This is a genomic window from Halalkalibacter oceani (genome assembly GCF_023715605.1).
Taxonomy (GTDB): domain Bacteria; phylum Bacillota; class Bacilli; order Bacillales; family Bacillaceae_D; genus Halalkalibacter; species Halalkalibacter oceani.
In genome coordinates this window covers 1-42,576 of the sequence record NZ_JAMBOL010000030.1, presented here as the reverse complement: position 1 = coordinate 42,576, position 42,576 = coordinate 1, and the positions used below count along the sequence as shown (strand labels likewise).

Genomic DNA, 42,576 nt, shown 5'->3' with positions numbered 1-42,576 from the left:
GGCTTATTGAACATCCTTTTTCCGTTAAGCAGAGTAAGTAATGTTCGAATCAATTGTTCTTGATAGTTTATAAAAGATAATAAATAGGTTATAATTTGAGGGTACAAGATTGTCACTTCCTTTATTTGGGGATTTAGTGTCGGTGTGGTAACCTCACTATTGCCTAAATTTCAGGGGGTGGCAACTTTTTTGCTTAAAAAACCCTCTATCAAGGTATTTTATAGCCTATTTCTTATAAAAGTTTTGACAATACGATTGAAAATGGAGGGGGAGTATCATGGAGATTCAAGTAGTGACGCTAGAAAATCTTTATGTAGTCGGCTTCGCGTGGAGTGGTCCATATGCGAATTCGTCTGAAATTCCGCTTTTATTCTCGCAATTTGAGCAGCGTCTTGCTGAAATCGAAGCTCCTGTCACTACGGAATGGATTTATGCGCCATTTCATAGCCGTGAAACGGAATTCACCTATTACGTCACCTTGGCTGTTGATGAACTGTGGACGATGCCAAGCGGGATGACAGGCTTTCAGATTCCGGGAAAATCGTACGCGAAAGCAACGCATCAAGGCCCGGCTGCTGAAGTCACCGCCACTTACCGCACGATGTTTTCCTGGATAAAGGAGAACGGCTATCGGCAGAACCCGAGCGCATTAACGATAGAACGCTATGACCGCAGCAGAGACAACGCCTCGAAAGAATATCTTCAGTACGACATTTATCTTCCATTGCAGAAAAAAGACTAAAACCGGCAGAAAAGAAACCGCTCCTTGATTTGTGGTACAATAATGAGCAGAAATTTGACCAAAAAGGACGGACAAACATGATAAAACAACAGCCACCTGTACAAAAGAATCAACAGCTTACAGTGAAAATAGAAGATCTGACCCACGAAGGCGCGGGAGTAGCCAAGGTTGAGGGCTACACGCTCTTTGTTCCAAAAGCGCTCCCCGGTGAGGTCGTGCATATAAAAGTTATCAAAACAAACAAAGGCTACGGCTTTGCCCGCCTGCTCAGCATCGAAACAGCCAGTCCGGATCGCGTCGAACCCTCCTGTCCCATCTATCAACAATGCGGCGGCTGTCAGCTGCAGCATCTCGGCTACGACGCCCAGCTTCGCGTCAAGCAAAAGCAGGTCAAGGATGTGCTGGAACGGATTGGTGGGATTACCGGCATTCCAGTTCATCCGACGCTCGGCATGGACGAGCCATGGCGCTACCGCAACAAATCACAGGTTCCTGTCGGAGAACGGGAAGGCGGACTGATTGCCGGCTTCTATCAGGAGCGCAGCCATCGGATCATTGATATGGATGAATGCTTGATTCAGCATGAAGAAAATGACGCCATCATCCGTACAGTGAAGCAGATCGCCAAGGAGCTCGGCATTCGCGGCTATGACGAAGACAAGCACCGCGGCACGTTGCGCCATGTCGTCGCCCGCTACGGCAAACAGACCGGGGACATCATGGTCGTCCTCATTACGAGAGGCAAAGAGCTGCCAAAAAAGCAGCAGCTGATTGAGGCAATTAAAAGCAAAATCCCTAATCTGAAATCAATTGTTCACAACATCAATTCAAAGCGGACCAACGTCATTTTTGGCGACGAAACACGCGTCCTCTGGGGCGATGAATACATTTACGATTCGATCGGCGAGATCAAATTCGCGATTTCAGCGCGCTCCTTCTATCAGGTCAATCCCGAGCAAACGAAGGTGCTCTACGACAAAGCGCTCGAATACGCCGACTTAAGCGGCAGCGAAACCGTCATCGACGCCTACTGCGGCATCGGCACGATTTCCCTTTTCCTCGCCCAGCGCGCCAAGCACGTCTACGGCGTCGAAATCGTACCCGACGCCATCGCCGACGCCAAGCGCAACGCCCGGCTCAACGGCATCACCAACGCCGAATTTGCCGTCGGCGAAGCGGAGAAGATCATGCCCTGGTGGTACGCCCAAGGCATCCGGCCCGACGTCATCGTCGTCGACCCGCCGCGCAAAGGCTGCGACCTGGCCCTGCTTGAGACGATGCTCAACATGAAGCCGAAGCGCGTCGTCTACGTCTCCTGCAACCCCGCCACTCTCGCCCGCGACCTGAAGGTGCTCGAAGAAGGCGGCTACACGACGAAGGAAGTACAGCCGGTTGATATGTTTCCTCAGAGTACGCACGTCGAGTGCGTGGTAAGAATGGAGCGAGAGGAGGAAGCAAATTGAAAGTACAAGATAAATGGTTAGCTATTCCTGAAGAGATAAGACTAAAACTACTCCACAAATGTTTGGTGTGGAAAATGTAAAGAAGCAGTAGAGATTGTTGAGTATGAAATGAAAGAGCATGAAATTGGTTTGATTTTAGAAGGGAAATGTAAGAAGTGCGGACATCATGTAGCAAGAGTGGTGGAGGATTAAAAAGTATTAGAAGAGCATCTGCACAGTAGTGTGGGTGCTTTTTGTAAAACCAGGATAAGGAAATATATGGAACGAAAGGAAACAAAACTAACTGGGGAGGGGTTTACTTTGATAAAATGGGATGAAGTAAGTGGAACTAATTTTGAGCTGTTTTTGTTTAATGTATTAGGCAGATGCAACTTTAAAAACAGAGAATGGCATGGGGAATACGGCAGTGATAAAGGAAGAGATATTGTGGCCTTTACATATGAAGAGCTACCATTTAAATTAGGATATGAACGAAAATGGATATTTCAATGTAAGAAAAGAAAGAAAATGCCGCATATAACGGAGATAACAAATGATATGATTAAAGCAGGAACCCACAATCCAGATTTATGGGTCTTGGTATTGTCGTTTAATCCAACCTCTAATCAAATGGATACTATTTACGAGAATACTGGTAAGTATTTAAAGGAGGCAAAATGCCGTATACTGACATTAACAGAGGTAGAGGAAATTTGTTATGAAAACCCTGATTTAACAGATATATTGTATTATGGAGAATTAAAATAAGGAGGAGGCGGACTACATGTTTGATATTAAGTTCAATTCGAAAACAGAAACCGTGGAATTAGTATATCCAAATGGAAATACAGAAGTTCTTGCTGAGGATTCTCCAACAGAACCAGTAGTGTCAGCCGATAAGAAAAAGGCAGTTTACATTTCCCCGTTAGAATGGGAAGAAAGGGGAAATTTATATATCGTCGATCTGCAAAGCGGAGAACAAGAAGTACTGGTTGCTCCAGAAGGAGATTACATTCCTAAAAATGCTATTTGGCAAGATAACAAACGAGTTTTAGTAATTATTGGGTATGGATCTGGAACTGTAAGGGTTGGTGGAAATATCTTTAGCGTAAACATTGAGACGAAAGAAAAAGTGAAAATAACTGATTATAACGATGGTCGTGTTCAAATCCTTGATTTTGAAATTAAAGACGGAATTTTAACGTACACTGGAATTCAATACACAGATAATGACTTTCAGGTAACGAAAACCTATTCAAATAGCATTTCGTTAGACTCATTAATGAGCTATTGACCATTCATGAAAGGTACAAGTAACTTGAAGCGTTTTTATTGTGTAATATACTTGTAAAGCAAGTTCGCACTTCATGTGAGTGCGTGGATTGAAATGATGAATTTGAGATTATCGTTTTATTTATAGGACCAAACTGTTGCGAGTTTCTCGGCAGTGTGGTTAATTTTTTTGTGGATTATTAATTTATTTGAATGAAAATTCAAACTATTTATTGCGGAAAGTAGAATCTTATAATGAATATGATGTTATGCTAGACTGTATAAAAATCATAAAAACTTAATCAATAGACACCATCTTCATTTAATTTTAATTTTATTCCTGTTGTACTATAATGTCACTATATGAGTACATACTAGAAAAGATGGGATGGTGTTATGAGAAACAAATTACTATCAACCCTTGAACTGGCTAAAAAATCGACGATACCGCTTAGTGAATTGGAAGAGGCAGTCGATACTAGAAATACGTACGATGACTTTGCTGCCACGGTTCAAACATTAATTGATGAAGGGTTTTTGGCTGCTGTAAAAAGTCATGGCGTCAATTGGAAAGGGTTGCCGAATCGTTTCCGTATTCAAAAAGGAAAGCTGAAGCAGCCGTTAATTGAAGACATTCAAGAGGTGCAGTTTAAAGTGCATCCTGTCATAGATTTAAGACCTTACTTCTCTTCATCAAAAAAGAAATGGATGGAGGATAAGCCTGCGATATTGAAGATTGATCAGTATTTATCAAAGAATGGGCTGCCTGCTGCCTATGCGAACAGTTCGGAACGTTCCTATGAAATAATGAAGGATGAGAAATGGATTGATGAGAAGGGTGGGAGAGTGCTATTAGAAAAAATTAATATATTTGATAAGTTGAAAATTATGAAAACCCCAGATCCTCTCATGTTTGCGTTACATCCAAACGAACTACTCGCTAATAAACGTGATCATAAACACTTCATCGTAGAAAATAAAGCTACTTACTCCAGTTTAGTAGATTCATTAACAAAGACCCATTTCACAACTCTTATCTACGGCTCAGGCTGGAAAATAGCTTCGAGTTTAGGTCAGCTTTCCTTGCAGCTGGGCCTTACGGATAGGGAGATTCAACATGACTTCTATTATTTCGGCGATTTAGATTATGAAGGAATTCGGATCTTTTATCACCTTTATGAAAAATACAACGTGAAGCTTGCCACGGGTTTTTATGAAAGTTTGCTCCGTAAGCCTTTCTACAAAGGGAAAGGAACTCAAACTAGAAATGAAGCGGCGGTTCAGCACTTTTTGCAATATTTCAGGAAGGCTGACCAGAAGAAAATTGCAGCTATGTTCCAGGAAAATGGTTATTATCCTCAAGAAGCTCTAACGAAAGAAGAGTTACATCATATTTGGAGGAACTCGTTATGAACACACAATTGAAAGGGATAACGGAAAATTACCGTGAACGTATGCAGCGATTAGCGTTATTTGAACCATTATTCCGACTGGAAAATAAGCGGGAGAAGGATGAAAATAATCAACAGGTTGATTACTTCGGTTATGGTCTATTAACCCTTTTATTTTTCTTTGAAAATATGCTAATTCGAAATAAAAAAACGAGTATACAGGATTTGGCCCAGTATTTATATGAATTAAATCAAGGGAAACAGGCCCTCTCCCTTGAAGGCTTTGAAAAAATTGCCCGAAACGTAGTTGAAACGTTTCGACCACCTAGTGGAAAGCGCAATGAAAAATCTTTTTATAATTGGGAAACAAGGGAATATGAAAACGTACATTACTCGATCTTGAAAGCCGATCGAGCAGATGTGAACACGAATACTCAATATTATAAACTCGATGAACAAGGACTGGAACTCGTTTTTGCCACGAAAGAGTACTTTACTGAGTTTCAGCTATCTATTAATCAATTAGTCTTAAGGAAACAGCTTGAAAAAGGGGAATTTGTAGGAGCATTAAGGCAAATCGATGAAATGCATATCGATGTGGAATCGTTAAGAAATCGGATGACTGTCATCAAACATGAAATTCAAAGAAATATCATTTCAGATGAAACATATGAACGTTATAAACAAATGGTAGAGGATATAAATGCCTGTTTAACGAGAGAGAACGAAGAGTTTCGTGAATTACATACATTTGTAAAAGATACGAAGAACCGGTTAGCATACGATATGAACTCGGAAAAAGATCGAAAAGCATATGAACTGATTTTACAGATCGACCGTGAGCTAGGCGAAGTTCACCATATCCATACAATGCTTTTGAAGGAAAGCATTGATTTAAAAACGACAGCTCTGCATGCTGCACAAGAAGCATTGTATTATGTAGGGATTGACTCCTTTAACTTTAAGCAAGAGATCACCGCACCACTTGCAAGCAAGCCTTTACCGTTAGCCGCATCCAAACGCTTAATGGAACCATTTCTCACGATCGAGCAAAATGAGACATGGTCTCCCCTCGTTATTTTTTCAGAGCAACGAATAGAAACACAAGACGGGGTTGAGCGTACTGCCAGCTTTGATGATCTTTCAGATGAGGAGCTGCAGGAACTGGAAAATGCCAAGATTCGAAAACGATTTGGGGAGATTATGACTCTCGTACTAAAGGCAATGGAAGGGAAAGAAACGATAACATTAAAAGAAGTGGTTGAACGGATACGTGAAGAAGAGTTGGACTGGTTAAACAATCCGATTTTTTACCAATTATGGTATGTGATGCATCAACGCTCCCCAATCACCTATGAAAAAACAGAAGATCGGAATGAATCATTATTTGAAGAGGTTTTCGAATTAATTAAATATCAATATTCCTGTATCGAAGTAGAAGAATTACAAGAAATTATAAAAGCGACGGAGCGCTTTTCCATTCAAAACATGGTATTGCGTCTAAGAGTAGGTGGAAATGATGGATTATAGACAAGAAGATGTAATAAAGGCCTTTCAAATATACGCGAACATTAGTCAAAAGGGATATAGTGAGGGTGATGAGCTTAGACTGTATTTAGCAGAAGACAAAGTGCGAGGGTTGGTGGATCAGTTTGCTAAAGAAGTCGATTGTACAATTTTCTCTGTTGGGGAACGTCTTTATTTTGTTCCTTTAGCGCGTAATTCTCCTTTTCATATTTCTAATGATACGTTGAAGAAAACCTATTTTACGGGAAGAACAGTCAACGCAGATATTTATTTTATGTATGTGACGATCATTATCCTTGTTGGAGAGTTCTATGATAGCTACCAAACAACAGAGCCGACACGTGATTTTATTTCCATGAGTGACTGGTTGGAGCAAGTCAATGAGCGGCTGGAAACATTACAAACTATTGATGAAGAGGAATTAAAAGAGCTGGAAAAAGAATATGAATACAACTGGAGTGCGATTATTGAGAAATGGGCAGATATGGATGATTTAAAAGAGACTGCCAAGGCACAGACAGGAAGAACGATTAGTCGACTAAGCTTTCTCCATACAGTGAAACGTTTTTTAGTGGCCCAGGAATTAGTTCAAGAGATCGGAAATGATGAATTACAATTAACAGAAAAAGCGAAAGTGATCGTGCAAAGATATTTTATGGAGCTGGAGTATAACCGGGGAATTTTGGAGTTTATTTATTCGTTTGATCAACGAAAGGAGGAAATGTAGATGCCCTCGATTTCAAAAATTAGATTCACCAATGTTGTCTATGAAGGTGGAGCAAAACGTTATAATGACGATATTTTCCTTTTTGATAGCCATAATGGAGCGATTTTACTTGAAAATGGTGGAGGAAAGACGGTATTTATACAGACCGCGATTCAGGCCATTCTACCTAATGCTGAACTTGCAGAACGTAAAATGAAGGATACTCTTTCCTTAGAATCATCGAGTGCCCATATTGCGATTGAATGGATTATCAATGAAAAGCCGAGGCGCTATGGACTCACCGCTGTTACCTTATTTATGGCGAAAGAAGGAGTAAAATCATATCGGTACACTTATGAGTATGAAGAAGGGGACAAGCATCGAATCGAGGAGCTGCCGTTTGTTAGACAGAGTGTAGATGGCAAGGTACGCCCGGCAAATCGGGATGAGATGAATGAATATTACACTACGATGAAGTCCTCTCATCCATTGAAAGCAAATACATTTGATACGGTAAAGGGCTATCATCAATATTTAGAGGAACGATTTAAAATCATTGCTTCGGAATGGAAAAAAATTGCGGTTATTAATAGCTCAGAAGGGGGAGTGGAGAGCTTTTTTGATGGCTGTAAAACGACTTCCCAGCTTGTTGACCAGCTGCTGATCCCGACAGTAGAAGAAGCGATTGCTGGCAAAGGCTCTATTGATTTTGTTCAAACCTTTGAGAAACAGCGTGAGCATTTTAAAGCACATAAACGGTTAAGACGAGTGATCGAAGAGAATAAACAAGTTGAAAAGCAAATTGCAAATTATGTCTCTTCCTTTAAACAATTAGATGAAGTTGAAAGACAACTAGAAGAACAAAAGGTAAATGCGAAAGCTCTATATCTTCATACGAAGCAAGAACAAGGAGAGACGAAAGCAACTTTATCAAAAATACAAACGAACATGGAAGAGTGGCAAGCTGAGAAGAAAGAGTGGGAACGAAGGGAGAAATCCTATAAAATCACACTTTTAGAGCAAAAAAGAGATGAAGCCTTTGAAAAATATAAAATGGACCAGGATGAATTAGAACAGCTGGGACAGGACCTAAAAGAAAAGAAAGCGCGACTAGCACAGCTTAGAGTTTCGAAGGTGAATGCGGAAATAACAAGAAATGAACAATTGCAAAGCCATTTTGTAGAGCAGTTAAGCTCGCTCGAAAGAGATGAAGAAACGCTCGATCTAGAAGAGCAATTAGCGGACAATACCGCTTATTTGAAAGGGTATTTCCTTAATGAGGAAGAGAAAATTCAAGAACATATAAAGCAAATAGAGTTGCAGCAAGGGAGGAAAAAGGATGAAATTGCTATAGAAGAAAAGGGATTACGTAGTCTCGAAAAGGAAGCAAGAAGCTGGCAACTAAAAGAAACGGATTACAATGGGAAGAAAGAGTTAGTCGAAAAAGATATGAAAGAGATTGCAAAAGAGATTTTGTCTAATCCTCTAAAAGAAAGAGTAGAGGATGAATTTCCAAAATGGGAGCATGATTATCAAAATTACGATAAAGAGATCATCTCTTTTGAAAGCCATATAAAAGATCTGGAGCAAACAAAACGTGAGCTTAAAAATACTTTGCCAAATGTCCAAGCTGAATACGAACATTTCCGCCAAGAAGCAATCACGTACAAACAACAAATAAACGTAATTGAAGACCAGCAAAACGAGATTTTATCTGAAGTGATTGTTCAAATACCTCAATGGCAGCATTACAATTCGATTTATGAAAAAGAAGAAACGATGATTGCTCAGCTTGAGGAAAAAGTTGAGAAGTTGTCAAGAGAAAAAGAAGAGCTGTTATTTAGAGAAAGACAAGCAACAAGGTTTGCAGATGACTATGAAAACAATGCAACCTTCACGGCAGATCCGAAACTTGAAACTTGGAAAAATCGTTGGCGAAATCAGTTTGCATATCTTGAACTGGGGGCTGATTTTGTTCAGCAGGCTGCCCGTTCGTTGGGAGGTGCGGTGGAGGATTATCATTCTATTTATCCGTATTGGGCAATTACGTTTATTGTAACTCAATCAGAAAAGACGAAATTACGAGAGAAGCTACTTTCCGTTGAAAGGGAGATGACCCATCCAGTCTATATTTGCACCGAGGAAGAAGCCCGGCTGCTCATTCGTGGTGAGAAAGAACCCAGTGACCAGCATATTTTTCCTCGTATTTGGAAGGAAAATCTATCTAATGAGAAGTTTAATCATTGGAAAATTGAGGTTCAAACGTTAGCCGATGAATCAAAGGGAGAACGGACGAAAAAAGAAACAGAGCTTCACAGCTGGAGAACGATTTTGTCAAAGGTTCGTGAATTTGTGATGAAGTACCCGTATGAACAGTATGCTGAGTTAAAAGAACAGTTTAAATCAGCTTCTGATGAAGAAGCGAAACAAAAAAGAGTATTACATGAACGAACTACACAAATTGAACAGAAAGAAAAAGAGACAGTGGACTATCAAAAGCGATTATCCGAAGCTAAAGATATCTATCAAGGTTTAGAAGCAAGGCTCTCGAAAGGAAGAAATTACTTTACGAAAAAGAAAGACTTTGAGTTTTTTAAGCAGGAACTTACAAAGATTCGAGAAGAAATGGATAAAGTATCTAGAAAGTTAGAACGAACAGAAAGACTTCTTTCAAATCTGAACGAAGAACTGAATGAAATAGAAGCTCAATTAGCTTTGGCTAAGGAGCCATTATATGAGTTAAAGGGCGATGCCTATTATAAAGAAGTCATTGACGCACAACCAAAATACGCGACGAAAAGCTTGGAACTTTTAGTAAAAGAACGCAAATCGCTGAGTAATAAGTTACAGGATAGGCAACAAGGAAGAGAAATATTAGAAAGTAATCTGCAAAATGCCAGGGAGAAGCTTAAGGAGCTAACGAAAGAAAAGACATTGTTACTACAACAATATGGAATCGTGGATGCAATCGAATTTCCAGCTCATGGCGATGAAGAAATCATCCGGCTTAGTCAGTTAATTAGGAAACAAGAAGAAAGAATGGAGTCATTGAAACCTAAAGTGGATCGACTTTGGGAAGAGTGGAATAAAGCAAAAAATGAATATGACCTTCGGAAAGGTGATTTTCATCAAATCTATCAGGAAATCGAAGTGTTTAAACAGTCTCTAACCCAGGTAAAGGAACAGCTTGAGATAGAGCGCAAAAGTTTGGAGGAAAGATATCAGTTTTTTACGAGTGAACTAAAGAGATATCAGACTGTAGAGAAGATCATTGAGAAAGCGATTGTAGAATTAGAGAAGCAAGATATGCGCTTTGCTTTTTTACATGAAAATATCCGTAAACATCTGTTAGAAGAGCAAATTAAAAACGATTATGCGTATAAGCGAATGGAGATGATTTCGGAGCTAGTGAAAACCCTCACCTCAATACAAGAGAAAGTGACGTCTCTGGAAAAAAGAAGAATTGAAGAAAAAGGACATTTCGTTAAATTTTGTAATAATAACATTATAGACATTAAACTACGAAATACATGTATCACAGGGATTGAACACAAAACGACATATGACGATGTGATCGAGTGGCAAGAAAAAATGAGCGATCGGATTTATCGCACCGTAAAGATTGCCGAGGAAGATATGAGGGAGCATGATAAGCAATTACAACAATTCATTTCCCATCTGCATCTTTATCTACAAACCATTGCAGATGAATTAAGGTTAATCCCAAAGCAGACGCGTGTGAAAGTGGAGGATAAAACAAAAGACATTTATATCTTCTCTGTTCCAGATTGGGATGAGCAAGAAGGGAAGGAAGCCCTCCGACATCATATCGATTGGATGGTGATACAGCTAGACAAAGATGAATATAAAGGTGATGAAGGACAAGAAGATGAGTCACTTATTCGCAAACAAATCGAAAAATGGCTTCATACGAAACAGCTACTGAAGAATGTGATGAAAGAAAAAGACATCAGTGTAAAGTGTAGAAAAGTAAGCAATGATGGGAAAGTGAGTGGTGCACTGACTAGCTGGGAAAAATCAAATGCCTGGTCCGGTGGAGAAAAATGGAGTAAAAACATGACGCTCTTTCTCGGGATTCTGAACTATTTAGCCGAAAAGAGGGTCCCCCTTCAAGGAAACCAAAAGCGTCATCGAACAGTCATTGTTGACAATCCATTTGGAAAAGCATCAAGTGACCATGTGCTGGACCCAGTATTCTTTATTGCCGAACAATTAGGCTTTCAAATGATCGCTCTAACTGCCCATGCTGAAGGAAAGTTTATTCGCAAATACTTTCCTGTTATTTATAGCTGTCGTCTTAGAGACTCGGCAAGCGGTGAAACACAGATCATGACCAAAAATAAAGAAATCCGAACCGCATTTTTTAAAGATAATGATCCTGAAGCAATGGTAAGATTAGGAGAACAGGAGCAGATGACGTTGTTTTGATTTATGGGAGAAGGACAGAAAGCAGAGGACATCCACCGCTCTTGAAATAGACTCCGCTTTCTGCGGGAAGCTGTTGAGCCTCCACGTGCTTGCTACTTGAGGGTCTCAACGTTGCTTTTCCTTAAGAGACTGAAAAAGATGGAAGATGCAATGCATTCCTTCACATCAACAAATGTAGTGGAATGTTTTTCGGCAGGAGCTAAGGTTGCAGCCGATTTAGGGGCTGAAGCGGGAATGGAAATTTATGATCAAGGTTAGTTGTTAGTCGATTTAAGTAGACAGTGAGAATAGCAAATCGGGGGAGTGACTGCGATGAAATTCGGAATGCGCAAACCGAGTCTTAAAAAGCGTATTGCTGCTAGGACAAGCATTAAAAGACAAGTCGTTCAACGAGCTGGTTTGAAAATGCCAAGAGGGTACGGTTGGTTGCGAAGTCCGAAAAGATATGCTTACAACAAGGTTTATCGGAAAACAAGTTTTGATATTTTTAAACTAATGAAGAAGCTGTTAAAAAGCAGGAAATAGTACAGTTGATTCATTTAGAGGCTCATCTGTTTGTAAATTCCTATAACGTTTTTTCTCAATACTATTCCGTGAGATTTGTTGTAACAGTGAGGGTGACTATAAAGGAGATTATTCATTAAGTGTGCGGATCGAAAAAGAGAATGGGGAGGCAGAGCCATTTATTGAAATACGCGACAACGAAAAATAGTTACCTAATGGCGAGTTAGGAATTTTATGGAAACTAAGTAAATATAAAGATGTACGGATGAGCGTGCAAGAGAGAGGTTGTTCCATAAGGGGCCACCTCTTTCTTGCTATTCTGATCGCCTTAGAATGAAACCTTTCTCTCCCCGCAGTCGTCAAAGGATTGGATAAAGGGGGTGGAGTGGTGGAGAAAGCAGAGAAGGATCGTTTGTTGGAAGAGTTGATGATCGCCTATGGGGATGAGCTGCTGAGGCTGGCCTTTGCATATGTGAGAGAGAAAGAGCTGGCAAAGGATCTTGTGCAAAATACGTTTGTTAAATGTTATGAAAACCTTGAAGCGTTTCGCTATGAGGCGCAAATAAGGACCTGGCTTTATCGGATTGCGATTAATGAGTGCAAGGATTATCTGAAAAGCTGGCACTATCGCAAGGTGCAAGTAAAGGATATTCTGCTTCACTACCGTTTCACCACTTCTTCAGTGGAACAGAAGGTGATGAAGAATGCGAATGATCAAGAGCTGAGAGAGATGGTTTTCTCCTTGCCGCCTAAATACAGGGAAGTGATCAGTCTTTATTATTTTCATTCATTGAAAATTGGAGAAATCGCCGAGGTGACGCGGCTTCATGTAAATACGGTAAAAACCCGTCTCAGGAGAGCGAAGCAACAGCTGAAAAGCAAGCTGGAGGAGGGGGAAAACGATGGACAGAAGAAAGGATGAGCATGGGCTGCGCTTTACAGAGGAGGATCGCAAGAAAGTGTTTCAAAAAATTAAGGAACAGGAGGCCGGCAATGGTGATCAACCGGGGGGAACGATTGCTGCAAGGCTGAAAAAGGCTGTTCCGCTTTCGGCATCGATCATTGTCCTCATTCTCTTCGCCGGGCTGCTTCTTCTAACCATCAACGAGAGCCTGTTTACGCAAACCGGGCAAGCGCCCTCCTCAGAAGAAGAGGCTTGGATTGAAGACATCGAAGAACTGTCCTTTATTTGGGCAAATGCGTTAAAAGAGCGGGACGGAAAGCCGCGTTATGAGATGATGTCTGCCGAAGCAAAAGAAAAATTTATCGAGGAACAGAAGACTGTTAGTGGAACGGACTGGAACTATGTCCTTTGCTGCTCAAGCCCATGGGTTGTGGAATTTGAGATAGAGCGGAAAGACGAGCATTCGGTGATGATCACATATCTCACGCAAACGAGCGAACCGCGTTACTACAAAAGTGTAGAAGTGATTTCTTTTCGTGAGGAGAATGGCAGGGCCGTAGTCGATGAGTATGAGACAGTGTTAGAAGATGAAGAGGTAAGGGAAGCCGAATAAGTGCTCTTAAGCAAAGGGCAAAACCCGCAAAATCAGGCAACGGCTACGCTTATTACGAAAAAGCTGCTGAAAACGTACGATTTTCAGCAGCTTCTTCACAACGGATTTGTGTCTGCTTTTACGATCTGCTTGCCGTTTGTTCCTTTGCATCAAGGATCTCCCCGGAAGCCTGGCTCGCGCGCTTAATAAAGAAGGAGAGAACCAAACTAATAAAGCCGAGAAGAAGAATGGTGAAATAAGCGTCATTGATTCCCTGAATGGAGGCTTCCATTAGCAGGTGGCTTTCTTCTCCAGCATTTGCCGCGCCTGTTGTCATTTTTTCGAGGTGAGTATTTGTTCTGCTTGTCATAATCGTTACGAGCAAAGATGTCCCCATGGCGCCGGCTACTTGTCTAACTGTATTGGAAATCGCCGTGCCGTGGGCATGAAGGCTTTGCCGGAAGCTGATTTAGCCCTGCTGTCTGAACCGGCATCAAAAACAGCGCCATCCCAATTCGACTGCCAGTATACAACAGAATAAGGAAGGCATAAGGCGTTGCATCGGTCAGGTCGGTATAGCCGAGCGTTGCATAAGGATAATGGCGAAGAGAGCAAGGGACGTGAATCCAAGCTGCTGAAGGCCGGAATTCAAATGGAGGTTTTCATCTGGTATGATTCTGCCGCTTTAATCGGAACGATCGTCGCCTGGCTGAAAAACGACATGCCGTACACCCCGGCCTTTTTAGCGAAACAAATTTATTTGATTCATAACCGGGCGTGGAACAAGGTAGAGGAAGGGTAACGAAGCAGGATAGTTGACTCGACCGAGATCTTTTTCTATAGTTGCTATAGCAACAAAGAAAATTGACCGCTGCCATATATTCTCAATTGATGATGAGTATAGAGGCGAAAGAGGGAGGAACAAACTACACATAATGTAGTCAATTATATCCTGTCTCTTTAGAAAGGACGGTCAAGCATGTCAGATCAAGCATTTATAGCTGAAGCGATTATTAATGGTGAAAAAATAAGGTCGGAAAAGCAGGCCCCTCGTGAAAACCCGACCCGGCCGAGTGAGATTGTCGGTTACGCGCCGGTTAATACCCGTGAGGAGGCCGTCCAGGCGATAGAGGCGGCTTACGGCGCTTTTCCGGGTTGGACGGAAACGGCGATAGACGAGCGGATCGAGCGGATGAAAAGCGCGATTCAGAGGATGAAAGAGGCCGCGCCGGACATTGCGCATCTCTTATCAAAGGAACACGGAAAGCCGCTGTATGATTCGGAAGGTGAAATCGGTGTTTCACTTGCCTGGATGGAGTTTGCCTGCGAACATGCAAAAGAAGTATTGAAAAATGAAGTCCAAGAGCATGAGAGTGGGAAAACGATTATCGCCCGGGACGGGATCGGGGTCGTATCGGCGATTACACCGTGGAATTATCCGCTATCCTTGTCAACGATTAAAATTGCCCCGGCTCTTCTGGCGGGGAACACGATGGTGTTGAAGCCGAGTCCGTTAGCGCCTTTAGCTGTCAGCAAAGTCATTGAAATCATCGCCGGCGAGCTGCCAAAGGGTGTTCTGAATCTCGTGCACGGGGAAACGGATGTCGGTGTCGAATTGACGTCGAATCCGAAGGTGGCGAAAATTGCCTTTACGGGAGGAACGGAGACCGCGAAGCATATCATGAAAGCCGCTGCCGATACGATCAAGAAGATGACGCTTGAGTTGGGTGGAAATGATGCGGCGGTTGTTTTAGAGGACTTCGATGTTGAGGATGAGAGAGCAATGCGGCGCATTGTGATTTCCAACTTTTTAACGGCGGGGCAAATATGTATGATCGCCAAACGAATCTACGTTCACCGTTCCATTTATGACCGCTTTGTTGAGAAGTATATTGAAGCGGCGAATAAATGGATTCGAGTAGGTGACCCGTTTAATAAAGAGGTCACCATCGGCCCGGTGAACAATAAGAAGCAGGCGGAGTATGTCCAGAGCTTAATTGATGGTGCCGAGAGCAAAGGGGCAACAGTGATCAAGCTGGGCAGGATCGTAGATGAAGAGCTGTTCAATGAAGGCTATTTCATGCAGCCGACGGTCGTGCTGGAGGCGGATTATCATGATCCGATCGTGGTCGAGGAGCAGTTTGGCCCAACCGTCCCGATATTACCTTTTGATGATGACAGACATGCGATTGAGCTGGCAAATGATAGTATTTATGGACTGACGAGTTCAGTTTGGGGAGAAGAAGAGCACGCGATTAAGGTGGCGAAGCATATCCAGGCAGGGACGACGATGATTAATACAGCAGCTGTACAAGGGCTGGATGTCCGCTTTCCGTTCGGTGGTGTGAAGCAGTCGGGAATCGGGCGGGAATATGGAAAAGAAGGTCTTCTTGCTTATACGGATACGCATGTTATCAACATACCAAAAAACGGTGAGCTGCCATACATCCCTGAATAAAAAAAGGACGAAGCGTTACGGTTTACAAGCATGGAGAGAGCGCGGGGCTCTTTTCCATGCGGGTAGCGCCCGAAACGATTGTGATAATTTGAGGACTTTTGAGACAGCCCTTGATTCCTCTTTTAATGGCTGTTTTTTTGTTGGAGAAGAATTTGGAAAGAAGTGAAAAGGAATGGGGAAAACAAAGCTTTGGACGAAGGATTTTATTAGTATTTCATTAGCGAGCTTTTTTATCTTTTTAATTTTTTATATGCTGATGGTGACATTGCCGATTTATATTGTGGAGAGCCTGGCGGGCGGAGGTCAATCGATCGGGTTGAACGCCGCTTTATTCGTTATTGCCGCGATTGTCTTTCGGCCATTCGCCGGAAATTGGCTGCAATCAGTCGGACAAAAGAAAACGTTACTAATCGGTACTCTTATTTTTGTAGCAGGTTCATTTTTATACTTTTTTGCCTCGACGATTTTTCTTTTGTTGGTGCTGCGGATTTTGCACGGGGTCGGCTTTGGCATCGCGACGACCGCGACCGGGGGGATTGTCGCCACCGTTATCCCAAGGGAACGGCGTGGAGAAGGAATGGGCTATTATGCGACTTTCATGAATCTTGCCATGGTGATTGGCCCTTTTTTAGGTCTTTCTTTTATTCATTCGTGGGGCTACACTTTTTTAATGGTATTATGCGCCGTTTTTTCTTGTCTTGCCCTCATCTGTGCATTGCTTGTCAACGTAGCGGATAAAAGCGCGGCTTCCGCAGAAGTGGCCGCGGTCAAACAGCGGGTTAGTCTCGCTCAATTTTTTGAAAAAAGAACGTTCCCGATTGCGATTGTTGCTTTTGTTCTGGCATTTGTTTATTCAGGCGTCCTTTCGTTTATCTCGGTTTATGCCGAAGAGCTGAATCTGATTCAGGCTTCGAGCTTTTTCTTTGTCGTCTACGCAACCTTTCTGTTAATTTCCAGACCATTTACAGGCCGCTGGTTTGATTTGTATGGAGAAAATAAAGTGATTTATCCATGCATCATCGTATTTGCTGTCGGCGTTTTGGTTTTGAGCCAAGTGGGATCAGGATGGATGCTCTTGCTCGCCGGAGGGCTGATTGGGCTTGGATTTGGTACGCTGTTTTCAAGCTTTCAGGCAATCGCCATTCAAGCTTCACCGCCTGAACGGGCAGGGGTTGCCACAGCTACGTTTTTTGTATTGTTTGATTCCGGGTTCGCCATCGGTTCATTTCTATTAGGCATTATGGCGACATATTTAGAATATGCCGATATTTATCTGGCCTGCTCTGTCCTTGTCCTATTATCAACGGGGCTCTATTATTTCTTTCATGGAAGAAAAGCCCGCCGGGAAAAAGCTGCTCTTTCCGGTACTTGAACAAATAGTAAAATTTTTCTTTTCATTTGAGCGGGACTTCTGTATACTGAGGGTAAATTGAATAAGCAATAACTGGGGGAGTCCAATGAGGTGGGCTGAGAAAGAAACACGTTGAAGTTTCTTGACCCTTGGGACCTGATCTGGCTCATACCAGCGTGGGGAAGTTAGCATAATAACAGCACATACATCTGTTTGCATGAGCCGGGTCCATTCGTTTACGTGATGGATCCGGCTTTTTAGATAGGCAGCGTCAGTCTGACGATGTCACGCGAAGAAGGCAATGCACAGCCTTCACGCCGTTGTGCCAGATCTCGTCCTTTCACACTTAAAATGTAAAGGAGAGATTTTTTTTATGTCGACATCTTCATTAAACGAAAAAAACATGTCCATTATGTCCAGCTTTGCCGGGAGTAAGAAGGTGTATGTCAATGGCTCCAGGCCCGATCTTAACGTACCGATGAGGGAGATTGAACTGAGTCCGACAACGGGCAGCTTTGGGGAAGAAGAGAACCCTCCTCTCCGTGTTTATGATACGAGTGGGCCGTATACCGATCCAGATTATACAGTGAATATGGAAAAGGGGCTTCCGGCGATTAGACGAGGGTGGATTGAAGAGCGTGGCGATGTGGAGGAATATGAAGGGCGTGAAATCAAGCCGGAGGATAACGGCTATCAGGACAAGGATGATCCAAGAGCGAATCACCGCGTCTTTCCAGGTTTAAAGCGGAAGCCGTTACGCGCGAAAAAAGGACAAAATGTCACCCAGCTGCACTACGCGAAAAAGGGAATCATTACACCTGAGATGGAGTTTATCGCGATCAGGGAGAATCTGAAGCCGGAATTTGTCCGGGAGGAAGTGGCAAGGGGGAGGGCGATTATCCCAGCTAATATCAACCACCCCGAAACGGAGCCGATGATCATCGGACGAAACTTTCATGTGAAAATTAACGCGAATATCGGCAACTCCGCTGTTTCTTCTTCGATTGAGCAAGAGGTTGAAAAAATGACCTGGGCGACCCGTTGGGGGGCCGATACGATAATGGATCTTTCTACAGGAAAAAACATTCATACGACCCGGGAATGGATCATTCGCAACTCGGCGGTTCCGGTCGGGACAGTGCCGATTTATCAGGCGCTGGAAAAAGTGAAAGGAATCGCTGAAGATCTCACATGGGAGGTATACCGCGATACATTGATCGAGCAGGCGGAGCAGGGAGTCGATTATTTCACGATTCATGCTGGCGTCCTTTTACGCTACGTCCCGTTGACAGCGAAGCGCTTAACGGGAATCGTCTCGCGCGGAGGTTCAATCATGGCCCAATGGTGCCTCTACCATCATCAGGAGAATTTCCTGTATACTCATTTTGAAGAAATCTGCGAGATTATGAAGACCTATGACATTGCGTTCTCATTGGGAGACGGCTTGCGTCCGGGGTCGATCGCCGATGCAAATGATGAGGCGCAGTTTGCTGAATTAGAAACGTTGGGAGAATTAACGAAAATCGCCTGGGAGCACGATGTTCAAGTGATGGTCGAAGGACCGGGGCATGTGCCGATGCATTTAATAAAAGAAAATATGGAGAAGCAGCTGGAAGTCTGTCAGGAGGCGCCTTTTTACACGCTTGGCCCGCTGACAACCGACATCGCGCCGGGCTATGACCATATTACATCGGCAATTGGCGCGGCGATGATTGGCTGGTATGGTACAGCGATGCTTTGCTATGTAACGCCAAAGGAGCATCTCGGCCTGCCGAATCGCGATGACGTCCGCGAAGGGGTCATCACCTATAAGATTGCTGCCCATGCCGCGGACTTGGCGAAGGGCCATCCGGGGGCACAGAAAAGGGATGACGCGCTATCAAAAGCCCGCTTTGAATTCCGCTGGCGCGATCAATTTCATTTGGCACTTGATCCCGAACGAGCGCTGGAGTTTCATGATGAAACCTTGCCTGCCGAAGGGGCGAAGACAGCTCATTTCTGCTCGATGTGCGGGCCGAAATTTTGCAGCATGCGGATCTCTCAGGACATTCGCGAATATGCGAAGGAGAACAAGCTTGATACGAAAGAAGCGATTGAGCAAGGGATGAAGGAAAAGGCCGAGGAGTTTAAGCGGTCGAGCGGAAGTGTCTATCAATAAATTGGAGGCTGTCTTTACCGGTTCATAGGACTGGTGAAGGCAGCTTTTTTTTTGCCAGTCTGGATGGGACTTTTTTTATCTATAAAGAAAAAAGGGATAAGACGTGGACAATGAAAATAGAATCAATTAAAATGAAATAGTTGAGTGATAATGATTATCATTATATTAATTAATAAGGTGGTTTGAGAATGAGTACCGATTTAGCGAAACTGATTCGCGAACGACGTTCGATCAAAAATGGATACACAGATCAAGCCGTGCCGACAGAGCTTGTTAAGGAGCTTTTACGTGATGCTGTTTGGGCGCCAAATCATGGATTACGGGAGCCGTGGCGCTTCATTTATGTGCCGACAGAGGAGAAGGCGGAGTTTGTGGAAAAGCTGGTGAAAACATTTCCGGCTGAGATGCAAGAAAACAGACGGGCTTATTTCAGCAGTCCGGCGGCTTTTTTAATCGTCATCATGGAGGAAGATCCAAGACAAAAGCAATGGGACGAAAATTTCGGCGCGATCGGCGCCCTGATTCAGAACTTTCAGCTGCTTGCCTGGGAACGTCAGCTCGGCGTTGTCTGGAAAACGAACCCTCATATTTATGACCCGAAGGTTCGGCAGCTATTAGGGGTACAGCCCGGAGAAAAAATTGCCGGCTTTTTGCATCTCGGGTATTTCAATGAAATTCCGAAAGCAAGAGCGCGGACGGAAATCGAAGAGAAGCTGACAGTTTATGAAGGAGAGCGTGAATAAGCTTTTAGAACGGCTTGGCATATGAAAAAAACGCTGCTCCCCTCACAGGGAAACAGCGTTTTTTATATTCGCGGAAGAGCGTTGGCTTCGCGCGCAGCTTCTAAGAAAGAACGCTATGCGTTTTTCTTAAGAAAAGAGCTGAATCAGGAAGCTCAAGAGAATCCCGACAATCCCGAAATCCGAGTCGCCGAAGGTTGTGCCTTCAAAGCCGAGCGATCCGAGAACCGGCAGGAGAAGCGCTGGTAAGAAGGAGATCAGCAGGCCGTTGGCAAACGCACCGATCATCGCGCCGCGTCTTCCGCCGGTCGCATTCCCGAAAACCCCGGCAGCCGCGCCGGTGAAGAAGTGAGGAATCAGGCCGGGTACGATGATTTTAAGGCCGAACAGCGGCAGCAAAAACATCGAAATCAAGCCGGCAAGGAAGCTGAACAGGAAGCCGATAATAACCGCATTTGGTGCGAACGGGAAGACGGCTGGACAATCGAGAGCCGGTTTCGCGTCTTTGACGACTTTGTCAGCAATCCCTTTAAACGCCGGGACAATTTCAGCAATCAGCATCCGCACCCCGGCGAGGACAACATAGACCCCGGCGGCAAAGGTGATCGCCTGAATAAGAGAGAAGACAAGGAAGTTAACCCCGTCACTTAATTCGGTCTCGATATAGCCTTTTCCGGCGATTGGAGCGACGATTAAAAACAGGATCGCCATCGTCAGCGACATCGCCACGGAAGTGTCACGCAGGAAACCGAGTGATTTCGGTACTTTAATATCCTCTGTTGATTTCGCTTTGTCTCCGATTCTTTTGCCGATAAAGCCCGCGGTGAAATAGCCGAATGAGCCGAAATGACCGACGGCGATGTTGTCATTACCTGTGATTTCTCTCACATACGGCTGAATCATAGCAGGCAGGAACACCATTAACAGACCAAGGATAATGGAGCCGATAATGATAAGCGGCAAACCGGTGACTCCGCCAGTCGCAAACACCGCTGAAATTAAGCAAGCCATAAATAATGTATGATGACCAGTCAGGAAAATATATTTAAATGGTGTAAAGCGGGCGATGACGATGTTCATCAGCATCCCAAACAGCATGATCATTGCTGTTTCCCTGCCGAAGGTTTGCTGGGCAATCGCGACAATCGCTTCATTATTCGGGATGACTCCCTGGATGTGGAACGCTTTTTCAAACATCTGCCCGAAAATGTCAAGTGATCCGACTAATATGGTGGCGCCTCCATTAAGGATTAAAAAGCCCATGACGGTTTTTAACGTTCCGGAAATGACATCCGCAATCGCCTTCTTTTGCAATAAAAGACCTAACAGGGCGAATAAACCGACCAGGATCGCGGGCGTACCTAATATATCATTCATTATAAGATCAAACACTCTAAACCCTCCCTTATTAATGCCATTTTTATTTGTTTTTTTATTTTCATCCGGTTTTGTCTGAAGAGGAGAATCCCACTCCTCTTCAGCCTTTCGCGGAACTTACAGATGAGATTGCAGCGCGGCTTTTAATTCTTCCTGATCAAGGATGTTCGTTAAACCGATGATCGTTCTCGTCCCATCATCCAAATTAGAAATCAAGTCCTTGGAGCCGAGGTAAAGATCGGCCTGTTCTGATTTGGCTGTTGTCAGATCAGTATGAGACACCTCTGCTTCGACACCTAACTCACTTAATACATTTTTGACATTCATTTCGACAATAAAGCTGCTTCCTAATCCGTTTCCGCAAACAACTAAAATCTTTTTCATCTTTTCTTCCTCCTTATATATGTGAGTATTGATTAATAATCGGTAAAACTTCGTCGGCCGACTGAGCCGTTTGCAGCTTCTCGATGTTGTCGCGGTCCGACAGCATCTTTGATAATTGCGATAAAGCTGTCAAATGAGTATCATTGTCGATCGCCGCCAGGACAAACAGCAATGATACTTGATGCTCCGCCTTCTCTGAAAAAGAGCAGCTCTGACGTAATTGCAGGAAGCTCATGCCAAGCTTATTGACGCCGGCTTCAGGACGGGCATGAGGGAGAGCAATCCCCGGAGCGATCACAATATAAGGCCCCATTTGATGAACATTTTCAATCATCGTATCAATATATCCCTGGCTGATTGACTGGTCGGCCAGCAGCGGCGCGGCGGCCATTTGCAAAGCCTCCTGCCAGCTGTTTGCCGATTCGGCAAATTGGATTTTATCTTTGGTGAGTATTTCATTTAGCATCGGCCTTTGATCCACCTCATTTTTCATTTCCTTGTTGTTTTGTAAAAAGGTCTTTAGCTCTTGCAGAAGTTTGTCTCCATCAGTAATATGAGCGTGTTTCTCAACAATGCTCAAAAGGGCTTCGGGATTTATCTGTCCCGGAACGGTCTCTCCCGCCTGGAACTGCTTCAGCAAGGACGCTTTCTCCGCATGACTTAAAATCGGATTGACGACAAACACCGCTACGCCTTTTTCGGATACCGGCGTTGTTGAAAACACAAAATCGATGCCTGAAAGGTTCGCGTTTTCATATTCGCGCGCCGTAAGGGCGTTGACAACATCAACGGTAGGCAGCAGGTCCTCCAGCTGTTTTTGTAAAATCCGCGAAGTACCGATCCCGCTTGAGCAGACGACAACCGCTTTTTTCCTGCTCTCCACTTTCACGCCTTCTTTATTGATCCAGCCGCCAAAGTGCATCGCAATATAGGCAACTTCATCGTCTGAGATCGGTTTGCCAAGAACATGTTCAAAGTGATGAACTACTTTTTTTGTCAGGACAAACAGATCAGGGTAGGAGTGCTGCATTGAAGAAGAGAGCGGGTTGTCGATACCGATACCATACTTGATCCTGAAGTAGGCCGGTTTTAAATGGATAAATAAATTCCGCTCCAGCTCTTCCCGGTTTTGAAAGAAGACACAGGCAAACTTTTGAAAATCATCAACCATTAATGTCACGATATGCTTCAGGTTGGCTGTGTCCTGATTCTCGACATCAACCAGCTGATAGTCGCTAATTTTTGCGCCGAGCAGAAACGTGGCAATATAGTGAATTTCATCTTCAGGAACGTTTAAATCGAAGACGGTTTCGAGTTGCTGGCAAATCTGCGAGGCGGCCTGATATTCCTTTGTCCGTTTAATAACATCCTTTTCCACCGGATCCATTTGAATATATCTGCCTCTGGAAAAGCGCTTGATGAGCAACAGGAGGTGGGCGCTCAATGCCTGCATGACTTCATCGGTATAGCGCACCCCTGTCAACGGCTCATACTCATGTAAAATGTGATAAATGACATCAAGCTCGGCGCTGTGGAAGGCATCTGACGCCGGCTGCTGTTGACCGATTAACTGAATTTCCGTTAAAAGGGCATCCCAGCTCTTATTCGTTAGAAGGTGGGACAAATAGCTAATGAGCATTTTCCGCTTGGCCTGTTCTTCACCAACCATATAATAGCCGGATGATTTGTGAAAATGTAATTCAACTTGAAAGTGGCCAAGCTGTTCCTTCAGCTGCTTCAGGTCAGCAAGTAACGTGCTCCTGCTCACATGAAGCGTTTCCATAAGATCGTGCAAGTAGATTTTAGCATCTCGGGTCAAAATCAAAATCGCGATCCAGGCCGCTCTTTCTTTTGGTGAAAATTCATAGTTTGTTTTTTTATCAAAGGTGGCGAGCTTTTTTTTAATCAGCGCACTTTCTTTTTCGCTAATATAAAAGCCGGCAGACCGCACATAATCGAGCTGAGGCAGGTTCGCCTGCTCAAGCCAATCATTGATTTTTTCGATATCGTAATAGATCGTCCGTTTGGAAACATGTAGTTCCTCCATCAGCTCCTGCGGAGAGACGGGGGACGCGGCATGAACAATTTTTGTCATGATGGCAATGCAGCGTTGATCAAGAATCATCTGAGCGCGCTCTCCTTTCGTAAGCAAAAGAAGGGATTCAACATTTTTTGCAAGCATTCACCCGGTAGAATGACGAAGAATAACTCTTCTTGGTTAGTATTATACGCTTATGATAAGCAATAAAAAGTCCGAATGTTGTAGGGAGGTTTTTGCAAGGGTTGGACTGGAAGGGGCCAGCTTTAGTGAGGGCAGGAAAAGGGACGGATCAAAAGGTTGGTAATCCTTTTGATCCGTCCCAGAAGCAGTTTTAGTTGGTTTTAATCCCCAAGAAGAAGCAGGGAAATTTGTGGAATATAGGCGATCATGAAAAGGTTTAGAATGACGACTGCTAAAAACGGTATAACGGCCCTGACTACATGATTAAAGGACAGATCACTTAAACTCTTGGCAACGAACAGATTTACACCAAGCGGCGGGGTAAGCAGTCCGATTGCCAAGTTGACAACCATCATGACGCCGAAGTGGACGAGGTTAATATCAAACTGACCTAAAAGCGGCAGTAAGATAGGGACAAGAATAATAATCGCTGCGCCCAGCTCCAGGAATGTACCGACAAAAAGCAGTAGCAGGTTAATGACAAGCATCAGGATGACGGAGCTTGATGCAAAGTCGGAAATAACGCCGGAGATGAGCATTGGAATTTGTTCAGTTGATAAAATCCAGCTCATGATATTAGCCGCCCCGACGATAAGTAAAACCATTGCGGATGTGGCGCCCGATTCAACAAAAATTGGCTTTAAATCAGAAAGCTTTGCATCGCGGTAAACGAAATAGGAAATAATCAAGCCGTATACGCACGCAATCGCTCCCGATTCCGTAGGGGTAAAAGCTCCGCTGTAAATACCGCCGAGAATAATAACCGGCATGAGGATCCCCCAGATTGAGCTTTTTAAGCTCGTTAGGAAGCGTTTGAGGGATGTCGGTTCCCCGCCTTTGTAGCCGCGGGCTTTGGCGATAAAATAGGAATAGACCATTAAGGATACCCCAACAAGAATCCCGGGAAGAATTCCGGCGATAAAGAGGTCGCCAATACTTGTGCTGGCGGCAATTCCGTACAGAATAAACGGAATACTTGGCGGGATCATGACACCGATTGTCCCCGCTACGGCCATTAAGGCGATGGTAAAGCCTTTGTCATAGCCGGCCCGCAGCATAGCAGGGACCATGATACTACCGATGGCAACTACAGTCGCCGGCGCTGAACCTGAAATAGCGGCAAAGAACATACAAGCAAGGATGGCGATCATCGCCAGACCACCGGTTGTCGAGCCGACGACACTTGCGGCCAGATCGATCAGGCGGCGGGAAATTCCACCCTTTTCCATAATTTTACCAGCCAATAAGAAGAAAGGTATCGCCATTAGGGGAAAGGAGTCCAGCCCTGTAAACAATCGCTGTACGCCGACGAAGGTTGGCAAATCACCGGCATATAAGATGGCAAGAATACCCGAAAAGGCAATGGAAATCGCTAAAGGTACGCTGAGCAACAGGAAAATAATTAAGGTAATCGCCAGTACGAGACTCATTCTACAAAACCTCCTCTCCCTGATAGCGGATCTTCTTTGTTTTGATTTTGAACGCTGAATTCCGATGACTGTGGATAAAACAGCTCAAAAATAAGTAATAAAAGATAACGGATGGCCATCATTCCAATACCAATCAGAACGGCCAGATAAGCAAAATACATCGGGATGCGCAAAGCTGGAGATAATTGGCCGGAATCTGCCAGGCTCCCGATAAAAGGAACTCCAATTGCTAATATCACAATGCAAAATGCTAACGAAATAACATAGCTAATGACAACTACGACACGTTTGGCGGCAAGTGGCAAAAATGCTTCAAGGGCATCCACGCTAATGTGGGAGCCTTTTTTAACACCGAGGCTTGCCCCGATAAAGGTCGCCCAAATCATAATATAACGAGGAAGTTCCTCGCCCCAGCTTAAGGTGAAGCCGAAGCCATAGCGGAAGATAACCCCGATAAAGACAAAAAACAGCATCGCAAACAGCAAAAGAAAAACGAGATAGCTTTCAACGGATTCCATAATCGCGTCAAACTTATCAATTGCCTTTTTTATTTTCATGATAACCCTCCTTAAGTAAACGTTGATTACGCAAATGGTCGGTTTTAAAAGGGTGACACGCCTCTAACAGGAATGAGTCAAGCCTTGGATGATCACCTCCAAAAAGAATAAAATAAGAGCATTTATGTAAGCGCTGACATTTTATTTGTTGCCTAACAGCTATGGAGTGATGGTCTGACCATTGACAGGCTTGGATAAGATGTAGCATGTAAAGGCGGCAATCGAACAATCGTATTTTCGTTTATTGTAGCTTCATCGAAAACAAAAAAGCAAGAAAAATCTAAAATATTAGATAAATAATGGCGTTTCAATCATGAGTGGAATACATGATGAAATGAAAGCCCCCCTTCAAGGCAGGATTGCTCTTGAAGGGGCTTTGGCTTCATTCAATGCTCATTTCGCTCGAGAATCGGTTTAATTTAAGACGGCTGCTTCAGCTTCTTCAACAGCTGCCATGATGTCGTTGTAGATTTCATCACCGGCTTCAGCCTTAATCAAATCATGGACAGATTGGGTAGCTTCCTGGAATGGTACCAGTTCTTCTGGAGAAAGCTCAATGATTTCCATTCCGGATTCGAGCATTGTTTCGATCGCACCATCATCCTGCTCTGTGCTCATTTGGCGATTGTACTCAGACCAGGCGGCTGCTTCATCTTCGAGAATCGTTTGCAGATCTTCAGGAAGCGATTCAAACCATGCATTGTTTACAGCGAACAGATGCGGATCATAGACATGACCATCAAGTGTTGCATAGGTTTGTACTTCATAAAAACGCATGCTGGCAATGTTCGTAACTGGGTTTTCTTGTCCGTCAACTACGCCTTGTTGAAGGGCGGAATAAAGTTCGCCATAAGCAATTGGAGTAGCACTTCCCCCTAAAGCTTCAACCATAGCCATGTGAGCCGGATTTTCCATCGTACGGAAGGAAATTCCTTTCATATCTTCAGGCGTCCGAATTGGATTGGTGTTATTCGTGAAATGACGAACTCCATTTTCTCCCCATGCTAGTAAACGAAGACCGGTTTTTTCAAGTAACAATTCCTTCATCTTCTCGCCAAACGGACCATCTAGTACTTCGTAGGCAACATCTTTATTAACAAACAAATAAGGGATTGAGAGGACCATAATTTCCGGAAATACGCCAGGATATGGACCGGTCGAGATCGAATGCGCTTCAATCGAACCTAATTGCGTCCCTTCAAGAATTTCACGTTCGCCGCCGAGCTGACTGGCAGGGTATGTTTCAACAGTGATACGTCCATCAGTTGCTTCCTCGACACGTTTCTTAAACTCTTGTAAAGAGTTTTCAGTTTTATCATCCTGGGCTGGCGCGGCATGAGCAATTTTCATAACATATTCACCGCTGCCGGCTGATTCACCTTCGGCAGCAGGAGTATCGCCTTCGCCGCCTTCAGCCGGGGCGGAACCTTCTTCACTACCGCCACATGCTACTAGTACAAAAGATAAAACAAGCAGCATCATAAGCATCATTAATTTCTTCATAAAAGTAATACCTCCCATTTTTCTAGTAGTAAACTAATCTGTTAATGTCAGCGCTTACATTAAAGACGCTGACAAAGTAAAACGAATACGAAATGTTTGCTAGTGAAAACCGATTGTCGCCCCCCTTCAGGAAGTTAAAATGAAAAGACTGCTAGCTTGCGAAAATCCTCCATAATCTGCGCTCACATTCAAATGGCGTAATATTAACGTAACATTTGAAAAGAATTTGTAACGTTATTATAGCGACAAACGATTGAGAAGGCAAGATTAAGAATGGAATATTCTAAAAATTCGATAAGATTAAATGTATACTGTAAACAGTTTTCTGTTTTCTTATGCGCTATTTTACATGGAAGTTCGACGCTAATCAAGAGAAAATTAATATATTAGACATTAAATTTTGTGAATTGGCAGATTAAGAGAGGAAGAATTGGATAGTTCGTTGGAAAGTCAGAAAGATTCATAAGCTTTGTAGAAAATGACAGAAAGGAAGAAAAGAGCGCTTTGGAAAACCGGGTCCTTTTTCTAAAAAATATAGAGGAATGAACAACTATAGGATCAATTATTTGTCTTTATAAACAAATAAATGTGTAATCTTTCTTATTTTTTTGTCTTTTTCTATGGGAGAAAATATACCCGATTTATAGCATGAAAACAAAATATTTGATAATTTCAATCATACAAGCTTTAAATTCGACATGAATCAAAATCACCTGCTGTATTTGTCGATATGGACATCAAATAGAGGGATGAATGTGCTAATAGACAGAGAAGGGAAAGAAACAACAATTGATGATAGCGTGAATCATGCCGTGCCGGGAACATTGAATCAGTTTGATGTAGACAATAGCTTATCGACACAGTGGTTGCAAAGAAGTGAAGGGGACTGGGTGGAGGAGGAAGAATTCAAGATGGGGATTACGATTGAACAGGCGATGCATATTGGCGGTTTGCGGCATTGCAAAATTGCCGCAGGACATGAGGGAGCAGAGCGGATTGTTCAACATGTGGCCGTGATGGAAGTACCGGATACGATACGGTGGCTGAAGGGAAATGATTTCTTGTTATCATCCCTTTTTTCCGTTAAGGATGATCCTGAAGCACTGGAGCAGCTTGTACCTCAGCTCATTGAGAAAAACTGTGCCGGTTTGGCGATCAAAACGTATCATGCCCTTGAAGAAGGAATTCCTGCTATTATTTTGGAGCAAGCCAATGCTTATCAGTTTCCAATCATAGAAATTAAAAATGAAGTCTCCTATTTAGATATTATGACGCCATTGATGGCGGGAATTTTAACGAACAATTCTCCGAGAAGTGAACAGGTTGAAGACTACTATAAATGGGTTAGTGAGCTTGCGTTTAACGGAGAAAGCCTCGACATTATTCTCGATACATTAAAAAAAATCATGACGAATCATGTCACGTTAGAATCAGAGATTCCCTTTATCAAATATAATCATGACGACCTTATAGTCTCTTTTTCAAGAGAGCAGCGCAACGAGTTTTTAAAAGCAAGAAGGCCAATTAAAACGAAGCGGGAGTTGAATGGCAAGAAAGTAAACTGTATTGTTGCGCCGCTAATTTTAAATCAGGAGATTAATGGTTTTCTGACATGCTGGGAAACGGAGAGTGAGTTAACGAGCTTTCAACTCATTTTACTTGAGCGAGTTATTCCTTTAATCGCTCTGGAATTTTTAAAAGTGAAAACAAAGATTGAAGTAGAGCAAAAGTATCGTAATGAATTTTTACGGGAAATCGTTTCTGGCAATATTAAAATGGAAGAGGCGATAGAGAAAGGGAAATTTTACAATTGGAACTTTAACGAGAGCTATGAAGTGATTATCCTGGCGATTGATCATTTTATGCGAGTCGTCAAACGCCTCGATCATAATGAATTGTTTATTCAGGAATATAAGCTGAAAATTCTCAGGATTATGGAGAATTTAATGAGAATTAAAATGTCTTCTGCGATCGTCGGGATGACAAGTAATTATTTCATTATCTTAAAGCCGGCTAAGAAACACATCCATCTTGCAGAGAACAAAAAAGATATGATTCAAGCTACTAAGAAGTTTATTACAAATATTATTGTAGAATTAAAAAGACAGGTACCTGAAGTTACTTTCACCTCAGGAATTGGACGGTTTCATTCCGGCTTTTGCGGTATTAGCATCGGCTATAAAGATGCAATTAAGACGATTGAGATCGGAAAAGAAATTTTTGGACGGAGAACTGTGCTGCACTTTGATGACTTGGGGATATACCGCATGCTTTCGCAGCTGGAATCAAATGAAGAACTGACAACAGTTTATCATGATACCATCAAGAAACTGGTCACCTACGATGAAAACAGTGGGGCGAATTTAGTAGAAACTTTGAAGGTGTACTTTGAACATGACTGCAGCTTAAAAGATACGGCTGAATTGCTCTATATTCATGTCAATACAATTAAATATCGGCTGAAAAAGATTAAGGAATTGACTGAATATGATGTATTTCGGACGGAAGATAAGTTTTATTTGCAGCTTGGATTAAAAGTAGCAAGATTGTTAGCAAAGTAACCGTCGGTTCATCGGGCTATAATTAGGAAAGAAGATATCCCCAAGCTAGGCTTGCGGGACATCCTCTCTCGCTTTTTTCGTTAGAAGAAAAAAGGCGGCCGCTCCGATTAGCGAGGTTGTAAAAAGAATCGTCCCCATTGGCACAGCTGTAGTCTCGTTCATCCCGACTAATGGAGAGACAATCGCGCCAATAACTAACGGCAGCATTCCAAGCAGGGCGCTTGCACTGCCGGCGCGATGACCTTGGTGTTCCATCGCCAAAGTAAATGAACTTGTCAGCACCATTCCCATTGACGTCATATAAACAAATATCGGAATGACGATTAGAGCAAGCGGGCCGTGAATGATCGTCATAACGAGTAGAACAGTGGTAGCGCCAACTGCAATCAGCACAGCCGCACGAAGCAGACGTCTCTCCGCAATAATGCCGCCAAAACGGCCGATAATAAAACTCCCCATAATCAAAGCGAGACCATTAATCCCAAATAAAACACTGAAGACTTGCGGCGAGACCCCATAGATTCCTTGATAGACAAACGGTGTTCCGGAGACATACGCAAAGCTTCCGCCGTGAACGAAGCCGACGGTTAAGGCATAGCCAATAAAAGAGCGGTCTTTTAGCAGGCTGCCAATCGTTTGGATCGAATGGACAACAGAGCCCGGCATTCGTTTTTCAACCGCCAGCGTCTCAGGCAGCTTGAAGGAGATGGTGATCGTAATAAAAAGACCTAACAAGCCTAAGAAGATAAAAATCGTATGCCAGCTTGCAAAGGGAAACAGGAGAATAATGCCACCGGCAATTGGCGCGGCTAAGGGAGCAACAGCATTAATCACCATGAGCAAAGCAAAAAACTTTGTCAGCTCTCTTCCGGTGAAAACGTCGCGGACGACAGCCCGGGAAAGAACAATTCCCGCTGAAGCAGTTAACCCTTGCAAAAAGCGGGCGATCACTAAAGTGAGAATGTTTGGAGCGACGGCACAGAGAAAAGAAGAGATGGCAAATAAGAAAATCGAAAGAATTAACGGCTTTCTCCGGCCCTGACTGTCACTGATCGGTCCGATAATGACTTGACCGAGTGCAAGCCCGATAAGACAAGCAGTTAAGCTAAGCTGTACAAGCGAGGCGCTGGCTCCTAAATCAGCAGAAATTTCCGGGAAGGCCGGCAAATACATATCGATATTCAGCGGACCGAGAATCCCGAGCATGCTGAGCAGGAGGACTAAAGCGATTCGTTCTTTTCCAGTAGGATTATGAAGCAAAAGATACACACCTTTCTTAACAAACGAGGCAGAACGCTATTTTCTCATCGCTCTGTTTTAAAAGAAATGAAAATAAGCGAACCAATTATACCATAAATTTGATTCAATATTGCCGTTTCAGAATGTTTAGACGTATACTGGAAAAAACGGAAACTGCAAGGAAGGTAGATGAATATTAACGTCATTGAAACTTTATTATTCCCTGAACCTTACGTAAATGAGAAAAAGCTTAAACGAGAGCTGAATGGGAAAACCGTTCTTATTACCGGGGCAAGCTCGGGTATTGGTGAGCAAACAGCCTATCTGTTAGCGGAAATGTGCACTCATCTGATTTTAGTGGCGAGAAGGAAGGAGAAGCTGATCGAGATGCAGGACGCTTTGCAGCAGCGGTCGGCAAAGGTCAGTGTGTATGCCGCCGATCTGCGTAAGGAGGAGGAGATGAGCGGCTTGCTTCACTACCTGCACCAGCTTCCCGATGGGCTGGATATTGTTGTTAGCAATGCTGGGAAATCGATCAGGCGCTCGATTGAGGATTCGTTGGAGCGCTATCATGATTTCACGCGGACGATGGCGATTAATTATTTTGCTCCTGTCCGATTGCTGTTGTCGGTTATTCCATTGCTCGAAAAAAATCAAGGGCATATCATCCATATGTCGACGATCAATGTTTTATTTATTCCTGTTCCTGACTGGGCGGCCTATCAAGCGTCGAAGACCGCCTTTGACACATGGTTCCGCTCAGCGGAGCCGGAGCTGAAAGCAATGGGCATCAATACGACTTCTTTTTATTTGCCGTTAGTCCGGACGCCGATGATCCTCCCGACTCCCCAGTATGAAAAGATGCCGGCGATGGCTCCGGAACATGTTGCCAGATTGATTGCCCGCGCGATCTATACGAAACAAAAACGATTCAGGCCATGGTGGATCACTGTCGGCGAGCCAATTGCTAGCATCCTCCGGCCATTGATAGAGTCGTTGTTTCGTGCGCGGCTTGCGAAAAGGAGGGGGACAAGGTGAGACTATGGACGTTTCTTCGTGTCCTTGTCATGATGAAGTTGTTTTCCCCGCCAAGGTTAATGAGATTGTTCTTTGCGCTGCGCAAAGACGGAATGAATATACTTGCGCTCCTGCGGGTGAATGCCGACATGTATGGGGACAAGACTGCTCTATGCGACGCCAGAGGAAAAATCAGCTACAAGCAATTAGCAGTTGAAATCGAACAGCTTACTGCCATTTGGCAGGAGCAGTATCAGCTTGGGCCTGCTCAGCGGGTCGGCCTCATTTGCAAAAGCCATGCTTCGCTTGTAAGGGCGATCTTTTCGCTTACCTCGGCAGGGGCCGCTGTCTATTTGCTCAATCCGGACATGAGTGTGAACCAGCTAAAAGAGCTATTGAAGCAGAAAAACTTCGACCTGCTTATCGCTGATAAGAACTGGAGCGTCATGTCTTCCTCTGACAAGATAGTGCTAAGCTACGAGCACACCCATCTTCCATCAATCGAGCAGTTTTTGAAAACGAAAACGGAAAACAAGCGAAGGCGAACGAAAACGGTGATGGGGAAAGTGGTGCTGTTAACGGGGGGAACAACAGGAACGCCGAAGGAAGCAGGCCATCAGCCCTCATTGTTCAATTATGTACAGCCTTTTTTAGCGCTCCTGACGAAAGTGAAGCTGCATCGCTATGATCGAACCTATATTGCTACTCCGCTTTATCATGGATATGGAGTCGCCGTTTTGTTTATGGGAATCATACTCGGAAAGACGATATTCATTAGAGAATCCTTCCAAACGAAGCAAGCTTGCAATCTGATTCGTCAGCATCACGTCGAGGTGATCACTGTCGTTCCGTTAATGCTGCAAAAGATGCTTGAGGAAGACGCGGCTTCTCTGCAATCCTTGGCTTGTATCGTCTCAGGAGGAGCGAGGCTCCATGCAGAGCTGGCAAAAGAGGCTCTGCAAAAACTGGGACCAGTTTTGTATAACCTATATGGTACCTCGGAGGCAGGACTTAATACGATCGCCACGCCGGCTGACTTAATGGCTAATCCGCAAACGATCGGAAAACCGGTCGGCGGGCGCTTCAAAATCGTCAATCCTGCCGGTAAGCCCGTGACAGAGGGCGAGCCGGGGCAGTTTTGTGTGAAACAGAGCTGGTCACAGAAAACCGGAAATGAAGTGTGGATCGAAACAGGAGATATCGGCTATCGTGATCCGAAAGGGTTTTATTTTTTATGTGGGCGGACAGATGAAATGATCGTTTCAGCCGGAATCAATGTGTATCCTGTTGAGCTGGAGCAGGTTCTCATGCAGCACCCGCTCGTCAAGGATGTGGCAGTCATCGGAATAGACGACGCGCTGTTTGGACAGCGATTAAAAGCATTTGTACAACCGGAAAGGAAAAAAAGCCTGGATCAAGAAAAACTGATGGTCTGGCTCCGCGCAAAAGTGGCTAAACACCAAATACCAAAAGAAGTGGAAATCATCGAGCAGCTTCCTTATACAGCGGTTGGGAAGCTCGATAAGAAAATATTAAAATGAGAATATTGACAATTTTTAAGAAAATTGATAAATTATGAATAAAGATAAATACTTACCTTTGTGTACCTTCCATATGCAAATCGTAAGTATGGTCTGAAAACCGCTATTTTAAACGAAAACAAAATAATGACTGAATGATTTACAGTGACCCTATTCCCGTAGGGCAATGATGTAAATGATAGCCAGTGTATTATGTTCCTTACATAATGCCTGGCTTTTTTTGTTGAATTCGTTTAAGAGCGATTTTAACATGAGAAAGGGGAAGAAACGTGATGAGTCTGATGGAGCAAAAAGAAAAGCTGGTAACTGGAAAGGGATATGAGGTGCAGGTTCACCCGCAAAGTAAGCGATTGTTCCATATTGAAATGAAGCCGGGCGTTGTTGCGCGTTTTTTTGAGCAAGTACGAAGAAAGAACATTTCGGTGCAGCGGCTGGAATATACACCTTATGAACGACATATGGTAGCCGGTTATCTTTTGCAGGAAGCAGGGACTGATCTCCAGGATGTGGTTAGAAGCATTCTTCATGATCGTCAGACAGGAGGATTTACCATTGGCGTACAAGGAGAAAGCGCTGATTTAGATGAGTTTGTTATTTTTTCCACAGCACTGGCTCATCTTGCCGGGTTGCCCAACCATGACGCAATGTCAAATAAATTCTATGCCCGCTTCTCTGTCAAGGATACTGACGAGAGTGATTCCTATTTAAGGCAGGCCTATCGTTTGTTTACATTGCATACAGACGGCACCTTTGTCGATGAACCGACGGATTGGCTGCTAATGATGAAGATGCAGGAAGAACACGCACGCGGAGGTGAATCAAGACTGCTTCATCTCGATGACTGGCAGGAGCTTGAACACTTCGCAAGCCATCCATTGGCTTCTCATGAATTCACCTATAAAGCGCCGCCAAGTAAAAATGTCAGCCAGGAGATCAAACGGACGACATTTTTCCAACAGCAAAATAAGCCATGCATCTGTTTTATCGACCAATTTGTTCACTCAGAAACAATTGAACAGGCCGAGTATTTAAAAGACTTGTCCGCTTCCATGGAGAACGATCAAAGCGTCATCGAATTAACGTTGCCAGTTGGGGATTTAGTGATGCTCAACAATCTATTTTGGTTACACGGCCGCGCGCCTTTTGAAAAAGATCCACTTTTGCACCGCGAGCTGCTTCGTCAAAGGGGACGCTTTTCACGATAAAAAGCAAAAAAGCCGTCCGTGGTCTTTACGACCTTGGACAGCTTTTTTGTTTTCCATTACTTTTGCTTTTTCAAGCTTTCTGGAATCTTCGGAGCGTGAGAAAAAGGACTTGATGCTTGCACAAATGCAGAAGAACAAACAGTTGTTGCTTTAGAGATGTACTTAGCTAGTTCTTTTTTCAAGATAATCACCTCCTTTATTAGTAAACGTATTTAATTTATGAGTCGCTGAAATCCCAAAAGGGGTCAGCAGTAAAGCCTGAAGTAAGGCCCCAGTGACAAAGCCGGGGGTTTGCAGCGTAAAGAAAAGGACGGGAAATAACACAATACAAGCTAAAGCTGCCTTTTTCTTTTTGGCTTCCCACTCCGCAGAATGCTTCATCTGATGAGGTTCATAATACGGAGCAAAACGGATGATCAGAAGAAATGCAACTGCTGCATAAACTAAAATTAATGCATTTGTAATAGGTAGCCATAAAAAGAGTACAACAAGGCAAAGGCTGTTGATTGAGCAAGCTAACGAACGATCTAAATGAGCACCACCAGTTAAAATTCTTATTACCATAAATGATAAGGCAACTTGAAAGGCAAGCCATGTCTTTCCGAATAAAAAGCCGGCAAGTAATATCAAAGAAAAGGTAATAAATAAATTAATTAAAATTGTAAATCCGAATACTAGGACATCATGAGGTGCTGTTTCTTCAGGATTCATGTTTTTAATTTTAGATGCTGCGAGAGTGGCCCAATGCTCAATCATTTGCTCCTCCTTGTTTTACATAAGCTTTTCACAGCTAATGGATAGCATCAGCGGATTAAACGTTGATTCTATAACTGCTTTATTTTTCTTGAAACCAATGATAGCATCATAAATTTTGCTGTGACTATTGCTTTTATCAAAGTCTAAGTTGCTGGCAATCTCATAAATAACATGATTTTTTGTAGAAGTGAGTTTAAAATGAATTTGTTTATCCTGATAGTGAGTTGTTTCATAAAGTGCGAAAAGTAGGTCGTCGATTATATTGCTTAAAAACTGAATGTGAGGTAGGGTAATCGGTACATGGTCTGTTAGATCAATGGTTGTTGATATTGAAACACCGAGTAAATTAGCAAGCTTACGCTTATTAATTAAAAAGACGTAAAGAAGTTCATCTTTTTTGCGGATAGCCGTCTCTATTTCAAGATTTTGGTGTTTTTTGCTTTTAGGTAAAATATGTTGATTGAAGTATTCTTTGCTTAATTCATAAGAATTATTTTCAAATAATTTTTGCATTACTTTATATGAGCTTCGTAAGTCCTTTTGAATGTTTTCAATATAAACAGATACTTGTTCTTCTTGATCGAAGTAAAACTTTTTGGCTTCAATGAGTCGCTTCTTTTGAAACTGATTATGCAAAATTAAATAAACAGCAAATATCATAAACAACACAACAATACTTAATAAAATAAAAGCATATCTGAATCGCAGTTCATTCGTCACCATAACGAATGAAGCTAAACAAATAAAGAAGTAGGTTAAAAAGGAATTTAAATAAATAATAATTTTTCCTTTTTTATTTAGTTCGTTCAATTTAAGATGGACGAACAGTTCAGTTAAATGATATTTAAAAAAATATATTAGTAAAGAAAGGGCAATGACAATAAAAAATGAAGTGAGCTGCAGGGCATAAATTTTATTAGAAATTAAAACTTCAGAATAAACGATAGAATTAGATAAAAGTAATAAATCCAATTCAATTACAACGATGTGAACAAATGTATAAAATCCATAGCCCATTCCGGTTAATAGTAAGGTCTCGAGGCTAGACATTTTAAACAACGGCTTGGCTATCAAAAAGATAAGAATCATTTGCAGGGCAATGACGATGGTGAGATGTAAATTGGTATAATGTAACAATAATGAGATGATGCTCATTATGACTGAGAGAACGATGATCTTTTTCACATATTGTCGATAACGGTAGCCGATAAAGACAAATGGAAATGTTAATAACGCAAACCATTCAAGTATTGAAATACAGAACGTTAATAGAGGGTGCATCTTTCATTTCTCCTTTAAGCTAAGTACTAAGGGAGTGTTGTGAAATCGAATAGAAGCACACGACAACCTAGTAGAGATAGTATGATTTAGTTATATCCAAAAAAGAGATAAACTTCAACAAGAATTGCGGTTATTGTCTATTTTTCAGAATATTTACAATAACCATTTTCTTTATTTTATAACAAATTTCGGGCTTGGCAAGAGAAATGTTGAAATTTAATGATTTTTAGACAAAAGTTCTGCTTCTTTTTTGTTTTTCGACATGAATCTACCATAATAGTCTAATAGTCTGCGAGAAGAAATTTGAAGGTTTTTAGGAAATTATAAGAAAGAAATGAATGAAAATTCGCCATTTTGCATGATTAATATTTTTGTTGGCGAAATTTTATGGTATAGTTTTCTCTATCATTTTATTTTCATAAAATGATAGAGAAACGAAGAGGAGGAGATGACAGATGAAAAAATTACTCACACTGTGGATGGCGATGCTGATTGCCTTGACGGTCATCCTTCCAGCTGAAGCGATACAGGCTGCTGGTAGTACAGAGAGTGCACAAGTAGAGGGATCCGTTGAGCTTGACGTTAGCCAATCTCTCTTAGCAATAACGGAAGAAAGAACGATAGAGGTTCAGGTTGATTTCGGGGAACGTATTGACCTGGACGGATTGGAATGGTCATTTGGCGGAAAAGCTTTATCTGACTGGAAGCAGTGGGATAGTGATGCCGGTGATTATTCGGGCGATGCCTACATAACAGTCGTTCGGGAGCCTGCCTATGTCGGAGATTCTACGACAATTGAAGCAGAGATCGAATTCGGTCTTCCTTATGGAACAACGGATTTATCACCAAGAAACATTCGTGTTCTTTATCCTGAGCTGATCGGGGAATACGCTTTAACGCTTCATGACCCGGCAACGGATCAAGTTGCGTCGGCTGAAATGAAGCTGAATGTTTATGATGAATTCCGGACGTATGAAGAAATCAAGCCGGCGATCGATCAGGTATTTGCTGAAGCGGATCGTGATCGCTATTTAGAGTACAAGAAGCTTGGCGAAAGTGCGGAAGGACGCGATATTCATTTTGTCGTGCTGGCAAGAGATGAGCAGGCAGTAGAGAAGTATTTAGATGAAACATTGCCGACTGCATTAGAAAATCCGGCTGAGATTTTAGAAAAATTAGAGAATGGCACGATGGGAGATTATCAAATTCCGATTTGGTTTAATAATATTCACCCGGACGAAGTGGAAGGGATCGACGCGCAAATCGAATTGCTGAATAAGCTTGCGCTGGAGGATGAAGTGACGTTTCAGACGACAGATGAGAACGGAGCAGAACACACAGTTACGTTAAATGTCGATGACGTGCTTGATCACCTTATTATTTTGTTCAACTTTACTCATAATCCGGATGGGCGTGTAGCAAACACGAGAGCAAACGCCAATGGTTTTGATTTGAATCGGGATAATGCTTATCAAACTCAGGTTGAGACTATTGCAGTAAACGAGGAAATTGCGAAATGGACGCCGCTTTCCTTTATTGATATTCACGGATATGTGAAAGGATTTTTAATTGAGCCGGCCACTCCGCCGCATAATCCAAACTTTGAGTATGATTTACTCGTTGATAATATGGTTGAGCAGGCGCATGCGATGGGACGTGCCGGAGTAGCCAATTCCGATATTGACTCCTACCTCATTCCGCTTTTTGACTATGAAAATGGCTGGGATGATATGACTCCGGCGTATACGGCTATTTTTACAATGCTGCATGGTTCTCTTGGGCATACGGTAGAAGTGCCGGATTTAAGCCAGGATTCATTGTACGCTGCTGTCCATGTCGGACTTGGTGCAACTGATTATGTATTGAAAAATAAAGATGATTTATTCAAAGATCAGCTTACTTTGTTCAAACGCGGAGTTGATGGCGAGGATAACCGCGCCGTCGATCCATGGTTTGTCAATCAGGCAGGAGAAGAGATTGGACGTATTCGCGGGGAACATGAGAACTTCTTCCCGGAATATTATGTAATTCCTGTTGATGAGCAGCTGCAAAAGAATGTATTAGAAGCGACGAATATGGTTGAATATCTTCTAAGAAATGGAATCAAAGTAGAAGAAACAACAGAGGAAGTCAGTGTGAACGGCGTTACGTATCCGGCGGGTACATATGTCGTGCCGATGAAACAGGCGAAGCGCGGCTTTGCCAATGCGATGCTTTATCCAGGTGAGGATATTTCCGACTGGGAAGCAATGTATGATGCGATTGTCGTAAACTTCCCGGCACTGCGCGGCTTTGACAGCATTGAAGTTCGTGAAGAAAATGCCTTTGCCGGTGCAGCACAAGCTGTAGAATCAATCGAAAAGCCGGGTACCGTGATTCAGTCTACGGTTTCCCATTACTTTATTGAAAACTCGAATAATGACGCTGTAAAACTGGTGAACGACTTGCTTGCAGCCGGCAGAACAGTCGAGCAAGTAACGAGTGGGGAATACGCTGGTGATTTCCTCGTTCAAACAAGCGATTTACTAAGCTACGTCAATGATTACACGCTTGTGGTAGAACCGGTGGAAGAAACGGTCGAAACACGGGAGCTGGAGCAGCCTAAGGTTGCTGTAATTGGTTCGGCGCAAAGCAAATTTGTTGTTGAACAGCTTGGGTTCCCGGTTGTTGAGCTGGACGAAGCAGATGTTGTCGTCGATGACGCAGGAGCAATGACACCTGATACGATCAACGGCAAAGCTTATGTAGGAATTGGCGGTCGTTCTTTGAATGCAGTCAAGGAAGCAAACCTGCTTGAAGGCTTTGATTTTGCGACTACCGAGCTATCCCATGAAGGACTTGTTCTTGCGGATGTGACGTCTCACCCTTATACAGCTGGTTATGACGCAGAGGAGCAGCTGTATGTAACGACAGGCTCATGGATTACAGCAGTACCGCAGGGTAGCGAGCTTCTTGCCCGCGTTGCGGATGATTCCGAATTCTTTATTGCCGGCTGGTGGCCTGGACATGAAGGAGCGCAAGGCGAAACGCTGGCCTTTACAACAACATATGAAGAGCAGCCTTTTACGTTATTTGCGAATGATTTAACGTATCGTGCCCATACAGGTCACAGCTTCCGTTTACTGGCAAACAGCTTATTTGCTGCAGAAGCCAGTGAAGAAGCTGCTCCGGGAGAAGCTCGATTCCCTGATGTGCCTGCGGGTCACTGGGCTAACGAAGCGGTTGAAGCTCTTTATCAGCAAGGAATCATTAGTGGGCATGCGGATGGAACATTTAAGCCAAGCCAGGCATTATCCCGTGGCCAGGGATCCGGTCTGCTGACAACAGCTCTGCAGCTGGAGAGCCCTCCAACGTTAACGGAAGTGCCGTTTACTGATTTGAATGTCGATGATTATTATGCTCGGGTCGCCTGGGCTGTGGAAAATGCCGGGGTTATGAACGGGAAGTCAAATGGCCGTTTTGCAGCAAACGACCCATTAACTCGGGAACAAATGGCATCGATTCTTGTACGGGCTTTTGATCTTGAGAATACAGGTGAAACGGTAAATCTTTCCGATAGCGATCAGGCAGCGGGTGTTCACAAGGATGACATTGTGATTCTTGCTCAGCACGGTCTGACAAATGAAACGGTCTATCGTCCAAAGGATACCGTGACACGCGCAGAATTTGCGACGTTCTTGTATCGAGTATTAGCAGGACTGGAATAAGAGTAAAAGGGTCTGTGTCAAAGGTAAAACAACCTTTTGGCACAGGCCCTTTGCTGTTGTGCTGCTGAGAAAGGTATGATATAAGTGGAAGCACAATCATAAGAAGGAGACGAACATGGCTAATTTTAAACTGACTGTCCAGTATGACGGCAGCCGCTACAAGGGCTGGCAAAGACTCGGAAAAGGGGAGGCGACAATTCAGGGAAAGCTTGAAGAAGTGTTATCGAGGATGAGCGGTAGCGAGATTGAGATCATCGGAGCGAGCCGCACTGACGCGGGCGTCCATGCTCTTAAGCAAATTGCGAATGTCAAACTTGATCACCACACTGAGGCGGAAATCAAAGCGTATGTAAATAAATATTTACCGCAGGATATAAGCGTGTCTCGCGTCGAGACTGTGCCGGAGCGCTTCCACGCGCGCTATCATGTCAAAGACAAAACGTATTTGTACCGGATATGGAATGAAGAACATCCGCATCCTTTTATGCGCAAATACAGCATGCATGTTGAGCAGAAGCTGGATTTGCCGCTCATGCGCCAAGCCTGCCAGGCTTTTTTAGGAGAGCATGATTTCACAGCCTTTTCAAATGCCAAATCAAAGAAGAAATCAATGGTACGCCATATTTACGCGCTTGAAATGGAAGAGACGGCCGGCCTCGTTGATATCCGAATCCGCGGCAACGGCTTTCTCCATAATATGGTGCGGAAAATGGTCGGTCTGCTGATTGAAGTCGGCCTGGGCAAAAAAGACGTAGATGATGTGACAGCGATTTTGCAGGCCAAACAACGCTATCCGGGCCTGATGGCCGAAGCGCAAGGGCTGTATTTGGAAGCGATTAGTTATAAAGACAGGACGTAAGTTTTTTACCAAGAGAATTGTGATAAATACGTAAAAGGATGAAAAGAATGGTGTCTCACTTTTAAAGAGGATAGGCTTGCCTTCCCTCTTTTGTTACGTTCAGAGTTGAAAGTCGTTTTCCTGCTGCCACCTCGGCAAAAGCAGATTCGAGACAAATTCCCGTTAGATCATCTGACAAAAAAGCTGTGAAGGTTCTGTTTTTGTATTATTCTAATAATTACATAAACGGAAACGTAAAGGATTCACTTCTATCAGCAAAGGAGAGATGATGATGAAAAGAAAAAATGAGTATAAGGTGCAAAATTATTATTTAGCGGAAATCGATCAAGTGGAAAAAGGGAAATCTGTCTTGAAAATGGACAGATGGAGCTGGGACATTTACATTGCCGCAAATGAAAATAAAGAGTATCGGGGAAAGGCCGTTGCTCCGGGCAAAGGAATCGAAATTCCATGGACGCCGCTCGGTAAGGACTTTCTGGAAGAAATGATGGGGATTTGTCAGCGGAAGATGATCAGCTAGGACAAAGGAATAGTTAATAAAAAACGTGAAGGGCCTGTGATGGCGACCTTGACGTTTTTTTTGGTGTGCCCGGCATGTGCATGGGCTATAGGGTTCAAGTCCCGAGCAGTGAAGGTCACTGTAACTGTTAGCCAACGACAAGGGTGTCTAGGGTGACCTAGAATCTGAAGGAAGTCCGAGGC

General features: G+C 43.3%; 34 protein-coding genes and 1 riboswitch. Of the genes, 23 read left to right on the top strand and 11 right to left on the bottom strand.

Features of this window, described 5'->3' with window-relative positions; all coding sequences use genetic code 11:
* The first annotated feature begins 277 nt into the window (after window positions 1-277).
* From M3202_RS19265 to M3202_RS19215, 11 genes are all read left to right on the top strand, one after another.
* Entirely contained in the window at window positions 278-742 is a 465-nt protein-coding gene (locus M3202_RS19265) for a GyrI-like domain-containing protein (protein ID WP_251224857.1), read from the top strand.
* Between the two features lie 77 nt (window positions 743-819).
* Entirely contained in the window at window positions 820-2,205 is a 1,386-nt protein-coding gene (gene rlmD, locus M3202_RS19260; protein ID WP_251224858.1) for a 23S rRNA (uracil(1939)-C(5))-methyltransferase RlmD, read from the top strand.
* 258 nt (window positions 2,206-2,463) lie between these two features.
* A complete protein-coding gene (locus tag M3202_RS19255; RefSeq protein WP_251224856.1) occupies window positions 2,464-2,952 on the top strand; it encodes a hypothetical protein in 489 nt (162 codons plus the stop codon).
* Window positions 2,953-2,968: 16 nt separating this feature from the next.
* A complete protein-coding gene (locus M3202_RS19250) occupies window positions 2,969-3,478 on the top strand; it encodes a DUF4652 domain-containing protein (protein WP_251194488.1) in 510 nt (169 codons plus the stop codon).
* Window positions 3,479-3,852: 374 nt separating this feature from the next.
* Window positions 3,853-4,869, top strand: coding sequence for a Wadjet anti-phage system protein JetD domain-containing protein (locus M3202_RS19245; RefSeq protein ID WP_251224855.1), 1,017 nt, complete (start codon window positions 3,853-3,855; stop codon window positions 4,867-4,869).
* Entirely contained in the window at window positions 4,866-6,377 is a 1,512-nt protein-coding gene (locus M3202_RS19240; protein ID WP_251224854.1) for a replicative DNA helicase, read from the top strand. The genes M3202_RS19245 and M3202_RS19240 overlap by 4 nt, the downstream gene beginning before the upstream one ends.
* Window positions 6,367-7,101, top strand: a complete 735-nt coding sequence (locus M3202_RS19235) for a DUF6063 family protein (protein WP_251224853.1) — start codon at window positions 6,367-6,369, stop codon at window positions 7,099-7,101. The genes M3202_RS19240 and M3202_RS19235 overlap by 11 nt, the downstream gene beginning before the upstream one ends.
* Entirely contained in the window at window positions 7,102-11,529 is a 4,428-nt protein-coding gene (locus M3202_RS19230) for a coiled-coil domain-containing protein (RefSeq protein WP_251224852.1), read from the top strand.
* Between the two features lie 312 nt (window positions 11,530-11,841).
* A complete protein-coding gene (locus M3202_RS19225; RefSeq protein ID WP_251194493.1) occupies window positions 11,842-12,054 on the top strand; it encodes a hypothetical protein in 213 nt (70 codons plus the stop codon).
* A gap of 367 nt (window positions 12,055-12,421) precedes the next feature.
* Window positions 12,422-12,955: a sigma-70 family RNA polymerase sigma factor gene (locus M3202_RS19220; protein WP_251224851.1), complete on the top strand. Its 534-nt coding sequence runs from the start codon at window positions 12,422-12,424 to the stop codon at window positions 12,953-12,955.
* On the top strand, window positions 12,936-13,550 hold the full coding sequence (locus tag M3202_RS19215) for a hypothetical protein (protein WP_251224850.1): 615 nt from the start codon (window positions 12,936-12,938) through the stop codon (window positions 13,548-13,550). The genes M3202_RS19220 and M3202_RS19215 overlap by 20 nt, the downstream gene beginning before the upstream one ends.
* 118 nt (window positions 13,551-13,668) lie before the next feature.
* Here the strand turns inward: M3202_RS19215 and M3202_RS22610 are convergent, their stop codons facing one another.
* On the bottom strand, window positions 13,669-13,926 hold the full coding sequence (locus tag M3202_RS22610; protein WP_349775634.1) for a hypothetical protein: 258 nt from the start codon (window positions 13,924-13,926) through the stop codon (window positions 13,669-13,671).
* A gap of 159 nt (window positions 13,927-14,085) precedes the next feature.
* Here M3202_RS22610 and M3202_RS22605 point away from each other — a divergent pair, with 159 nt between their 5' ends.
* From M3202_RS22605 to M3202_RS19185, 5 genes are all read left to right on the top strand, one after another.
* Window positions 14,086-14,331: a TetR-like C-terminal domain-containing protein gene (locus M3202_RS22605; RefSeq protein ID WP_251194497.1), complete on the top strand. Its 246-nt coding sequence runs from the start codon at window positions 14,086-14,088 to the stop codon at window positions 14,329-14,331.
* A gap of 177 nt (window positions 14,332-14,508) precedes the next feature.
* A complete protein-coding gene (locus tag M3202_RS19200) occupies window positions 14,509-15,987 on the top strand; it encodes an aldehyde dehydrogenase family protein (RefSeq protein WP_251224849.1) in 1,479 nt (492 codons plus the stop codon).
* A 172-nt stretch (window positions 15,988-16,159) separates the two neighbouring features.
* Window positions 16,160-17,359, top strand: a complete 1,200-nt coding sequence (locus tag M3202_RS19195; RefSeq protein ID WP_251224848.1) for an MFS transporter — start codon at window positions 16,160-16,162, stop codon at window positions 17,357-17,359.
* Window positions 17,360-17,423: 64 nt separating this feature from the next.
* A riboswitch (TPP riboswitch) is annotated at window positions 17,424-17,538 on the top strand.
* 173 nt (window positions 17,539-17,711) lie between these two features.
* On the top strand, window positions 17,712-19,496 hold the full coding sequence (gene thiC, locus M3202_RS19190) for a phosphomethylpyrimidine synthase ThiC (protein ID WP_251224847.1): 1,785 nt from the start codon (window positions 17,712-17,714) through the stop codon (window positions 19,494-19,496).
* A 188-nt stretch (window positions 19,497-19,684) separates the two neighbouring features.
* On the top strand, window positions 19,685-20,239 hold the full coding sequence (locus M3202_RS19185; protein WP_251224846.1) for a nitroreductase family protein: 555 nt from the start codon (window positions 19,685-19,687) through the stop codon (window positions 20,237-20,239).
* A 126-nt stretch (window positions 20,240-20,365) separates the two neighbouring features.
* On the opposite strand, the gene ulaA is transcribed toward M3202_RS19185, so the two are convergent.
* The 6 genes from ulaA to M3202_RS19155 all read right to left on the bottom strand — a co-directional run bounded on the left by ulaA (window position 20,366) and on the right by M3202_RS19155 (window position 27,708).
* Complete coding sequence (gene ulaA / locus M3202_RS19180; protein ID WP_251194502.1) at window positions 20,366-21,628, bottom strand: PTS ascorbate transporter subunit IIC; 1,263 nt, start codon at window positions 21,626-21,628, stop codon at window positions 20,366-20,368.
* 102 nt (window positions 21,629-21,730) lie between these two features.
* Window positions 21,731-21,997, bottom strand: coding sequence for a PTS sugar transporter subunit IIB (locus tag M3202_RS19175; protein WP_251194503.1), 267 nt, complete (start codon window positions 21,995-21,997; stop codon window positions 21,731-21,733).
* A 13-nt stretch (window positions 21,998-22,010) separates the two neighbouring features.
* Entirely contained in the window at window positions 22,011-24,122 is a 2,112-nt protein-coding gene (locus M3202_RS19170; protein ID WP_251224845.1) for a BglG family transcription antiterminator, read from the bottom strand.
* A gap of 257 nt (window positions 24,123-24,379) precedes the next feature.
* A complete protein-coding gene (locus M3202_RS19165) occupies window positions 24,380-25,648 on the bottom strand; it encodes a TRAP transporter large permease (protein ID WP_251224844.1) in 1,269 nt (422 codons plus the stop codon).
* The gene (locus M3202_RS19160; RefSeq protein WP_251224843.1) at window positions 25,645-26,205 is read right to left on the bottom strand and encodes a TRAP transporter small permease; all 561 of its coding nucleotides are present in this window, start codon (window positions 26,203-26,205) and stop codon (window positions 25,645-25,647) included. The genes M3202_RS19165 and M3202_RS19160 overlap by 4 nt, the downstream gene beginning before the upstream one ends.
* A gap of 414 nt (window positions 26,206-26,619) precedes the next feature.
* Window positions 26,620-27,708 (bottom strand): TRAP transporter substrate-binding protein, encoded by a 1,089-nt coding sequence (locus tag M3202_RS19155; RefSeq protein WP_251224842.1) that lies wholly within the window; start codon window positions 27,706-27,708, stop codon window positions 26,620-26,622.
* A gap of 755 nt (window positions 27,709-28,463) precedes the next feature.
* On the opposite strand from M3202_RS19155, the gene M3202_RS19150 reads away from it, so the two are divergent.
* Window positions 28,464-30,269, top strand: coding sequence for a PucR family transcriptional regulator (locus M3202_RS19150; RefSeq protein ID WP_251224841.1), 1,806 nt, complete (start codon window positions 28,464-28,466; stop codon window positions 30,267-30,269).
* A 45-nt stretch (window positions 30,270-30,314) separates the two neighbouring features.
* Here the strand turns inward: M3202_RS19150 and M3202_RS19145 are convergent, their stop codons facing one another.
* Window positions 30,315-31,529: a Bcr/CflA family efflux MFS transporter gene (locus tag M3202_RS19145; RefSeq protein ID WP_251224840.1), complete on the bottom strand. Its 1,215-nt coding sequence runs from the start codon at window positions 31,527-31,529 to the stop codon at window positions 30,315-30,317.
* Window positions 31,530-31,697: 168 nt separating this feature from the next.
* Here M3202_RS19145 and M3202_RS19140 point away from each other — a divergent pair, with 168 nt between their 5' ends.
* From M3202_RS19140 to glaH, 3 genes are all read left to right on the top strand, one after another.
* The gene (locus tag M3202_RS19140; protein ID WP_251224839.1) at window positions 31,698-32,546 is read left to right on the top strand and encodes an SDR family NAD(P)-dependent oxidoreductase; all 849 of its coding nucleotides are present in this window, start codon (window positions 31,698-31,700) and stop codon (window positions 32,544-32,546) included.
* A complete protein-coding gene (locus tag M3202_RS19135) occupies window positions 32,543-34,066 on the top strand; it encodes an AMP-binding protein (protein WP_251224838.1) in 1,524 nt (507 codons plus the stop codon). The genes M3202_RS19140 and M3202_RS19135 overlap by 4 nt, the downstream gene beginning before the upstream one ends.
* Window positions 34,067-34,338: 272 nt before the next feature.
* Complete coding sequence (gene glaH, locus M3202_RS19130; RefSeq protein WP_251224837.1) at window positions 34,339-35,271, top strand: glutarate dioxygenase GlaH; 933 nt, start codon at window positions 34,339-34,341, stop codon at window positions 35,269-35,271.
* A 56-nt stretch (window positions 35,272-35,327) separates the two neighbouring features.
* Here the strand turns inward: glaH and M3202_RS19125 are convergent, their stop codons facing one another.
* The 3 genes from M3202_RS19125 to M3202_RS19115 are packed head-to-tail and all read right to left on the bottom strand — an operon-like array spanning window position 35,328 to window position 37,308.
* Entirely contained in the window at window positions 35,328-35,453 is a 126-nt protein-coding gene (locus M3202_RS19125; RefSeq protein ID WP_251194513.1) for an AgrD family cyclic lactone autoinducer peptide, read from the bottom strand.
* Window positions 35,434-36,027 carry an accessory gene regulator ArgB-like protein gene (locus tag M3202_RS19120; RefSeq protein WP_251224836.1) on the bottom strand — a complete coding sequence of 198 codons (594 nt, stop codon included), beginning with the start codon at window positions 36,025-36,027 and terminating at the stop codon, window positions 35,434-35,436. The genes M3202_RS19125 and M3202_RS19120 overlap by 20 nt, the downstream gene beginning before the upstream one ends.
* A gap of 15 nt (window positions 36,028-36,042) precedes the next feature.
* Window positions 36,043-37,308: a hypothetical protein gene (locus tag M3202_RS19115; RefSeq protein WP_251224835.1), complete on the bottom strand. Its 1,266-nt coding sequence runs from the start codon at window positions 37,306-37,308 to the stop codon at window positions 36,043-36,045.
* 455 nt (window positions 37,309-37,763) lie between these two features.
* Between M3202_RS19115 and M3202_RS19110 the strand changes: the two genes are divergently transcribed.
* The 3 genes from M3202_RS19110 to M3202_RS19100 all read left to right on the top strand — a co-directional run bounded on the left by M3202_RS19110 (window position 37,764) and on the right by M3202_RS19100 (window position 42,394).
* Window positions 37,764-41,015, top strand: coding sequence for a M14 family metallopeptidase (locus tag M3202_RS19110; RefSeq protein ID WP_251224834.1), 3,252 nt, complete (start codon window positions 37,764-37,766; stop codon window positions 41,013-41,015).
* Between the two features lie 115 nt (window positions 41,016-41,130).
* Window positions 41,131-41,874: a tRNA pseudouridine(38-40) synthase TruA gene (gene truA / locus M3202_RS19105; protein WP_251224833.1), complete on the top strand. Its 744-nt coding sequence runs from the start codon at window positions 41,131-41,133 to the stop codon at window positions 41,872-41,874.
* Window positions 41,875-42,145: 271 nt separating this feature from the next.
* Complete coding sequence (locus M3202_RS19100; RefSeq protein WP_251224832.1) at window positions 42,146-42,394, top strand: hypothetical protein; 249 nt, start codon at window positions 42,146-42,148, stop codon at window positions 42,392-42,394.
* Window positions 42,395-42,576: the final 182 nt, after the last annotated feature.

Bases quoted from the DNA above. Each gene is read 5' to 3' on its own strand.
- M3202_RS19265 (WP_251224857.1), top strand. From the start codon at position 278: ATGGAGATTCAAGTAGTGACGCTAGAAAATCTTTATGTAGTCGGCTTC.
- rlmD (WP_251224858.1), top strand. From the start codon at position 820: ATGATAAAACAACAGCCACCTGTACAAAAGAATCAACAGCTTACAGTG.
- M3202_RS19255 (WP_251224856.1), top strand. From the start codon at position 2,464: ATGGAACGAAAGGAAACAAAACTAACTGGGGAGGGGTTTACTTTGATA.
- M3202_RS19250 (WP_251194488.1), top strand. From the start codon at position 2,969: ATGTTTGATATTAAGTTCAATTCGAAAACAGAAACCGTGGAATTAGTA.
- M3202_RS19245 (WP_251224855.1), top strand. From the start codon at position 3,853: ATGAGAAACAAATTACTATCAACCCTTGAACTGGCTAAAAAATCGACG.
- M3202_RS19240 (WP_251224854.1), top strand. From the start codon at position 4,866: ATGAACACACAATTGAAAGGGATAACGGAAAATTACCGTGAACGTATG.
- M3202_RS19235 (WP_251224853.1), top strand. From the start codon at position 6,367: ATGGATTATAGACAAGAAGATGTAATAAAGGCCTTTCAAATATACGCG.
- M3202_RS19230 (WP_251224852.1), top strand. From the start codon at position 7,102: ATGCCCTCGATTTCAAAAATTAGATTCACCAATGTTGTCTATGAAGGT.
- M3202_RS19225 (WP_251194493.1), top strand. From the start codon at position 11,842: ATGAAATTCGGAATGCGCAAACCGAGTCTTAAAAAGCGTATTGCTGCT.
- M3202_RS19215 (WP_251224850.1), top strand. From the start codon at position 12,936: ATGGACAGAAGAAAGGATGAGCATGGGCTGCGCTTTACAGAGGAGGAT.
- M3202_RS22610 (WP_349775634.1), bottom strand. From the start codon at position 13,926: ATGGGGACATCTTTGCTCGTAACGATTATGACAAGCAGAACAAATACT.
- M3202_RS19200 (WP_251224849.1), top strand. From the start codon at position 14,509: ATGTCAGATCAAGCATTTATAGCTGAAGCGATTATTAATGGTGAAAAA.
- M3202_RS19195 (WP_251224848.1), top strand. From the start codon at position 16,160: ATGGGGAAAACAAAGCTTTGGACGAAGGATTTTATTAGTATTTCATTA.
- thiC (WP_251224847.1), top strand. From the start codon at position 17,712: ATGTCGACATCTTCATTAAACGAAAAAAACATGTCCATTATGTCCAGC.
- M3202_RS19185 (WP_251224846.1), top strand. From the start codon at position 19,685: ATGAGTACCGATTTAGCGAAACTGATTCGCGAACGACGTTCGATCAAA.
- M3202_RS19175 (WP_251194503.1), bottom strand. From the start codon at position 21,997: ATGAAAAAGATTTTAGTTGTTTGCGGAAACGGATTAGGAAGCAGCTTT.
- M3202_RS19170 (WP_251224845.1), bottom strand. From the start codon at position 24,122: ATGATTCTTGATCAACGCTGCATTGCCATCATGACAAAAATTGTTCAT.
- M3202_RS19165 (WP_251224844.1), bottom strand. From the start codon at position 25,648: ATGAGTCTCGTACTGGCGATTACCTTAATTATTTTCCTGTTGCTCAGC.
- M3202_RS19160 (WP_251224843.1), bottom strand. From the start codon at position 26,205: ATGAAAATAAAAAAGGCAATTGATAAGTTTGACGCGATTATGGAATCC.
- M3202_RS19155 (WP_251224842.1), bottom strand. From the start codon at position 27,708: ATGAAGAAATTAATGATGCTTATGATGCTGCTTGTTTTATCTTTTGTA.
- M3202_RS19140 (WP_251224839.1), top strand. From the start codon at position 31,698: ATGAATATTAACGTCATTGAAACTTTATTATTCCCTGAACCTTACGTA.
- glaH (WP_251224837.1), top strand. From the start codon at position 34,339: ATGAGTCTGATGGAGCAAAAAGAAAAGCTGGTAACTGGAAAGGGATAT.
- M3202_RS19120 (WP_251224836.1), bottom strand. From the start codon at position 36,027: ATGATTGAGCATTGGGCCACTCTCGCAGCATCTAAAATTAAAAACATG.
- M3202_RS19115 (WP_251224835.1), bottom strand. From the start codon at position 37,308: ATGCACCCTCTATTAACGTTCTGTATTTCAATACTTGAATGGTTTGCG.
- M3202_RS19110 (WP_251224834.1), top strand. From the start codon at position 37,764: ATGAAAAAATTACTCACACTGTGGATGGCGATGCTGATTGCCTTGACG.
- truA (WP_251224833.1), top strand. From the start codon at position 41,131: ATGGCTAATTTTAAACTGACTGTCCAGTATGACGGCAGCCGCTACAAG.
- M3202_RS19100 (WP_251224832.1), top strand. From the start codon at position 42,146: ATGAAAAGAAAAAATGAGTATAAGGTGCAAAATTATTATTTAGCGGAA.